Below are 57671 nucleotides of genomic sequence, written 5' to 3'. Positions count from 1 at the left end.
CACGCCGAAATACCTTGTTGCCAGCCGTTACATCCACACCTACCATCCAACGCAACGGTCGATATGAAGCCATTACCTCAGTCAGTCCCCTCTCCCTCCGGGAGAGGGCTAGGGTGAGGCGCTTTTGATCTTCTACGGGCACAGCGGAGCTGTCCAACCACCCCCGAATTCAAGGAACCGGAATGCCTCACCACGTCCAGCGCAGCATCGAATCCCCTCTTCGCACCGGCCTGACCCGCACCCAGCTCTGGGAAGACGGCGACCAGGGCCTGATCAAATGCTGGGAAATCGGCCGCCAGCGCGCCGAACGCTTTCCCGAACTGGCCCAGCGCTGCCTGGCCGATGAATTGCCAGTGCTGGGCTGGAAGGGTGGCGTCAGTCGCAGCCTGAAGAAAAACGAGAAGTACGGCTCACTGAAATATCTGGCGCAGTGGCAGGGTCTGCGCGGTGAGGATCTGGATATTGATCTGGCGCAGGAGCGTTCGCTGGTGTGTTCGCGGACGAAGATGAAGGTGACGTTTACCCCGGATCGGACGAAGTATTTCAATCAGATCGCGGAGCTTGAGGCTTAGCCGTGCGGAAGTCCGGGTGGTAGCAATCCGGGTACAGGGCACAGACGCCGTACTGGGCGTCCAGATCGGCCATGTGCTGGTAGAACTGCTCGATTTCCCAAAACGTTTCATCCGCAACGGTCATCAGGTAGAAGTAACTGAGCTGATGATCATTGGGCAGCACCAATGGAAACTCTGCCAGCGCGTCCATCCTCGGCGCATTGGCCAGCGCCGCGAGCATCGGCGTCGGTGCCTGGGACAATTGCTCGAAGTACTTTTGCTTGTATGCCGCCAGACCGATGGCTTCACCTTTTGCTCTGGCATCGATAAGTTGCGCGAGGTTTGCCCGGCGCTGCTCCCAGTACGCCGCCGGCAGGTCGACATTCATTTGTTTCTTGTGTCTGGCCAATGCCTCATCGGCGCTGAGCTGGCGTTGCGGTTCGCCCGGCGCGGCGGCGGATCGTGCGTCCAACTCCTTGAAGGACAGCATGATCGTCGACTTGGCAAACATGCGTTCCATCAGTTCACGGCGCTGCGGGGTGTCCGGCAGTGCCGGTGGCGGCGATGCGCAACCGGTCAGCATCACGACAAGTCCCAACACAACAAGCAGCAGTTTGAGTGACATGTATCGTCCTTGAAGCCAGTCGACAGAATGAGCTGCGCAGTCTATCCGATGGTCTAGGGTTTGGAAGACGTTTGCACGGAGTTGTCAGTCATGATTCAGTCAGTCCTCACCCCTTTTCTGACCATCGCCTACGAACAGCATGGCCCTGCCGGCGGCGACTCGGTGATTCTGCTCCACGGCTTCCCCTACTCGCCGCGTGCCTTCGACGAAGTCGCCCCGGCGCTGGCCGCGCAAGGCTATCGCGTCATCGTGCCGTACTTGCGCGGTTACGGGCCGACCCGGTTCAACAGTGCGCAAACCCTGCGCTCCGGCCAGCAAGCTGCGATGGCGCAGGACCTGCTCGATCTGATGGACGCGCTGGGCATCGAACAAGCCATGCTTTGCGGCTATGACTGGGGCGGTCGGGCGGCCTGCATTGTCGCGGCATTGTTTCCGGCGCGTGTGCGCGGGCTGGTCAGCGGCGACGGCTACCTGGTGCAGGACATCGCCCATGCGCATCAGCCGTTGGAGCCCGAAGACGAGCATCGGCTCTGGTATCAGTACTATTTCCACACGCCCCGTGGCGCCGAGGGTCTGAGGCAGAATCGCCGGGAGTTGTGCCAGTTGCTCTGGCGGCTGTGGTCACCGACATGGGCGCGCAAGGATGAACGCTACCCGCTGACCGCTGGCGCTTTTGATAATCCTGATTTTGTCGACGTGGTGATTCATTCCTATCGGCATCGCTTCGGGTATGCCTCGGGGGATCCGGCCCTGGAGTGGATGGAAGAAGCGCTGGCCATACAGCCGGTGATCAGCGTACCGAGCATTTCGCTGTGCGGTGCCGACGATGGCGTCGGCCCGCCTTCGCTGATTGATGAAGATGCCGGGCATTTCAGCGGCTTCTATGAGCGGCGCGTGCTGGCGGGTGTCGGCCACAACCTTCCCGAAGAAGCGCCGCAGGAAACCCTCAAGGCAATACTGGATCTGTTGCAACGCTGACCGAAAAGCGCTCGCGATAAGCCTGCGGTGTCACGCCAATCGCTCGGAGAAAACTGCGCCGCAGCGTCTCTTCACTGCCAAACCCGCAATTGGCGGCGATGCGTTTCACCGGCAGGCCGGTATCGCTGAGCAGTCGCCGAGCGGTTTCGACGCGGATCAGTTCGATCGCCCGCGCCGGGGTCTGGCCGGTGTTGGCGCGGTAGTGGCGGATGAAGCTGCGTTCGCTCATGCCGGCCTGTTCGGCGAGGGTCGGGATGCCGAGGTCGCAGGTCAGGTTTTCGGCGATCCAGGCGTGCAGTTCATCGAAGCGGTTGCCCTGTTGTTGCAGCGACAGCGTCACGCTGAATTGCGACTGCCCGCCCGGGCGTTTCAGGAACACCACCAAGTGCCGGGCGACGTCGAGGGCGATGTCGCGGCCGAGGTCTTCTTCGACCATGGCCAGCGCCAGATCGATACCGGCCGTGACCCCGGCAGAAGTCCATACCGGGCCGTCGTTGATGAAGATCGGGTTGGCCTCGACGCGCAGATTGGGATGTTGCGCGGCCAATTGCTCGCAGCGCGTCCAGTGGGTGACCACGCGGCGGCCATCGAGCCAGCCGCTGGCGGCGAGCAGAAAGGCCCCGGTGCATACTGAAGCCACGCGCCGGCAATGAGTGCCGTGCTCGCGCACCCAGTCGACCAGTTGTGGGTCTTCGGCGGCGGGATAAATGCCCCAGCCGCCGGCGATGATCAAGGTATCGCTGGGCGTTTGCGGCAACGGTTCGGCCAGCACCGCCAGACCCGCCGATGACATCACCGCCCCGCCGCCGCTGGCGATCACGCTCGGCGCATACGGCACCGACATTCCGCGCTGGCGGGCCAGATCGTTGGCCGAGGCGAACACCTGCAACGGCCCGGTGACATCGAGAATCTGCATGTTGGCAAACGCGAGGACGTGAATGGCTTTAGGCATTTGGCGTAATTCGTGGGGTGATTGGCGTATGCGCCAGAACCTACGCGCCTACAGTGCAGTCGTCCACTTCTTTCAACGGAGCCACAACGATGACGCTGCAGATCGGTTTTCTGTTATTCCCGCAGGTTCAGCAACTCGACCTGACCGGCCCTTACGACGTGCTCGCCTCGTTGCCCGGTGTGCAGGTGCATCTGGTCTGGAAGGACCTGATGCCGGTGACGTCCAGCACCGGCCTGCTGCTGAAACCGACCACGACGTTCGACGATTGCCCGGATCTGGATGTGATCTGCGTGCCAGGCGGTGGCGGCGTCGGGCCGTTGATGGAAGACCAGCAGACGCTGGATTTCATCAAACGCCAGGCCGCGCAGGCACGTTATGTGACCTCGGTGTGCACCGGCTCGCTGGTGCTCGGCGCGGCGGGTCTGTTGCAGGGCAAGCGGGCGACCACGCATTGGGCGTATCACCAGTTGCTGCCGACGCTGGGAGCAATTGCGGTGAAGGATCGGGTGGTGCGCGACGGCAATCTTTTTACCGGCGGCGGGATCACCGCCGGGATCGATTTTGCCTTGGTGCTCGCGGCGGAACTGGTCGATGCCGACACGGCGCAACTGGTGCAGTTGCAACTGGAATATGCCCCGGCACCGCCGTTCAATGCCGGCAGTCCGGATGTGGCGCCAAGTGCGGTGGTCGATGAAGCGCGGTTGCGCGCGGCGCCTTCGTTGAAGCTGCGCACCGAGATTACCGAACGCGCGGCCGCCAAACTGGGCCTGCGCTGATCTTCAGCCGAATGCAAAACCTGTGGGAGCGAGCCTGCTCGCGAAAGCGGAGTGTCAGTCGCCAGTGACGTCATCTGCAAAACCGCTTTCGCGAGCAGGCTCGCTCCCACATTTGATTTGTGTCGGGCATGACTGCCACACCTTCACTTGTCCCACCTCCCTCGCCCGTGTAGAAAGCCCCTTCCAGAATTTCGCACAAGGACTTTCGATGAAGGCGCTGCCCTGGCTCTATCTCGCGCTGCTCGGCCTCGGTTACGGATTGGCCCTGAGCTACGGCCAACTCGGTTGGCTGGCATTGATCTCCGTGGGGCTTTTGCTGTTCGCCGCGTTCGCCGTGCGCCAGCAACAAGTACCGTTTGCGCGCTGGCTCGGCCATGGCCTGTTCATTGTTCTGGCCGTGGCACTTGCGCTGCACTGGCTGCCGGGCTTCGCCAACGGCCGGGTGATCAATCCGCAACGTTTCACTGACAACGCCGTGCCGTTCGCGATGTACTTTAACCTCGACAAACCGCTGGTGGGCTTCTGGTTGCTGCTGGTTTGTCCGTGGATTGTCGCGCGGCGGTCGTTGCGCCTGACGGTCTATGCCACCGCCCTTGCCCTGACACTGTGCGCAATTCTCGCCCTCGGCGGCGCGTTGTTGCTCGGTGTAATCGCCTGGGCGCCGAAGTGGCCGGATCAGGCCTGGCTGTGGGTGCTGAACAATCTGTTGCTGGTGACGCTGGTCGAGGAAGCGCTGTTTCGCGGCTATATACAGGGCGGGCTAAGCCGTCGCCTCAAGCACCTGCCCTACGGCGATAATCTCGCGCTGCTGTTGGCCTCGCTGCTATTTGGTCTGGTGCATGCCGGTGCTGGCTGGACCTGGGTGTTGCTGGCGGGACTGGCCGGGGTCGGCTATGGTCTGGCCTACCGTTTCGGCGGACTGGGCGCGGCGATCGCCACCCATTTCGGCCTGAACCTGTTGCACTTCGGCCTGTTCACCTATCCGATGCTGGCCAGTTGACGCAAGCGCGGTTTTGCGACGGCGTACTTGAATCTGAAAAAAAACTTCAATAAAAACCTGTCAGCGCCGACAACCTTTCAAAGCCTTGCGGATTGAAAAACCATGCGTAACAACCAGCCCATTACACAACGCGAGCGGACCTTTCCAGCTCAGCAACGGTTGATTTCCACCACCGATGCCAAGGGCGTGATCACCTACTGCAACGACGCGTTCGTTGAAATCAGCGGGTTTTCGCGGGAGGAACTGATCCGGGCGCCGCACAATCTGGTCCGTCACCCTGACGTGCCGTCGGCGGTGTTCTCGCACATGTGGGGCACATTGAAACAAGGCTTGCCATGGATGGGCATCGTCAAGAATCGCTGCAAATCCGGTGACCACTACTGGGTTAACGCCTACGTCACGCCGGTGTTTGATGGCAGCCAGGTGGTCGGCTACGAGTCGGTGCGCGTCAAGCCCACCGCCGAACAGATCCGCCGCGCCGAAGCGCTTTACCAACGCATCAACCAGGGCAAGTCGGCGATTCCTTCGACGGACAAATGGCTGCCGATTCTGCAGGATTGGCTGCCGTTCATTCTGGTCAGCCAACTGAGCTTCATGATCGGCGCGACGCTGAACTCGCAGTGGGGCTTCGCCCTTGCCGCCGGTCTGTCGGTGCCGCTGGGCCTGATGGGCCTGCAATGGCAGCAACGTGGCCTCAAGCGCCTGCTGCGCCTGGCCGAGCAGACCACCTCTGACCCGCTGATCGCGCAGATGTACACCGACAGCCGTGGCGCGCAGGCGCGTCTGGAGATGTCGATCCTCAGCCAGGAAGCGCGCCTGAAAACCTGCCTGACCCGCTTGCAGGACACCGCCGAACACCTGACCGATCAGGCCAAGCAGTCCGACGCCCTGGCGCACAACAGCTCGACCGGCCTGGAACGCCAGCGCGTGGAAACCGAACAGGTCGCCACCGCCGTCAACCAGATGGCCGCCACCACCCAGGAAGTCGCCAGCCACGTACAGCGCACCGCTGACGCCACCCAGGAAGCCAACCGCCTGACCGGCCGCGGCCGCGACATCGCCGGCGAAACCCGCGAAGCGATCCAGCGGCTGTCCGTCGTCGTCGGTGAAACCGGCCTGACCGTGACGCAACTGGCCAAGGACAGCGACGAAATCGGCGGCGTGGTCGACGTGATCAAAGGCATCGCCGACCAGACCAACCTGCTCGCCCTCAACGCCGCCATCGAAGCGGCGCGTGCTGGCGAGATGGGCCGTGGTTTCGCCGTGGTGGCTGACGAAGTACGCCAACTGGCGCAACGCACCAGCGAATCCACCGGGCAGATCCATGCCCTGATCGCCAAGCTGCAACAGACAGCGTCGAGCGCCGTGCAAACCATGGAAGCCGGGCATCGCCAGGCCGAAGAAGGCGTGGCGCGGGTACTGGAAGCCGACCAGGCGTTGGTCGGCATCAGCGAAGCGGTAGCCAACATCACCGACATGACCACGCAGATCGCGGCGGCGACGGAAGAGCAAAGTGCCGTGGCTGAAGAAATCAGCCGCAACATCAGCAATATCTCGGAACTGGCGGATCAGACCTCGGAACAGGCGCATAACTCGGCGTTGCTCAGTGAAGAGCTGACGAAGACGGCCAACACGCAGTATTCGTTGGTGGCGCGGTTTAACCGCTGACTGGAAGGCTGGAATGAAAAAACCCGGATGGCGTGAGCTTCCGGGTTTTTGTTGCTTGTCTGAAAGTGATGGTACTTGGCAGACCGCTTTCGCGAACAAGCTCGCTCACATATTGGAACTGCTTGGGACCACAGTTTTGTGTCCGACGACAATCCCCTGTGGGAGCGAGCCTGCTCGCGAAGAGGCCTTCTATGCCGACGTCGATCTCGCTCAAGCAAAACAGATACTGCCTACAACTGCGCCAGAACGAGCCGACTGATGCTCGCTGAGGCTAGGTTCTATCGTTTGCCGGTCAAAACTTATTCACATAAGCTGGTCAGCATGAATACACATCCTTCGGAGGCTCCGATGGCCACCACTCGAAAAACCGACAAACCCAGCAAAAAGGAAGTTCGTGAAGAACTGACATTCCTCGATGTTCGGCAAGCCGCGCGTGATGGGCAGAAAGTGTTCGATAAATTTGTGATCACTGGCAGGCTACCGATCACAAAGTAGGCCTGAATGCCAGCAATCAAAATCTCTGCACTTTTTGAACGAATCAATAACTGGCAAAACTTCGCTGCACACTTCTACAACTACAAAATCTGCGATGAATTACCTGCCATTTTCGGACGGGATGAACGACTCGATCTGAACGACATGCACCATATCCACCTTGCCAGTACACAGGCACTGCAGGCTCGATGGGCAAAAATCAATCGTCAGTATTACCGGACAGCATTGATAAATGATGCTGACAATGACTTTTGGCTGATTTATGCCTATGACTCTTTTCGGGATGAGTACTTGCTACTGACGATCACCGGCCCGGATGCCCATAACCGAAGCGAGTGGGGGTCATTTTTGCGTACCGTGCATTGTGAAATCGTTGAACCCTGGGCACTAGGCAGGATTTTCTTTCCCGATCTGGATGATTTGTGATTCAAAGAGCTGATCGAGATGAGCAACAAGCGAAAGATCGCTACCTGCGCACCGTCCATACCGATCATCCGTAAGAGCTGTGGCAGCTGAGATCATTTGAGCCTGCAAAACCAGGTAAAAGCTTCAGTTTTTTTATTGACTGTCTGAAATTGATAGTGCTCGGCAAATCACCCTCGCGAGCAGGGCTCGCTCCCACTTCGGAACGTAGTGGGATCACAGAATTGTGTCCGACGACAATCCCCTGTGGGAGCGAGCCTGCTCGCGAAGAGGCCATAAAAGCCAGCGAACTTATTGAGGCAACTTCAGCTTATCCAGCAGTCGATTGACCAACAGTTCGTTGAGCATGATCACCTGTTGCAGCGCCAGCAGTGGTTTGCGTTCCGGGCCGCCTATCGAGTTGGCAATGTTACCGGCCATGGCATGCGCGTATGAAAGCGACTCGCAGGCTTCGACCAACAGGGTTTCGTCATCCAGCGTGGGGTCGACAACATAGATGAGGCGGTATTTTGGCGAACTTGGCGGGGCTGCCAGGTCTTCAGGTTTGAGGTAGTAATCGAGGGCGCGGTCGGTGGCTTCCTGGATTTTTTGCAGGTCGAGTGCGCGGTCGTGGGAGGGTGGCGGGTTGGGGGTGACTTTGAACATGATGAAACTCCTATTGCAGATTCAAGGAGCCATCACCTTCGCTACCAAACGAGGGTGGCGGCCATACGCGGGTTGGTAGACCGGCTGCAATAGGAACCCGGCGCCCGCGAACGAGCCCCACGCATGACCACCATATAAACCGAGCCCCCAAAAAAAGGACGGTCTGAAGGCGTAGACATACGGCCATTACAGACGGGCTACCAAACCCGATCACTGCTTTTTGTCAGTGACCGAGAAACGATATAGCCAACCTCATAGCGCGTAAGCCGGCGGATTCTGGCGTAGGCGTAGGCAATGGCGCAAGGAGTTGTAGCCGGGATGGCGTAACGGGTCGTGTAGTTTAAACGTGGGTATTTGATGATGTTTAAGTGCAGGGATTGCCTCTGACAGTCAGGTGGTTTGAGGTCGTCTGGAAGAGAGCTTTCGCGAGCAGGCTCGCTCCCACATTTGGATCGGGTATATCAGTGGGGGATTGGTCGACTTGGAGGCTGCCATCGCTGGCAAGCCAGCTCCCACAGGGATTGAGTCCGGCCGGTAGATAGTGGTCGGCTGTCAGGCCGCCTTCGCGAGCAAGCTCGCTCCCACAGAAAAGCAAAACAGCGCAGCTGCCCGCGGTAAAGCCGCACCACTCAACAATGAGCGCAAGCTCGAGTGCTCTTGATCTTGATCCACCGGCGACGTCGGAAGGCTGAGTGGAGGGATTGATCCGGGGGTGGGAGCGTAGCGACCGTCTGGCGCAGCCAGACACAGCGGAAGGAGGTGCAGCGAAGCAAACCGGAGCCGCTGCGCCCGGATCGATCCCGGAGCGAAGGAACCCGAGCTTGCGAGGGCCGAACGTAGGAGCTAGCGTTTTTTGCTTACTTTTTTTGGCGCTTGTAAAAAAGTAAGTCGCCGTCAGGCGAAACCGCCAGCCGCAGCTCCCGAAGCAACGGATATGCCCCCAAGAGCAAGATCAAAAGCTAACCCACTCACCCCAACCCTCTACCCAAGGGGGCGAGGGGGAAAGGGAGCCGACCTTCATGCAGCGCAAAACCCCGGCCCGACTCAAAATCAGTCACGGAGAAATTCAGCCACCTTCTGCGCAGCACCCGCCAAATGATCGGAATGCGTAAACCCAGAAACCTTCAACGGCTTCAAATCATGATCCCCCGCCACCAACCAAAACACCTCAATCCCCGGCGCTAACGAATACCCCTCAACCGCCTCGCGATTCCCCAGAGCATCCCGCTCCCCCTGCACAATCAACGTCCGCGCCTTCAACCCAGCCAAATGCTCAACCCGCGGCTTCTCCGGCTTCCCCACCGCATAAAACGGATACCCCAGACACACCAACACATCCACCCCCAACTCATCCGCCACCAGACTCGCCATCCGCCCGCCCATCGACTTGCCGCCAACCGCCAAAACCCCAGCGACATGACGCCGCACAAGCGCAAACACCTCCCGCCAGCAATCCAACAGTTTCGGCGCAGGATTCGGCGGCCGCTTCACCCCATCCACCCGCCGCTGCGCCATATACGGAAACTCAAAGCGCAACACGTTGACCCCAAGCCCGGCAAGGCGCCCAGCCATGTCGTTCATCCAGTCGCTATCCATCGGCGCCCCCGCCCCGTGGGCCAGAATCAGCGTTGCTGAAGCCTCACCAACAGCGGCATCCCACAACCATCCATGATCGAGCACACACTGCGCCCATTGATCCCCGTCAATACTGGCCTTGTGCTGTTTGTCCATGCTTGCCTCGCTTTTAGTCTGCCTATAACTCCAGGCGAAGGATTCGCGCCGTTTGCGCGCTCACTTCGGCTGAACCGTGGATGGGGAACCATGAACACTTCTATCAGTACCGCCTACAACTACAAGGTGGTCCGCCAATTCGCCATTATGACGGTGGTGTGGGGCATCGTCGGCATGGGCCTCGGGGTTTTTCTCGCGGCGCAATTGGTCTGGCCGGAACTCAACTTCAATTTGCCCTGGACCAGTTTCGGCCGTCTGCGCCCGCTGCACACCAACGCGGTGATCTTCGCCTTTGGTGGCTGCGCGCTGTTCGCCAGTTCTTTCTATTCGGTGCAACGCACCTGCCAGACACAATTGTTCGCGCCGCAAATCGCCGCGTTCTGCTTCTGGGGCTGGCAGCTGGTGATCCTGTTGGCGGCGATCAGCCTGCCGCTGGGTTACACCAGTTCCAAGGAATACGCCGAACTGGAATGGCCGATCGACATCCTGATCACCATCGTCTGGGTCGCCTACGCCATCGTGTTCTTCGGCACGATCATGCAGCGCAAAACCAAACACATTTATGTGGGCAACTGGTTTTTCGGCGCGTTCATCATCACCGTGGCGATCCTGCACATCGTCAACAACCTTGAGTTGCCGGTGAGTTTCACCAAGTCCTACTCGGTGTACGCCGGTGCAACCGACGCGATGGTGCAATGGTGGTACGGCCACAACGCTGTGGGCTTTTTCCTCACCGCCGGCTTCCTCGGCATGATGTATTACTTCGTGCCGAAACAGGCCGAGCGTCCGGTGTATTCCTATCGCCTGTCGATCGTGCACTTCTGGGCGCTGATTACCCTGTACATCTGGGCCGGCCCGCACCACTTGCACTACACCGCGCTGCCGGACTGGGCGCAATCGCTGGGCATGGTGATGTCGCTGATCCTGCTGGCACCGAGCTGGGGCGGCATGATCAACGGCATGATGACCCTCTCGGGCGCCTGGCATAAGTTGCGCAGCGACCCGATCCTGCGTTTCCTCGTAGTGTCGCTGGCGTTCTACGGCATGTCGACCTTCGAAGGGCCGATGATGGCCATCAAGACCGTCAACGCCCTCTCCCACTACACCGACTGGACCATAGGCCACGTTCACGCCGGCGCCCTCGGCTGGGTGGCGATGATTTCCATCGGCGCGCTGTATCACATGATCCCGAAAATCTTCGGCAAAGCGCAGATGCACAGCGTCGGTTTGATCAACGCGCACTTCTGGCTGGCGACCATCGGCACCGTGCTCTACATCGCTTCGATGTGGGTCAACGGCATCGCCCAGGGTCTGATGTGGCGCGCGGTGAACGAGGACGGCACGCTGACTTACTCATTCGTCGAAACCCTGGTGGCCAGCCATCCGGGCTTTGTCGTGCGACTGGTCGGCGGGGCGATTTTCCTCAGCGGCATGTTGCTGATGGCTTACAACACCTGGCGCACCGTGCGGGCCTCGCAGCCTGCTGATGTCGTTGCTGCCGCGCAGATGGCCTGAGGAGTCCGCCATGAAACACGAAACGATTGAAAAGAACGTCGGCCTGCTGATGCTGCTGATGGTGTTCGCCGTGAGCATCGGCGGCCTGACCCAGATCGTCCCGCTGTTCTTCCAGGACGTCACCAACAAACCGGTGGAAGGCATGAAGCCCTACACCGCGCTGCAACTGGAAGGCCGCGACATCTACATCCGCGAAGGCTGCGTCGGTTGCCACTCGCAGATGATCCGCCCGTTCCGCGCTGAAACCGAACGCTACGGGCACTACTCGGTTGCGGGCGAAAGCGTTTGGGACCACCCGTTCCTGTGGGGTTCGAAACGTACCGGTCCTGACCTCGCCCGGGTCGGCGCGCGCTACTCGGATGACTGGCACCGCGCGCACTTGTACAACCCGCGCAACGTCGTGCCGGAGTCGAAGATGCCGGCCTATCCGTGGCTGGTCACCCAAGCGGTCGACAGCAGCCACACCGAAACCAAGCTGAAAACCATGCGCACCCTCGGCGTGCCGTACACCGATGACGACATCAGCGGCGCGGTCGCCAGCCTCAAGGGCAAGACCGAAATGGACGCCCTCGTTTCCTATCTGCAAGTGCTCGGCACTGCAATCAAGAGCAAGAGGTGAGCCATGGTCATTGAAATGAGTGCAGGCCTGATCCGCGGCCTCGGCACGGTCGTGGTGTTCGTCGCCTTCGTCGGTTTGACCTTGTGGGTGTTCAACCGCAAGCGCACGCCGGAATTCGCCGAAGCACGCCTGCTGCCATTCGCCGACGAACCACTACCCGAAACAATTTCAGCCCCTGAAACAAGGAGTACCCGGCCATGACCACCTTCTGGAGTACGTGGATCTGCGTACTGACCATTGGCAGCCTGATCGGCCTGACCTGGCTGCTGATCGGCACGCGCAGGGGCGAGACCAAGGGCAGCGTCGACCAGACCATGGGCCACAGCTTCGACGGCATCGAGGAATACGACAACCCGCTGCCGCAGTGGTGGTTCATGCTGTTCGCCGGCACGCTGGTGTTCTCGGTGGGTTATCTGATTCTGTATCCGGGCCTGGGCAACTGGAAAGGCATCCTGCCCGGTTACGAGGATGGCTGGACCGGCGTGCACGAATGGGAAAAGGAAATGAACAAGGCCGACGCCCGGTTCGGGCCGATTTTCGCCAAATTCGCGGCGATGCCGCTGGAAGAAGTGGCCAAGGATCCGCAGGCGCTGAAAATGGGCGGTCGTCTGTTCGCCTCCAATTGCTCGGTATGCCACGGCTCGGATGCCAAGGGTGCGTTCGGCTTCCCTAACCTTGCTGACAGCGACTGGCGCTGGGGCGGCGATGCCGAGACGATCAAGACCACTATCATGGGTGGGCGGATGGCGGCGATGCCGGCCTGGGGCGAAGTGCTCGGTGAGGCTGGGGTGAAAAACGTTGCCGCGTATGTGCGCCACGAACTGGCCGGCCTGCCGCTACCCGCCGACAGCAAGGCGGATCTGCAAGCCGGGCAGCAGGCGTTCAGCACCACTTGCGTTGCCTGTCATGGCGCCACCGGCCAGGGCACTGCGGCGATGGGCGCGCCAAACCTGACCCATCCGGCCGGCTTCATTTATGGCACCAGCCTGACCCAACTGGAACAGACCATTCGCCATGGTCGTCAGGGGCATATGCCAGCGCAGAACGAATTGCTGGGCAACGATAAAGTGCAATTGCTTGCCGCTTATGTGTACAGCCTTAGTCGCGGATTGAACACAGAAAAACTGTTAACTGAAGACAGCAAGAAATAACAATTGCGTGCACCACTGCCGCAGCTTTCTCGCTGCGGCAGTTTCCCGCCCCTTTGCGACGCATTGTCGCACCCCTTGGATCCTCTCCTTTCGGAACCCCGGATTCGGGTCTACGCTTCATCGAAGCGGACCGGCTGAAGTCGGTTTCCAGATCAATCCCGAACGATGCGCGCCGTGAACCGGCTGAAGGATTCGCCGCAAACGCAGGTAGATAACGGCTGTTGCGCCGGTTGCCCGCAATTTCCCGATCACGACCTGTGAACGGGCACCGTTGACGGCGATCCGGATTGCGAGCTTTTCACGCCCACTGCGACATTTTGTCAGAGGCCATTTTTGACCCTACTCGGCGCATGGAAAGGCCGCAGAATCAGCGTTGGAAAGCATTGACCCAGGTCATGGCGCGTTGCAATGACCCCCTGCTTTATACATACTTGCGGCCGATTTTATCCCTATAAAAATACCCAAACCGTGGAACCTTAGAATGAGCACAGCAATCAGCCCGACTGCTTATAACTATAAGGTAGTCCGCCAGTTCGCCATCATGACGGTGGTCTGGGGGATCCTTGGCATGGGGCTCGGTGTCTTCATCGCCTCGCAACTGGTCTGGCCGGAACTGAACTTCGGTCTGCCGTGGACGAGCTTTGGACGCTTGCGCCCGTTGCACACAAACCTGGTGATTTTCGCCTTCGGCGGTTGTGCACTGTTTGCCACTTCCTACTATGTCGTGCAGCGAACCTGCCAGACGCGACTGATTTCCGACAGCCTCGCTGCCTTCACCTTCTGGGGCTGGCAAGCGGTCATCGTCGGCGCCATCATCACCTTGCCGCTGGGTTACACCACCACCAAGGAATACGCCGAGCTGGAATGGCCGATCGCGATTCTGCTGGCGATTGTCTGGGTCACTTACGGTCTGGTGTTCTTCGGCACCATCACCAAGCGCAAAACCAAGCACATCTATGTCGGCAACTGGTTCTACGGCGCATTCATCGTCGTCACCGCGATGCTGCACATCGTCAACCACATGTCGCTGCCAGTCAGCCTGTTCAAGTCGTATTCGGCCTACTCCGGTGCCACTGACGCGATGATCCAGTGGTGGTACGGCCACAACGCGGTGGGCTTCTTCCTGACCACCGGTTTCCTCGGGATGATGTACTACTTCGTGCCGAAACAGGCCGAACGCCCGATCTACTCCTATCGTCTGTCGATCGTGCACTTCTGGGCGCTGATCACCCTGTATATCTGGGCCGGCCCGCACCACCTGCACTACACCGCCCTGCCGGACTGGGCACAATCGCTGGGCATGGCGATGTCGATCATCCTCCTGGCGCCAAGCTGGGGCGGCATGATCAACGGCATGATGACCTTGTCGGGCGCCTGGCATAAGTTGCGCACCGACCCGATCCTGCGCTTCCTCGTGGTATCGCTGGCGTTCTACGGCATGTCGACCTTCGAAGGGCCGATGATGGCGATCAAGACCGTCAACTCGCTCTCGCACTACACCGACTGGACCATCGGCCACGTACACGCCGGCGCCCTCGGTTGGGTAGCAATGATCTCGATCGGCGCGATCTACCACATGATTCCAAAACTGTTCGGCCGGGCGCAGATGCACAGCACCGGGCTGATCAACGCGCACTTCTGGCTTGCGACCATCGGTACCGTGCTCTACATCGCCTCGATGTGGGTCAACGGCATCACCCAGGGCCTGATGTGGCGTGCAATCAACGATGACGGCACCCTCACCTACTCGTTCGTCGAAGCGCTGCAGGCCAGCCACCCGGGCTTCATCGTCCGCGCGCTGGGCGGTGCGTTCTTTGCCAGCGGCATGCTGCTGATGGCTTACAACGTGTACCGCACCGTTCGTGCGTCGGATCCGGTTGAAGCCGAAGCCGCCGCCAAGATTGCCGTCGTTGGAGCTCACTGATGAAGCATGAAGCTGTCGAGAAGAATATTGGCCTGCTGGCCTTCTTCATGGTCATCGCCGTCAGCGTCGGTGGCCTGACTCAAATCGTTCCGCTGTTCTTCCAGGACGTCACCAACAAGCCGGTCGAGGGCATGAAGCCGCGCTCGGCGCTGGAACTGGAAGGCCGCGACGTGTACATCGCCAACGGTTGTGTCGGCTGCCACTCGCAGATGATCCGCCCGTTCCGCGCTGAAACCGAACGCTACGGCCACTATTCGGTTGCCGGTGAAAGCGTCTGGGACCACCCGTTCCTGTGGGGTTCCAAACGTACCGGTCCGGACCTGGCCCGCGTGGGCGGTCGTTACTCCGATGACTGGCAACGTGCGCACTTGTATAACCCGCGCAACGTGGTCCCCGAGTCGAAAATGCCGGCTTACCCGTTCCTCGTGGAAAACAAGCTCGACGGCAAGGAAACCGCGAAAAAAATGGAAGTCTTGCGCACCCTCGGCGTGCCGTACACCGACGAAGACATCGCCGGTGCACAGGATGCCGTGAAGGGCAAAACCGAAATGGACGCGCTGGTGGCCTATCTGCAAGGCCTGGGCACCATCATCAAAAGCAAACGGTGAATCTGATGGATATCGGGATGATTCGAGGCCTGGGCACCGTGGTCGTGATGGTGGCCTTCATCGGTCTGGCCTTGTGGGTGTTCAGCCCCAAGCGCAAGTCGGAATTCGACGACGCGACCATGCTGCCTTTTGCCGATGATCCCGAAGCCATCAAGCACGTCGAGCAAGCTTCTAGGAGTAACAAAGAATGACTACATTCTGGAGTCTGTACGTCACAGTCCTCAGTCTCGGTACGATCTTCGCCCTGACCTGGCTGCTGCTGTCGACCCGCAAGGGCCAGCGCAGCGAACAGACGGACGAGACGGTCGGCCACTCCTTCGACGGGATCGAGGAGTACGACAACCCGCTGCCGAAATGGTGGTTCATGCTGTTCGTCGGCACCATCATTTTTGCCCTGGGTTATCTGGTGCTGTACCCGGGTCTGGGCAACTGGAAAGGTCTGCTGCCGGGCTACAACTATCTGGATACCGAGAAGCAGACCGCGTTCGCCAACGGCCAGACCGGCTGGACCGGCGTCCACGAGTGGGAAAAGGAAATGGCCCGTTCGGACGCTCGCTTCGGTCCGATTTTCGCCAAGTTCGCGGCGATGCCGATCGAAGAAGTCGCCAAGGATCCGCAAGCACTGAAGATGGGCGGCCGTCTGTTCGCGTCCAACTGCTCGGTGTGCCACGGTTCCGACGCCAAGGGCGCCTATGGCTTCCCCAACCTGACCGACGCCGACTGGCGCTGGGGCGGTGAGCCGGAAACCATCAAGACCACCATCATGGGCGGCCGCCACGCGGTGATGCCGGCATGGGCGGAAGTGATCGGCGAGCAAGGCGTGGCTGACGTAGCGGCCTTCGTGGTGACCAACCTCGACGGGCGCAAACTGCCGGAAGGCACCAAGGCCGACCCGGCCAACGGCCAGAAACTCTTCGCCGCCAACTGCGTGGCTTGCCACGGCCCTGCTGGTAAAGGCACCCCGGCCATGGGTGCGCCTGACCTGACCCATCCGGGCGCATTCATCTACGGCTCGAGCTTCGCGCAACTGCAGCAGACCATCCGCTACGGCCGTCAGGGCCAGATGCCTGCGCAGGAACAATTGCAAGGCAACGACAAGGTTCACTTGCTGGCAGCGTATGTCTACAGCTTGTCGCATGGGGAAAAAGCACCAGAGGCGCAGGCCGAGTAAGGCCAACGCTTGAAGTATGAAAGGCCTCGCCAATGCAAATTGGCGGGGCCTTTTCATGAGCGGAATTCACGCCCTGAGACACTCGATAAATATGAATGTCTTCGCGCGCAAGTCTGCTGTACTTACTTGACGGGGATCGTATCCACCGCCACCCGACTCGGCCAGTTATTATTCTCAACCTTGCTGATGACCAGACTCTTCCGGTCTTTGGAAAAGCTGGCGATCAGATAAGTTTGCTGCGAAGCGGAACCGCTCAGATAAACTGGCACACTGCCGAAATTTTCCGTCCACCAGAAGCGCCCTGCTCTAGTATGCAAATGGCCTGCGAACACCGCAGTGACATTGTAATCCTCGATGATCTTTGTGAATCGCTTGATCTGCTTATCGTCACCCTGCCAGCGAGAAGGCTTATGCATATTAAGGATAATAATCCGTCCCTTCTCACGCGCCGCCTTCAGATCCTTTTCCAGCCAGTCCAGGGAATTCCTGATGTCGAACGTCGTCGGATTCAAGAAATGTGAAATCCATACCGAATACGTCGGCTCGTTGTGCAACTGGACAAGGTGTACATCTCCAACATCCATGGAGTAGGCCAGACTCCCAGAAAACAGCCTGTTAATCGGACTACCGCTTATATTCAGGTCTAGATTTCCGACTTTGCCACGATGATGCTCTTCGAAATCGGTAATACTACCTGCAGCACAACTTTCAGAAAAACAATCATTCTTTTCATAGTCGTGATTACCGAGGCCGTAGAAGACATTGCCACCGAAGTATTTATTCAAAACCGGTCGCAACCAACTCCGCTGCCACCCATGCCCATAGGCCGTTATATCGCCATTGATCATGATCGGAATATGTTCCGGAGATATGCTGAAGTTTTTGCGAAAGTTTGCGATATCCGAAAACTGGCTTTCGATCAGCGCGCGGGAACGCGCTTCCTTTTCCGACTCAGATTCAGCTTCACCACTGTCCGTTTTTTCCGTCCACGGATATTGCGGATCAGACGCAAATATCATGTGATTTGGATCTTGCTCAGCCAGCACCACTGCAGGCATTAAACTGAAAACCCATAACAGCGCACAGACATGCCGAACCTTGAACATGCTCTTCATATAATTCCTTTTATCTTTATTGAAATAACAGCAACCAAAAACGATCACCGACAAAAGCTATGTGAAAAACCAGAACAATAAAACCGCGACTTCATTGCAAGTTAATTAAGCAACTTCACGACAACTCCCCCCTAAAAAGACATTTAGCCGAAGTGATACCTTCACGAAATCGCTGCAAAAACCCTACCCGCCGTTTTACCTGCATCTGCCGAAAACTCAGCCATACTCAACAAGTCAATTGATCTGCATCAGGCTTTTCTGCAATCGCTACACCATCTGCATTTTTTACCCAACGCGACCAAAGGTCGCACCCTTGAGCCAGAGCTGCAGGCGTATCATCGCGCTACTGCAACAGCCCTTTTTGACCTTGGTTGGCACGTATCGACCGAGGCATTTTTCCACTGCCGTGGGATGCAATGATGAGCAATCAGATTCCGGTACACGACGTCACGCCGCCGAGCAAGAACGCGAACAACAGCGTCGATCTTTATGCCTCACGAGAAAAAATCTACACCCGTGCCTTCACCGGCCTGTTCCGCAATCTGCGGATGCTCGGTGGTGCGGCGTTGTTTCTGCTGTATTTCGGCACGGTGTGGCTGAACTGGGGCGGTCACCAGGCGGTGTGGTGGAACCTGCCGGAGCGCAAGTTCTTCATCTTCGGCGCGACATTCTGGCCACAGGATTTCATCCTGCTCTCGGGGCTGTTGATCATTGCCGCGTTCGGCCTGTTCTTCATCACTGTCTATGCCGGGCGCGTCTGGTGTGGTTATACCTGCCCGCAGAGTGTGTGGACGTGGATTTTCATGTGGTGCGAAAAGGTCACCGAAGGCGACCGCAACCAGCGCATCAAGCTCGACAAGGCGCCGATGAGTGCCAACAAATTCCTGCGCAAGCTGGCCAAGCACTCGCTGTGGCTGCTGATCGGGTTTGTCACCGGCATGACCTTTGTCGGCTACTTCTCGCCGATCCGCGAACTGGTCATCGAATTCTTCACCGGTCAGGCCGATGGCTGGTCGTATTTCTGGGTCGGTTTTTTCACCCTCGCCACGTACGGCAATGCCGGCTGGTTGCGTGAGCAGGTGTGCATCTACATGTGCCCGTATGCGCGCTTCCAGAGCGTGATGTTCGACAAGGACACGCTGATCGTTTCCTACGACCCGCGCCGTGGCGAAAGCCGTGGGCCGCGCAAGAAAGGCATCGACTACAAGGCGCTGGGGCTGGGCGACTGCATTGACTGCACGATGTGCGTGCAGGTCTGCCCGACCGGCATCGACATCCGCGATGGCCTGCAGATCGAGTGCATCGGCTGCGCTGCGTGCATCGATGCCTGCGACAGCATCATGGACAAGATGGATTACCCGCGCGGGCTGATCAGCTACACCACCGAACACAACCTCTCCGGGCAGAAAACCCATAAACTGCGACCGCGCCTGATCGGCTATGCCGTGGTGCTGCTGGCGATGATCAGCCTGTTGGTCGCCGCGTTCTTCATGCGTTCGCTGGTCGGGTTCGACGTCAGCAAAGACCGCGTGCTGTACCGCGAAAACGCTGAAGGCCGGATCGAAAACGTCTACAGCCTGAAGATCATGAACAAGGATCAGCGCGACCACACTTACCTGCTGCAAGCCGAGGGTCTGCCGGACCTGCGCCTGCAAGGCAAGCGCGAAATCAAGGTTGCTGCCGGCGATATCGTCAGCATGCCGGTCGAGTTGTCGAGCGCACCGGAACAATTGCCATCGAGCACCAACGAGGTGAAATTCATCCTCAAGGACGCCGATGACGACAGCGTCCACGTTGAAGCCAAGAGCCGATTCATCGGCCCACAAATCCGTTGAGAGAATTTTGAACATGCCCGCTGCAAACGCCGCAAGTCCTTGGTACAAGCACCTCTGGCCGTGGATCATCATCGCGATTCTGGCCTGCTCGGTGGCCTTGACCCTGTCGATGGTGACCATCGCGGTGAACAACCCGGACAATCTGGTCAACGACAACTATTACGAAGCAGGCAAAGGCATCAACCGTTCACTGGATCGCGAGCTGCTGGCGCAAACCCTGAAGCTTCGTGCGGCGGTGCATCTGGATGACGTGACCGGTGAAGTCGATCTGCGCTTGAACGGTGACAGCCAGCCGCAAACCCTGGAACTGAACCTGATTTCGCCGACCCAGCCGGAGAAGGATCGCAAGATCGTGCTGACCCGCAGTGACAGCGAGAGCGGGCGCTACATTGGCCAGTTGGGCGACAAGGTCGAAGGGCGACGGTTTGTCGAGTTGCTCGGCAGCCAGGATGAGCACGTGTGGCGCATGTTTGAAGAAGAACTGGTCAGCCATGACAAGGAACTGCTGCTGGGTGATGAGCCATTGCAGGGTGCGGAAGACCTGAAGAATTGAATCAAAATCAAGAGCCCCTCACCCTGGCCCTCTCCCGGAGGGAGAGGGGACTGATCTCGGTTGCCTGGAAGCGGGGCGTATGACAGTGACAATGTCGGCGACTGAAACCGCTCTTCAGGCTCACACCGATCGGCTCCCTCTCCCTCCGGGAGAGGGCTGGGGTGAGGGCAAGCGAACACCCCCAATGCAAGGGCTCACACCCTCATCAATGCCATGACCACCCCAGTTCCCTGCTACCACTGCGCCCTGCCCGTCCCGTCCGGCAGCCGCTTCACCGCCGTCGTCCTCGGGCAGGCCCGCGAGTTCTGCTGCCCGGGCTGTCAGGCGGTGGCCGAAGCCATCGTCGCCGGTGGTCTGGAAAGCTACTACCAGCATCGCAGCGAAGCCTCGGCCAATCCCGAAGCGCTGCCGGTGCAACTGACTGATGAACTGGCGCTGTACGACCGCGCCGACGTGCAGCAACCCTTCGTCCGTCATGAAGGCGATCTGGCCGAAACCACCTTGTTGATGGAAGGCATCAGTTGCGCCGCTTGCGGCTGGCTGATCGAGAAACACCTGCGCACCCTGCCCGCCGTCGCCGAAGCGCGGCTGAACCTGTCCAACCATCGCCTGCACGTACGCTGGGCCGACGCCCAATTGCCGCTGAGCCAGATCCTCGCCGAGCTGCGCCACATCGGTTACGCCGCTCACCCGTACCAGGCCGACCGTGCCAGCGAACAATTGGCCAGCGAGAATCGCCTGGCCCTGCGCCAGCTCGGCGTCGCCGGTCTGCTGTGGTTTCAGGCGATGATGGCGACCATGGCCACCTGGCCGGAATTCAACATCGACCTCAGTCCCGAGCTGCACACGATCCTGCGCTGGGTCGCGCTGTTTCTGACCACGCCAATCGTGTTCTACAGCTGCGCGCCGTTCTTCAAAGGTGCGATGCGTGATTTGCGCACCCGCCACCTGACCATGGACGTGTCGGTGTCGCTGGCGATCGGCAGCGCTTATATCGCCGGGATCTGGACGTCGATCACCGGCGTCGGCGAGCTGTACTTCGATGCGGTCGGCATGTTCGCCCTGTTTCTTTTGGCCGGACGCTTTCTGGAACGCCGCGCCCGCGAACGCACCGCTGCCGCCACTGCGCAACTGGTCAACCTGTTGCCGGCCTCGTGCCTGCGCCTGGATAGCGATGGCCAGAGCGAACGCATCCTGCTCAGCGAGTTGCGCGTGGGCGAGCGGATTCTGGTGCAGCCGGGCTCGATTCTGCCGGCTGACGGCAAGATCATCGACGGCCAGTCGAGCATCGACGAATCGCTGCTGACCGGCGAATACCTGCCACAGCCACGCACGCTCGGTGATGCGGTCACTGCGGGCACGCTCAACGTCGAAGGCGCATTGACCGTGCAAGTGCAGGCGCTGGGACAGGACACGCGTCTCTCCGCAATCGTGCGCCTGCTCGATCGCGCTCAGGCGGAGAAACCGCGTCTGGCGGAAATCGCCGACCGCGCCGCGCAATGGTTCCTCCTGTTGTCGCTGATTGCGGCGGCAGTGATCGGCCTGCTGTGGTGGCAGCTGGACTCAGCGCGGGCGTTCTGGATCGTCCTCGCCATGCTGGTGGCGACCTGCCCCTGCGCGCTGTCATTGGCGACGCCGACCGCCCTCACCGCCGCCACCGGCACCCTGCACAAACTCGGGCTGTTGCTGACCCGCGGCCATGTGCTGGAAGGCTTGAATCAGATCGACACGGTGATCTTCGACAAGACCGGCACGCTCACCGAAGGCCGCTTGGTGCTGCGCTCGATTCGCCCGCTCGGCAGGCTGGACAGCGAGCAATGCCTGAGCCTCGCCGCTGCGCTGGAAAACCGTTCGGAACACCCGATCGCCCGGGCGTTCGGCCGTGCTCCACTGGCCGCTGACGATGTGCAGAGCACACCGGGGCTGGGCCTGGAAGGCGTGGTCGGTGAGCAACGCTTGCGCATCGGTCAGGCCGAATTTGCCTGCGCCCTGAGCGGCGCGGCACTGCCGTCAATGCCTGATGAAGCCGGACAATGGTTGCTGCTCGCCGACACGCACGGACCGCTGGCGTGGCTGGTGCTCGATGATCGCCTGCGTGACGATGCCCCCGCCCTGCTCGCGGCTTGCAAAGCGCGGGGCTGGCGCACCTTACTGTTGTCCGGCGACAGTTCGCCGATGGTCGCCAGTGTCGCCGCCGAACTGGGCATCGACGAGGCCCGTGGCGGTTTGCGCCCCGATGACAAACTGCAAGTGCTGCAACAACTGCACAAGGAAGGACGCAAAGTGTTGATGCTCGGTGACGGCGTCAACGACGTGCCGGTATTGGCTGCAGCCGACATCAGCGTGGCCATGGGCTCGGCCACCGATCTGGCGAAAACCAGCGCCGATGCGGTGTTGCTGTCCAACCGCCTCGACGCCCTGGTACAAGCCTTCACACTGGCGCGGCGCACGCGCCGGGTAATCATGGAAAATCTGATGTGGGCAGCGCTGTACAATGGCCTCATGTTGCCGTTCGCCGCCCTCGGCTGGATCACTCCGGTGTGGGCGGCGGTCGGCATGTCGATCAGTTCGCTGACCGTGGTGCTCAACGCCCTGCGCCTGACTCGTCTGCCGAGCGCGCCGGCCGCCAGCAGCCCGACCCAAACCCGCCCGCTGCCGGCCTGAGCCGCGCGGGCCTGGAGTTACCGATGCCAGCTCTCTACGTGATGATTCCCGCTGCCTTGCTCATCGTCGCCATCGCCGTGTACATCTTCTTCTGGGCGGTAGACAGCGGCCAGTACGACGACCTCGACGGCCCGGCCCACAGCATCCTGTTTGACGATCAGGATCCCAACCACACCGCCGCGGTCGACGAAGCCAACGCACGCAAACCGGACGACAAGGCGCCACCCCATGCTTGAACTGGCGCCTCTGCTGGTTTCAGCGCTGATCCTCGGCCTGCTCGGTGGCGGCCATTGCCTGGGCATGTGCGGCGGCCTGATGGGCGCGCTGACCCTGGCGATTCCCAAAGAACAGCGCAGCCGGCGCTTCCGTCTGTTGCTCGCGTATAACCTCGGGCGGATTCTCAGTTATGCCACGGCGGGGTTGCTCATCGGCCTGGCCGGCTGGGCCGTCGCCAACAGCCCGGCGGCGCTGTTCATGCGCGTACTGGCCGGGTTGCTGCTGATTGCCATGGGCTTGTATCTGGCCGGTTGGTGGAGCGGGTTGACGCGTATCGAAGCGCTCGGGCGGGGTTTGTGGCGTTTCATTCAACCGGTGGCGAACCGCTTGCTGCCGGTTTCCAGCCTGCCGCGCGCCTTGCTGCTCGGTGCGCTGTGGGGCTGGCTGCCGTGCGGGCTGGTTTACAGCACCTTGCTGTGGAGCGCCAGCCAAGGCAATGCGCTGGACAGCGCGCTGTTGATGCTTGCGTTTGGCCTCGGCACGTGGCCGGTGCTGCTCGCCACCGGGCTGGCGGCTGAAAGAGTTACCGCGATCTTGCGCAAACGTAGCGTGCGCATGGCGGGTGGCTTGCTGGTGATTGTGTTCGGGATCTGGACCTTGCCCGGGCCGCATCAGCATTGGCTTATGGGTCATTAGACCGCCGGCGCGGCCTTCGCGAGCAGGCTCGCTCCCACATGAGACTTGCAGCGAACACAAGACCTGTGGGAGAGAGCCTGCTCGCGAAGAGGCCCGCACGAACAACCCAAATCCTCGCCGTTGATGCAAATCAACATGCCCTGTCACGCCCTCCCCTAGACTCGCCACACTGCCAGCCTATCCGGGGGAATGCCCGCATGCTCGACGCCATTCGTTGGGACTCTGATCTGATCCGCCGCTACGATCTGGCGGGGCCACGCTACACCTCGTACCCGACCGCCGTGCAATTTCACGGTCAGGTCGGCACTTTCGACCTGTTCCATGCCCTGCGCGACAGCCGCAAGGCGCAGCGGCCGTTGTCGCTGTACGTGCATGTGCCGTTCTGCGCGAACATTTGCTACTACTGCGCCTGCAACAAGGTCATCACCAAGGATCGCGGCCGTGCGCAGCCGTATCTGCAACGGCTCGAGCAGGAAATCCAGTTGATTGCCTGCCACCTCGACCCGGCGCAAACCGTCGAGCAACTGCATTTCGGTGGCGGCACACCGACCTTTCTCAGCCACGACGAGTTGCGTCAGTTGATGGCGCACCTGCGCAAGCATTTCAATCTGCTCAACGATGACTCGGGCGATTACGGCATTGAAATCGACCCGCGCGAAGCCGACTGGTCGACCATGGGCCTGCTGCGCGAACTGGGTTTCAACCGGGTCAGCATTGGCCTGCAGGATCTTGACCCGGCGGTGCAGCGTGCGGTCAACCGCCTGCAAAGTCTGGAAGAAACCCGCGCGGTGATCGATGCGGCGCGCACTTTGCAGTTTCGCTCGATCAACATCGATCTGATCTATGGCCTGCCGAAGCAGACACCGGACAATTTCGCCCGCACCGTCGAGGAAGTGATCAGTCTGCAACCGGATCGCCTGTCGGTATTCAACTACGCGCACCTGCCGGAACGCTTCATGCCCCAGCGGCGGATCAACAGCAGCGACTTGCCGAGCCCTGCGCACAAACTGGAGATGCTCCAGCGCACCATCGAGCAACTGACCGCTGCCGGCTACCGCTACATCGGCATGGATCACTTCGCCCTGCCCGATGACGAGTTGGCGATCGCTCAGGAAGAACACACCCTGCAACGCAACTTTCAGGGCTATACCACCCACGGCCATTGCGACCTGATTGGTCTGGGCGTGTCAGCGATCAGCCAGATTGGCGATTTGTACTGCCAGAACAGCAGCGACCTCAACGCCTATCAGAACAGCCTGGCCAGCGCGCAGCTGGCGACCAGTCGCGGCCTGGTGTGCAACGCCGACGACCGCTTGCGCCGCGCAGTGATTCAGCAGCTGATCTGCAATTTCAAACTCGAATTTGCCGAGATCGAGCAGCAGTTCAACATCGATTTTCAAGGATATTTCGGCGCGCTGTGGCCGCAGTTGCAAGGCATGGCCGAGGATGGCCTGATCAGGCTCGAGCGCGAGCGCATCGAGGTGTTGCCGGCGGGCCGATTGCTGGTGCGCTCGGTGTGCATGGTCTTCGATGCGTACCTGGAGCAGCAGAACCGCCAGCGTTTCTCCCGAGTGATTTAAGGCTTGGTCAGCAACGAGCCGACCTTGAGATTCTGATCAGGATTGAGCGCCGACTGGTTCATGACTTTCGACAAGGAAAGGTTGGCGGTGATCAGGCCGCTGTTGAGGGCGGCGATGGCGCCACGTAATGCGGCGAGCTTGTTGATCTTTTCCTCGTTGGAGAGGGTTCTGTCTGACATGACCGCCGCCATGCGCGCTTTTTTCTCGATGATTTCCTTTTGGATCTTGCGAATCATCTTCAGCAACTGCTGGATGTTCTCCGGCAAGCCACTGTTGTCGATGTCACTGTTTTCGCCGCCTACAGCGGCGGATTTGGCGATGGCCGCGCCGGACAGCGACACTTTGACGCCCTCGACCAAGGTCGGGGTTGCCGTATTCGACAAGGCGTCGTCGCGGTCGATTGCAGCGTCGGGACCGGTTACCTCCGGCGAAGCAGCAATGCCGCTGCTACCGGGGCTTAGCGTGCCAATGGCGGTCATCGGGGCCTTCCTTGGATGAGTACTGATAGTGGGTTATCGGCCGGCGGTGCTGCGGCTTTATGTCTGTAGGACAACGCCGCCGCGTGCTGGCCTGAATGTCCTCCCGTGGGTTACCCTTACGGCTTATGTGTGTTTTCCCACAAGGATTGAAGAAATGTCCGAGCCAGTCAAACTGCGCGCTCACAACCAGGCCCACTGCAAGGATTGCAGCCTGGCCCCGCTCTGCCTGCCACTTTCTCTGAATCTGGAAGACATGGATGCGCTCGACGAAATCGTTAAACGCGGCCGCCCGCTGAAGAAGGGCGAGTTCCTGTTCCGCCAGGGCGACACCTTTGATTCCGTTTATGCAGTCCGCTCCGGCGCGCTGAAGACCTTCAGCCTGAGCGATGCCGGCGAAGAGCAACTGACCGGCTTCCACCTGCCAAGCGAACTGGTTGGCCTGTCGGGCATGGACACCGAAAAACACCCGGTCTCGGCCCAGGCGCTGGAGACTACGTCAGTCTGCGAAATTCCCTTCGAGCGCCTCGACGAACTGGCGCTGCAATTGCCACAACTGCGCCGCCAATTGATGCGGGTGATGAGCCGCGAGATCCGCGACGATCAGCAAATGATGCTGCTGCTGTCGAAAAAAACCGCTGACGAGCGCATCGCCACTTTCCTGGTCAACCTGTCGGCGCGCTTCCGCGCTCGCGGCTTCTCGGCCAACCAGTTCCGCCTGAGCATGTCGCGCAATGAAATCGGCAATTACCTGGGCCTGGCGGTGGAAACCGTGTCGCGGGTGTTCACCCGTTTCCAGCAGAACGAGCTGATTGCCGCCGAGGGCAAGGAGATCCATATCCTCGACCCGATCCAGCTGTGCGCGCTGGCCGGCGGTTCGATCGAAGGCTGATCACGACCCGCGGTTGAGCGAATCGTTTCAGCCGCGGGTATACTGCGCCGTTTGCAGCCCTGCCAGGACACCCCGATGGTCTTCGACTCCTTCGACATCAAATCCCTGATCCGCCCCGTGATCGACTTCCCCAAGCCGGGCGTGATCTTTCGCGACATCACCCCGCTGTTCCAGTCGCCGACGGCCCTGCGCCTGGTGATGGACAGCTTCGCCCACCGCTACGTCGAAGCCGACTTCACCCACATCGGCGCCATGGATGCCCGTGGTTTTCTGATCGGTTCGGTACTGGCTTATCAGTTGAACAAGCCGCTGGTGCTGTTCCGCAAGCAAGGCAAACTGCCGGCGGACGTGCTGGCCGAAGGTTATGCGACCGAGTACGGCGAAGCGTTTCTGGAAGTGCACGCCGACAGCCTGTGCGAAGGCGATTCGGTGGTGATGTTCGATGACTTGATCGCCACCGGCGGTACGCTGATCGCAGCGGCCAACCTGATTCGCCGCATGGGCGCGCGGGTGCATGAAGCGGCGGCGATCATTGACTTGCCAGAGCTGCAAGGTTCGCAGCGCCTTGAGGACATGGGCATTCCTACGTTCTGCCTGACGCAGTTTGCTTTGACCGATAAATAAGCAGCGTCTGACAGGCCGCTTTCGCGAGCAGGCTCGCTCCCACAGGGCAATGCATTTCAACTGTGGGAGCGAGCCTGCTCGCGAAGGGGCCGGCAGTTACACCGCAGGACTTAAAGCCCCATCTGCTTGCTGATGATCTCGTCCATCACTTCCCTGTCCCGCCCCGTCTTCCCTGATTGCCAGTGTTGACGATCAAACCAGCGAAACTTCAACTCAGCGACCCGGATCCGGCTTGATCGCGATATCAGGCACCGGCTGATAGAACGGCCCATAGTCCAACAACAATTCATCTCCCTTCTTGATATCCGAAAGCGCCACATAGAACGTCAGGTTTTTCCCGACCGCAATGGAGATGACATTATTCGACTTCCACACAGGTCCGCTTTTCAGTTGCGAAGTGTTGATCAGGCTCAAGGTATTGCCAGTGTGCAGCCCGCTCACCGTACGCTTCACCGAACGTGTGCCGAAAATATAAGTCAGCACGGCCTCTGAACCTTGCTTGCGCTGCTCCTGAAACAACGATGCCTCTGATGGATGGTACTTGCCCGCATAAGGTCCGAGTACTTCAAATTGGGAGATATCGCGCCGCGCCCATACCGAAGCGCCGCGGGTCGGCCCACCATCATCCAACGAGATGATTACCTCCAGGCACTCATCAAATCGGGACTGATGTTGACCCTCGGTACGCAGCCAGTCCTTTATCGACGCCTTGATCTGAGCCGAAACCCGCTTCTTCGTTGCACTGTCGAGTCCATCACGCAGACCATTCCAGTAGGCGATACGAATGTCATCAATGGGTCCTTCAAGTGACCGGGTCAAGCTGAGTCTCGGATTCGCCGGATCCTGCAGAATCGGCAGAGTATTGTCGATCTGATGGCGACGTAACGGCGTAGAGACACCGGGCTCGGTCTTGATTACAACAGGCTCGACCGCCGAAGACGGCCCGGGGACTTCTGCATCCTCCGGCGTATCGGTCGAGCTGGCCTGGGCCGCCGCCTTCGGCGGCGGCGGCGGCGGATCCAAAGGATCTGATGCTGGCCGCTTTCGTGTCGTGCTCGCACCCGCCTGCTCCGCCGCGATATGTTGCTCCGCTCGATCGAGACGGCGCGTGGCGGCCTCTTTCAAGGTGCCGTCTGCGTCAACCAAAATTGCCCAACGGCTCGGGTTGAGCTCGTATTTGCGTATGAACTGCTCAGGTGTCATTGAGTTGTCAGGCTGCAAGAACTGCTCTCGCCAATGGTGTAAATGGTCGTCGGTAATCGTCTTGTAGGTGCGACCGACCAGCCTGTTCATCAGCGCCTCGCCGCTGGGGGCCAAACGGCCATTTAGCCGCACAAACGATTTCAGCCGTTCGGGATTCAGGTGGTAGTGATCAGCAAAAACTTTCATGGTCATTGCATCACGCGCCTGCTGGGTCATGCTCTGCCAACGACGAATGTTGACTTCGCTTATCTTATTGAAAGGCATTCCAGCAGGGCGATCACGCACAATCACGCCAGTAGCGCTCAGCGTGCCATCAGGCTCTACGTAATGTGCGAAGGTTTTAGGGAAGAGATTATGCTTGCGGGCAAACTCTTCAGGGGTCAGCCCTAACCGCTTCTTGAGCCATAATGTCTCCCAGGCCCGCAAATGTTCAGCCGTCACTTTGGTTGTTTTGGCGTCCAGATCCGCTTCGGTAACGTCAGGAGACGGCGTGCTGTTCTGCCCTGCACGATCCAGACGTCGCACCGCTTCATCTTTTAATGAACCGTTGTCATTAACGTATCTTTTCCATTTGATTGGGTTCAGTTTGTTGCGCCTGACGAATTGTTCTGGCGTGACAGCGTCGTCCGCACTGGCAACGAGCTCGCTCCAATCGCGTAAATGTTTATTGGTAATCGGTTCATAGATACCACCCTCTGCCTTGAACAAAAGCGTCTCACCAATCGCAGTCAGGCGCCCGTCCGCATGCACGTGGTTTTTCAGTGTTCCCGGGTTCAAATGGTGATGACCGGCAAATCCTTCCAGGGTCGTTGCGTCTCGCACTTGCTCTGACATGCCTTGCCAGCTGCGGACGTGCGTGGCAGTCACCATATTGAACGGCATGTTGGCGGGGCGGTCGCGCACCAGCACGCCGACGTCACTCAGCCGGCCGTCAGACTTCACATAGTGGGCAAAGGTTTTCAAAGACAGGTGGTGCTGTTGGGCAAAGCCTGGCGGGGTCAGCTTGCGCTGCTCTTGAGGTGAATGCGCCTCCCAGGCCCGCAAATGCTCGGCGGTGATCCTGTTCCTGTGTGTACCCAGCGCCTGGACCGCGGGTAGTGCGGGGTTTTTCTTTGCCTGTTGCAGACGTTGCTCAGTCGCCTTTCTAAAGGAACCATCGGGGTTGACTTGAAACCTCCACAGGTTCGGGTTCAGCTCATGCTGACGCAGGAACGCCTCCTCGGCAATCGATCCATCCCCTTGGGCCAAGAGCTTGCTCCACTCACGCAAATGCTCATCGGTAATCGTCTTGTAGGCCCCCCCACCCGCCTTGAACAACAGGGCTTCTCCGCCAGGAGTCAACGTCCCTTTGCTCCGTACGTACGACCTGAATGTATTGAGATACAAATGGTGATGTGCGGCAAATCCATCTATGGTCATTGCATCGCGCGCCGGCTGTGTCATGTTTTGCCAACTACGGACGTGCTCGGCGGTTATCTCATTGTAGGGCGAGTCCATTGGACGGTCTCGCACAAGTACGCCCGTAGCGCTTAGCTGACCGTCAGGTTGTACAAAGTGCTCAAAGGTTTTTATGGACAGATGATGTTCCTGCGCAAACCCCTTCCGTGTAACCCGCAACTGTTCCTCGGCTGACAGGGCTTCCCACGCTCGCAGATTTGCGCCCGTGATTCTCTGCACGCTTGAACGGCCTGCTGCCGGCCCGGTGGTGCTGATCCGCGCGACACGTTGCAGAGCAGCGTCTTTCAGAGAATCATTGCTGTGAACGTATTTCTCCCACAGTCGTGGATCGAGCCCGTGTTGTTGCCTGAACTGCCCTGCCGTGACTGAGTTGTCCGGTTGGTCGTATAGCTCCTGCCACAAGCGTAAATGTTCATCGGTAATTTTGTTATATATGCCACCACCCTCCCGGTACAGCAGCGATTCACCTTGGAGCGACAGGCTGCCATCGACGTGTACGTGATTTTTGAACGTCTGCGGCTGCAGGTGATGGTGAGCGGCAAATCCTTCAAGGGTCATCGCATCGCGCGCTTGCTGCGTCATGGATTGCCAGCTACGAACCTGCGCTGCAGTGACCGCATTGAAGGCCGTCCCGGCAGCGCGGTCACGCAGGAGCAGTCCTGTAGCACTTAGTTGGCCGTCAGCGTTTACGTAATATTCAAAGGTTCTTGCAGAGACGCGCTTCTGACGTGCAAAGCCCCGACGAGTGAGTGTCAGCTGTTCCTCGCGCGACAACGCCTCCCACGCTCGCAAATGTTCAGCGGTAATATTCCCACCACCGGATAAACCCAGGCGTTGCCACTGGTCACCGTGAACATGCTGGATCAGCAACTCGGTTTGCCGGGTATTGTGATAAACCCGCGCCTGAACGACGCCGTCTTCCGTGCGCGTGACCTGTCGCACTTCGTACACAGCCGTTGTACCCCGGTTATCAATATGGCGTACATGGGAAAGATACCCATCGGCAGCAACATAGACACCCTGGCTGTTGCGCGTAAGCCCGGCGATACGCGATTCAGGTACGGCAAGGCGACCGTAGCGCTCATGACTCAGCGCCAGCGCCTCGTCTATATGGGCTGTCCAGACCTGGCCTGCAACAGCTTGGGTCGCAACTTCGAAGTCCTCGAGCGGACGACCGAAAGGCCTCATGGAATCGGCGTCAAAGGCGTACCAGTGTCCGCTCCTGAGGACCGCAGCGACCTCCAACTTGTGTCCCGCTATATTCAACCCCCCGATCGCCGCAGCGTCGTACTGTTTGCTCACCGCCTTCAAGACATCGTAACTGGCAGCTGCCCCCCTGAGCCTGTTGATCGCTCTGACGCCTTTGGACACTACGTACAAGCCGCCAACGCCGGCAAGTCTGGCCAAATCTCCCACCCCACCGACGGGATTGAGCAATTCTATGGCCGACACACCGATAACGTTGGCCGACCTTAATACCTTGGCTCCGGCAGAAACGGCAGTACGTCCGATCTTCAGGAGTTTGCCGGCAGTGGCGGCACCAGCAGTGAGAAATCCGAACACGTCCAGCAGCAGATCAAATACTGCCTCGCCATAACTACCGGCCCGAAGATTGGCTATTGCAGAGCGGAAAGGAATCAGGTTCAGCAGAAAATCGTTCAAGGGCCTTGGAGCGAAATATTCATCTAACGGGGTTTGCCCGCGTGCCAACTGCTTTATTGCAGGATCATCGAGATCAAGGTGCTGGACAAATACATCGGCAATGCCACGGGCACGCGCGCTGTTGAAGCTGTCCAATAGTGAGTCGTTCAAGGATTGCTCGCGACCCAGATCATTTTCGGTGTCTCCTGGTTTGAGCTCTCTGGTCGTGAAGTATTTGTTGGCATCTCTTGATTGCTTGCTCTTCGCTCTGTTCAGGTTCGCCTGTTCAATCGCACCTTTTTCGAAATTGATTTCGTATGCCTGGAAGCTTCCGCGCAGCTCGGTTCTGAGGAGCAGCCAGGGCTCTTTTTGTTCCGGACTGTTATTGAAAAAACCGTCGGATGTATACGAACTCTCCTGAAAGAAGGTGAGTTTTGCGAATTGCAGAGTTTTCCTGTCTGCCAATGGAAGCTGCGCGATCATGTGCCTGACCGTTGCAGCGACGGCGGATTTTTTCTCGCTGATTGCATTGGCGAACTGCTCTTCGAAAGCCGCCAGCACGCCAAATGCCGGGTTATGGTTTACAGCCTCCAGCGGAAGGCGAGCGTCGGTTGACTTGAGGGGCCGCAGATTGGGCAGGTCCATCATTGCGTAATCCAGAAGCGAATGAGTGCCACCGAACCCTCTTTGCCCGTTTTCCCCTCGATACATATCTGTACTGAGCGCCTTCACTTCAAACAGCGCACCGAGATCACCAAATCGCTTCTTCAGAATTGCCAGTGCGATTTCTCTGCGCGTTGGTATCTCACTGGTCAATATGCTGGAGGCAGCAAGTCGCTGATCAAGTTGTGCGTTGAATGCATTTCTCGCCGTTTCGAGTGTCGCGGCGGTGTACGCGTCATCGTAGTTTCTTCTTATCACTCCGTTGGCTACTGCCCAATCCAGTACCGAAACTGTCCGGGCGCTTTGAGTGACGGCGGTATCGATCTGGCGGAATTGGTCAGCATCATTCATGACCTGAGCGAACGTCATGTCGAGAACCTTGCCCGGGTGCAACGCCTCTATTGTCATTGCCGCGATCGTCACGTTGGCCCAGGCCTGGCTGCCGATTGTTACATTAGGGGGAACCTGCTGAATCAACAGAGACGGGGCGATTCTGGCAATCAGGATGCGGGCACCGATTTTTGCCATTGCGGCGCTGGTGCGACCGGTCGAGCTCAAGTGCTCAGCAAGACCATCCACGACCGCGCGAGGAGCCTTTCCCCAATACTGCTCACTGGCCAGGTCAAAACCAGCGACTTTATTGCGCACGGGGGCGACGATTGATTCAGGATCCATCTGCAGAGCAATCCCGGCCAGCAGGTAATCCGTGACGCTGCTATCGCTTTCCATGCCCTGCATTTTATGTTGCAGCGCTTTGCCCATCAGCTGCCCCTGTGGGGAGTCGACCAACGCTTCGAGCATCTTCGCCGGCTCATGCTGCGCCATTAAGGGGATGGGGTGGCAATAGTTCAGGAACTCCAGCACACCGCCCTTGATTTGCATGACCAGCGGCTGATCGCCCAAATGGTGTTGATGGCTCATGGTGACAAGACGCAAGCGGCGCTGCTCGTCTGTGTTCAAGGGAATCGACCATGACAACGCTCCTCCGAGATTGCCCAAGCGGCGCAATTCGGCGCCGGCGATTCTGTCAACGTCGGGAGGTAACGCAATATCCCCTCTTGATCCCTCAGGGGTGGTCAACGACTCGACTTTGTCGGCTGGTGGGTGCGCGTGGTTATCAGATGTACTGGCCACGAACGGAAGATGTGGGGGTGCTGGGGTAATGCCGGTCATGAAAAATACCTGTCCTTGGTAAAAAGTCATCCTGCTGTACTGCTCTTGGGGAATGTACCTGCCAGTCCGTGATGCAGTCACCCCGCCTTCGCGGCGAATTTGATTCAAGTTATCTTCGCTGTCCCTCCGGGCGAGCTTGCTCACAAGCAGCCCTCACGCTTTTGGTCAAAGCCCCATCTGCTTGCTGATGATTTCGTTCATCACTTCCCGCGTCCCGCCGCCAATCGAGAGAATGCGGTTATCCCGATACAGCCGTTCCACCAGGCTTTCTCGCATGTAACCGAGCCCGCCAAGAATCTGCACGGCCTCGGTGGTGATACGGTCCGAGGTGTCGGTGGCGAAGTTCTTCGCCATGGAAATCTCCTTGATCACGCTCTGCCCCGCCGCCATTTTTGCCGCTTGCCGATACGTGAACTCCCGCGACACTTCCAGCGCCGTGGCCATTTCGGCGAGGCGATGCTTGATCACCTGGAATTTGCCGATGGGCTTGCCGAATGCCTCCCGCTCGCGCGCCCACTTCAGGCTCTCCTCCAGCGCCAATTGCGCCGTCATGTTGGCCATCAGCGCCAGCGCCAGCCGTTCGCTCTGGAAATTGCCCATGATGCAGGCGAAGCCCATGTTTTCCCCGCCGATGAGGTTTCCTACAGGCACGCGGCAATCGTCGAAGAACAATTCAGCCGTGTCCGACGCCCACCAGCCCATTTTCTTCAACTGCCGACCCACGGTGAACCCAGGCGTACCCTTCTCGATCAGCAACAAACTGATGCCGCCAAACCCCGGCGCACCGGTACGCACCGCGACGGTGTAGAAATCCGCGCGCACGCCGCTGGTGATAAAGGTCTTGCTGCCGCTGACCCGGTAGAAGTCACCGTCACGCACGGCGCGGGTTTGCAGGTTGGCGACGTCGGAACCGCCACCGGGCTCGGTCACCGCCAGGGCGCTGATCTTTTCGCCGCTGAGCACTTGGGGGACGACCCGCTCTCGCACCTCAGGCCGCGCCCATTTGACGATCGGTGGCAGGCCGATATCCAGCGAACCCAGCCCCGCCACCAAGCCACCAGAGCCACAGCGCATCAGCTCTTCACTGGCGGCGACCTTGGCGAACAGATCGCCTTCATGGCTGCCGCCAAGCGCTTCGGGATAGCCGATACCGAGAATGCCCGCCGCACCGGCCTTGAGGTACAGCTCACGGGGAAAGCTTTCGGCTTCTTCCCACTGATCGATGTCCGGCAGGATCTCGCGCTCGACGAAACGTCTGACACTATCGCGGACCAATTGGTGGCTGGGGTCGAAGTATTCCTGAAAGGCAGGCATGGGCGAGCTCCACGGAAGGGTTCGCCGACGTTAACCGAGCGCTTGCTTGGTTATCAATGAAATTGTGTGAATCAGACGGACCGCGGCGCGCCATTCGCGAGCAGGCTCGCTCCCACAGGGGATTTGTGAACCACACAAAACCAATGTGGGAGCGAGCCTGCTCGCGAAGGCGTCATTTCAGACGCCGCAAATTCAGAGGGAAATCGGTTTACGCCCGGCAAACGAATGCGCCAGCGTGCCGCCGTCGACCAGCTCCAGCTCACCGCCCAGCGGCACGCCGTGGGCAATCCGCGAGGCGACCAGGCCTTTGTTGTTGAGCAACTGCGCGATGTAGTGCGCCGTCGCCTCGCCTTCCACGGTCGGGTTGGTGGCGAGGATGACTTCGGTAAAGGTCCCCGCCTCTTCAATCCGCGCCATCAGTTGCGGAATACCGATCGCTTCAGGCCCGAGGCCATCCAGCGGCGACAAGTGCCCCTTGAGCACGAAATAGCGGCCACGGAAGCCGGTCTGCTCTACCGCATAAACATCCATCGGCCCTTCGACCACGCAAAGCAGCGTGTCATCGCGGCGCGGGTCGGCGCATTGCGGGCACAGATCGTCTTCGGTCAGCGTGCGGCATTGGCGGCAATGGCCGACGCCTTCCATGGCCTGGCTCAAGGCCTGGGCCAGACGCGTACCGCCGCTGCGATCACGTTCGAGCAACTGCAACGCCATGCGCTGAGCGGTTTTCTGACCCACGCCCGGCAAGGTGCGCAGAGCGTCGATCAGTTGGCGAATCAAAGGGCTGAAGCTCATGGGTAAACAGTCCGACTAAACAACGAGACGCGGTTTATACCCGCGCCTCTGGCCAGCGTCAAATCCTCAGTCCTGGGCGACCCGGACTACCAGTTTGCCGAAGTTGCGCCCTTCCAGCAGACCGATGAAAGCCTCGGGCGCCTGCTCCAGGCCTTCGACCACATCCTCGCGGAATTTCACTTTGCCGTCGCGTACCCACGGCACCATGTGGCTGATGAATTCCGGCTGACGATCACCATAGTCATCGAAGACGATGAAGCCCTGAATCCGCACACGTTTGGTCAACAGTGTGCGTTGCAGCATCGGCAGGCGATCCGGGCCGGTCGGCGCTTCGGCGGCGTTGTAGCCGGCGATCAGGCCGCACAACGGGATGCGCGCCTTGGGATTGAGCAACGGCACGACCGCGTCGAAGACATGGCCGCCGACGTTCTCATAATAAATGTCGATGCCGTTGGGGCAGGCCTTGGCCAGTTGCTCGGCGAAGTCGTCGGCCTTGTGGTCGATGCAGGCATCAAAACCCAGCTCCTCAACGACGTATCTGCACTTCTCGGCACCACCGGCCACGCCGACCGCGCGCAGACCTTTGATCTTCGCCACTTGCCCAACCACCGAGCCGACGGCGCCGGACGCCGCAGCCACCACCAGGGTTTCGCCTTCTTTCGGCTGGCCGATGTCCATCAGGCCCATGTACGCGGTCATGCCCGGCATGCCCAGTACGCCGAGGGCCATCGAAGGGCTCGGCAGGCCGGCCGGGATCGGCATGATGTTGCGACCGTCGCTGATGCTGTGGCTCTGCCAACCGGTGGCGCCAACCACCAGATCACCTACGTGGAATTTCGGGTGATTGGACTGCTCGACCCGGCTGACCGCGCCGCCGGTCATGACTTCGCCGATTTGCACTGGCGCAGCGTAGGACGGTGCGTCGCTCATACGTCCGCGCATGTACGGGTCGAGCGACAGGTACAGGGTTTTCAGCAATACCTGGCCGTCCTGCAGATCCGGCAGCGCCTCGCGCTCGAGACGAAAGTTCTCCGGGGTCGGCGCGCCGGTCGGGCGCGAGGCGAGGACGAAGCGTTGATTGAGGGTGAGAGAGTCGGACATGTCAGCGTCTCCTGTGAATGGGGAATTCGGTGTATAGGGAGCAGACCTTGGTTGCCGTGGTGTGTTCGATGTTTCTTCAGTTTTGAACGAGGCGCCCCCCCTTCGCGAGCAGGCTCGCTCCCACAGGGGAATGCATTCCAAATGTGGGAGCGAGCCTGCTCGCGAAGGCGTCAGTCCAGCCGGCATATGTCCATCAGACAGAAACAAAAATGCCAGGCGCGATGCCTGGCATTTTGTGTAGCTCATCTGCCGCCCAAAGGCGAATCAGAATGGCAGTTTCATACCCGCTGGCAGGTTCATGCCGGCGGTCATGCTGCCCATTTTTTCCTGGCTGTTGGCTTCGATCTTGCGCACGGCGTCGTTGACGGCGGCGGCGACCACGGCTTCCAGCATCTCTTTGTCGTCTTCGCTCAGGCCTTCGACCAGGCTTGGGTCGATGCTCACGCTTTTAACGTCGTGACGACCGGTCATCACCACGGTGACCATGTCGCCGCCGGCCTTGCCGGTGACTTCGGCGTTGGCCAGTTCTTCCTGCATCTTGGCCATTTTTTCCTGCATCTGCTGCGCCTGCTTCATCAGGCCGGCCATGCCACCTTTCATCATGGGAATCACCTCAAACGTACTTGGATAAAACAGCGCCCGGCCATCTTGGCCGAGCACCTTCAGTTATTAGCCTTGGGTGACCAAGGCGTCGACAGGTTCAATAGTATCGCTTCGCACCACCGCGCCGAACTGCTGAACCATCTGCTGGATGAACGGATCACCGTGGATCGATTCCTCCGCCTCACGCTGGCGATTGGCGCGGCGGCGCGAGGCGGCCTGGGCCGGGGTTTCCTGCTCGGGCTTGATCAGCTCGATGGTCAGCGTCAGCGTGCGCCCGTGGAACTGGTTCAACGCGTCGTTGAGACGACGCTGCTGCGTGGCGTTGAACAGGGCGCTGTGGGCCGGGTCAAGGTGCATCAGCCAGTGATCGCCATCGACCGCAATCAACGTGCAGTTGGCGGCGATGCTGCCGGTCATGCCGGAAATCGGCAGTTTCGGGAACAGCTCCAGCCATTGCAGGGCCAGACCGGTGGCCGGCGCGGCGGCAGGTTCCGGCTCGGGCTCAGGCTCAGGCTCAGGATCGGCGGCGTGTTCGCTGGCCAGTTCGTCGAGATAGCTGTAGGCCGAATCCATGTCCGGCTCGATGTAGTCTTCATCCAGCGGCGGTTCGTCGTCCATGTCCATGCCCGGCGTAGCGGCATCGACGTCGGCGACGGACGGCTCGGGAATTGGCGCAGCGGCCCACTCCGGCGCATCCGGCACCACGCTGTCCGGGGTCGGCAGCGGCATCGGCGGCAATTCAGGCTGCTCGCCAGCGGTTTCCAGCACTGGTTCGACAGCGGGTTGCTGAGCGGGCGCAGGCTCGGCCTCGGCTTCCACCGGGTCGTTCCACGGCAGATCGACCACGGCTTCGAAGGCGACTGGCTCAGGCTCCGGTTGTGCTTCGACAACCGGCGCCACAGGTTCTGGCTCGGCAACCGGCGCCGCTACCGGTGCGGGCGCAGGTGTGGGCGCAACAGCCGCAGCGACCACCGGCGCAGGCTTCGGCGCGGCAGCCACTGAGTTTGCGGAATCAACTGTGGCCTGGCTGATCCCCACTGGCTTTAGCGGTTGCCTCGGCGCGTCCGCCGTATCCGCCGGGCGGAACGCGAGCATCCGCAGCAAGACCATTTCGAAACCGCCGCGCGGGTCCGGCGCCAGCGGCAAATCGCGGCGCCCGATCAGGCCCATCTGGTAATAGAACTGCACGTCTTCGGCCGGCAACGCTTGGGCAAGGGCCAATACGCGATCACGGTCGCCGTGGCCATTGTCGACCCCTTCCGGCAACGCCTGAGCGATGGCCACGCGGTGCAGCACGTTAAGAATTTCCGAGAGCACGCCGTTCCAGTCCGGGCCTTGCTCGGCCAAGTGACGCACGGCTTCGAGCAGCGCCTTGGCATCGCCTTCGATCAGCGCATGCAGCACGTCATAGACCTGACCGTGATCCAGTGTGCCGAGCATCGCGCGCACGTCGGTCGCGAGGACCTTGCCTTCACCGAACGCGATGGCCTGATCGGTCAGGCTCATGGCGTCACGCATCGAGCCGTCAGCCGCACGGCCGAGCAGCCACAGTGCATCGTCTTCGAACGGTACGTTTTCCGCGGTCAGAACGTGGGTCAAGTGCTCGACCACACGCTCGGGCGTCATGTTCTTCAGGGAGAACTGCAGGCAACGCGAAAGAATCGTTGCCGGAAGTTTCTGCGGATCGGTGGTCGCCAGGATGAACTTGACGTAGGGCGGCGGCTCTTCGAGGGTTTTCAACAGCGCATTGAAGGAATGGCTGGAAAGCATGTGCACTTCGTCGATCAGGTAGACCTTGAAGCGCCCACGGCTTGGCGCGTACTGCACGTTATCGAGCAGTTCGCGGGTGTCTTCGACCTTGGTGCGGCTGGCGGCGTCGATCTCGATCAGGTCGACAAAACGCCCTTCATCGATCTCGCGACACACCGAACACTCGCCGCAGGGGCTGGAAGTGATACCTGTCTCGCAGTTCAGGCACTTGGCAATGATCCGCGCGATGGTGGTCTTGCCGACCCCGCGCGTCCCGGTGAACAGGTAGGCGTGGTGCAGCCGTTGGCTGTCCAAGGCATTGATCAGAGCCTTGAGCACATGGGTCTGGCCGACCATTTCGCGGAACGAGCGTGGACGCCATTTACGTGCAAGAACCTGATAACTCATCGAAAACCGTCGCAGCGAAGGAAGCAGAAGCGGCTAATGCTAGCGGAGCAAGGGCAAAATTGCATCCGGTGTCCTCGTCTAATATGGCTAAGCTGCATCAGCAGAGGCTTTTATCAGCTCGGGATGGGGAATTACCGGAGCGTCTATGCGGTGGGCCGTGGCGGGATTGCTGGGTATCAGCCTCAACGCGCTGGCAGCGCAAGCGCCGTTGCGCTTCGCCGTGCCGGACAGTTGGGCGATGCCGATGGTGCAACTGCAAAGCGGCAGACCGACCCAGGGCATCCTGCATGACATTCTGCTCAGCCTGGCGACCCAGGTCGGCGCGCCCGCGCAATTCGTCGTCCTGCCGCGCGCGCGGGTTCAGAGCGCCATGGAGCACGGCGACATCGACGTGCGCTGCTATGCCGCACAGTCGTGGCTGCCGAATCAGTCCGGCGATTACATCTGGAGCGTGCCGTTGTGGTTCCAGCGCGACCTGCTTATCAGCCGCAAGGAACAACCGGCGCAGATCAATCCCGCCCAGTTGCCGCGCCAGGCCATCGGCACCGTTCTTGGCTACAGCTACCCTACCCTGCAACCGCTGTTCGACGCCGACCAGTTGCAACGCGAAGACGCGCGCAATCAGGAACAGGTCCTGGAAAAGCTCCTCGCCGGGCGATATCGCTATGCGGTGAGCAATCAGTGGACGCTGGACTGGATCAACCAGCGCCTGCTGCCGGAGCAGCAGCTGCAAGGGGTCGCGGTGTTGCAGGAACAGAATATCGGCTGCTATGTGCGGAACGACCCGAAAGTGCCGGTGCAGCGGATCCTGCGCACGTTGCTGCGGATGAAAATGTCCGGCGAGATCGACGACATAATCCGGTTGTACACCGGCGCCTCATCAACCACACCCTAACCCCGTGTGGGAGCGAGCCTGCTCGCGAAAGCGGTATGTCAGGCGACACAGCTGTTGAACACGCCGACGCCTTCGCGAGCAGGCTCGCTCCCACAGGGTTGGCCGGGTCAATAACCGTGTGATTCGCGGAATTTCGGCTCGCGGCTGTGGTGATAATCGATCCATTCCACCACGTCATAAGGCAGATAGAGCTGCTGCCGGGCACGGGACACGGCGATGTACACGGCACAGATGCGCTGATCGAACTCGTAGGCATCCTTGAATTTCTCGTTACTGAGCAACGTCCGGGTCAACAGCACGCGCCTGAACTCCATGCCGCCAGCCCGCTCGGCCATCATCAACAGGCAGGCCTTGCCCGGCTCGATGATCTTTTGGCTCAGTCGCGTCAGGTCGGCAATCATGAAGCCGTTTTGCAACTGTGCCTCGATCCACAAGAATGCTTCATCGAACTGGTTGGCGGCGCGCACCTGCTGCCAATCAGCCATGTCGCTGAAATACGGGTGCGGTCCTTTCTCGCTGGACCCGGCGTTATAGAAGTCGCGGCGGAACAGCTCGATGGCGGTGGTCATGAAATGCTTGATGTCGTCCTGCGCTTCCCGGTCGGGAAAACTGAAGGCGCAATTGCAATCGTGCAGGTGGATGGCCCACATCATCGTGTCCCACGGTGAAGCGGTCAGCACCACGCAACCTTCGGGCGGCACGAAGGCTTGCGGGTAGTACTCGATATCGACGTCGGCGTGACGAGCGCCTTCGAACGGCACTTTGCTCTTGTGCGTGTGGCGCGAGATCAGCGGATTGACCAGGCGCTCGACATTGCGCCCCGAGCGCACCGAATAGCAGATATCGCTCTGACGAACTTCACGCTTGCGCTTGGGCGCCTCGCCCGTGGCCTGCTGATACTCATCGCCGAGGGTGATCAGCACCTGCTGCCCGCGCTCGATGATTTGCAGCAGCGACGCCGGCACATCCTGGCTTTCGTCGATGATCACATGGGTGTAGCGCGGCGGGACGCGGCAACCGGCGAGACTGGCGCGCTTGACCATCAACAACGTCGGAAAACCGCTCTGGCTGGCCCAGGCCGGGTTGGCCTCCAGATACACCCACAGGCGACTGGAGTATTCCAGCAGCGCTTGCGAGTCTGCGCCGGTCAAGGGCTGCTGGAAGTGCGGCAAGTGCCTGGCGGACAGCGTGTGATCTCTCGAGGCGCAGTACAGCTTGAGCACGCGCAGACAAACCTCAAGGGTGCCCGGCCCGTCGTGGTGGCGAAAGCCGAAGATATTCAGTTCCTGCGCCAGCGCCTGTTTGCTCGGGAGACGCGTCGGCGTCCTGGCCATAGGCAACCGGGGACCAAGCAGCTGAGCCTGGGCGAAATCGAAAAAGGTCTGGCCAATTTCCGTGTCGTGGACCTGAACGATGTGCTTGCGCAGCGTCGCCAGTTTCGCCGGGGTGCGCGCCAGTACCAGGGTGCGTTTCGAGCGCAGGCATTCGATCAGCGCGCTGAGCATGTAGCTCTTGCCGATGCCCGCATAACCCTGCACGTGCAGGTCTTCGTCGAGGTTGGCTCGGAAGGTTCGCAACAGTTTGTCCTGCGCCGCGCTTAACCAGTGTTCACGCTCGCGTGGCGTGACCATTTGCTGGCGAAACGGGTTGTTCTGTTGCTGATGGCGGAGCTTGTAGTCCGCATCCCACTGCCCGCCAGGCAACAGAAATGCCTGCGCGGCGACTTCATCGGCCATGAGAAAGCGCAGGTTCAGACCTTTGAGCGCATTGAGGCCGAAATACAATTTGCGCGAATCGAACAGACGCCGCGCCTCTGCAAGCAGTCCCGCTGATCCGGTGCGCCGAGAGGTGACAGACCAATCAATGAGTCTGGCGAGAATCTTCTCCGCTGCGCTGGCGCTCAAATCCTGTTCCGTGGCCTGGGCGAGGTTCTGGATGACCAGCACCGCCGCCAGTTCCGGGTCGCTCAGGCTGGCCAGTGTCGCGACACCCTCGGGCTGCAACAGCGCCGTACACGCATCATGGGTGATCGGCAGAAATACCGGGGTGGCCAAATCAAAATGTTCCGGGTGCATACAACCTCGCCGCCTGGGCTTTAATACAACACCAGATCAGTCCTGGTCATTCTCGTCGTGCATTTCATGGGACTGCGGCAAGTTTCTCTCACTGCCGGCCTCGGGGCTGATCCGCAGCTCGAAGGAGTAGCCGCCGAGCGTGCCGGACATGCCGCGTCGATCTCCAGCAGTCGAAACCGACCCTGAATCGATCTGCGCCTGCACTTCGTAGAGCGCCATTTCCAGCAGTTTGCGCAGGTGTTCAGGGCTTTGCGCGCTGGCGTGCAGTTGCAGGTCGTACTGGCCGGCCACCGATTCAGTGATGACGGGCTGGTCCTGCACCGCGAGCGGCTGCGCAGCTTCTTCAGCCGCATTGAACACGGTCGAAGCCGCCAGAATCGCGGCGTGCTCCTCATCCATCAGGTCGAGCACTCGCGACAATTCCAGCGTGCGCTCGGGCTGATCCTGCATCTGCGTTTTGACTTCCAGACGCCGCATCTGCCATTCGCGCAGTTTTTCACGAGTCAGATCGTCGATTTCACCCACTTGCCTTACCTCTCGTTGCCAGGCGAGGGAGTATGCCACTGTTCGCTGTCGACAGCCGCACGGGCACCGGGACGCTGCGCGGCTGATCCGCGCGTTTCTGATGGCGGATCAACGCCACTAGCCAAATCGCAGGCATAAAAAAACCGCAGTGGGCAAACCCATGCAGTTCTCTTTGAATTCTCGGTTGGTTCGTTAAGGTGGTGCCCCCACCAGCCACACCCCGGCACACAATGTTCCCGCTGTGGCTGCTTCCTTCCGGATCTGACCAGGTTCACGGGTAATCGTTGCGGGGGGACCGATGGGGTCACCATAACGACGCTTGCCTATCGGCGAGCCGCGCCATTGTACCTGTCTGAGATGAACTTACAACCGTTGGTTGCAGATAAAAAACCTGAACGGCTTCAAGGACATAAACATCACGGCCCTGCGACACCTACAAGGCCAGCACCTCATCCGCCCTGCCCCCGGCCTGCTGGATCACCAGATGAATGAAGTGCAACTTGGCGATCGCCGCCGCCGGCAGTACGAACGGGTAGAAATCCGGCTGGCCCATGCTGCGCGACAGTTCGTTGAGCATGCCGGCCAGTTCGATCCACGCATTGACGAACGACAGGAACGCGCCACCGCCGGGATGCTCGGGGTCGTACAGGGTGCTGGTCGGAAATGGCTGATAGTCGAAGTCCATTTCCCGCGCGCTCATGCCGAAGCCCAGCGCCGTGTCGACCGCGTCCATCATGTGCAGGTAATGCGCCCAGGTTTCCGCCCAGTCTTCCCACGGGTGCATGGTCGCGTAGGCGCTGACGTAGTGCTGCGGCCAGTCCAGCGGCGCGCCTTGCTGGTAATGCCGGTCCAGCGCCTCGGCGTAACTGGCGCGCTCGTCGCCGAACAGATTGCGGAACGCGTCCAGCCAAGGGCCGTTGGCGATGAGGCGATCCCAGTAGTAGTGGCCGACCTCATGGCGAAAATGCCCGAGCAGCGTGCGGTAAGGTTCGTGCATCGCCGCCCTGACCTGCTCACGGTGAGCGTCGTCGGCCTCTTTGATGTCGAGGGTGATCAGTCCATTGGCGTGGCCGGTCATCGGCGCGTTGCCTTCGAGGTCTACGCCAATGAAGTCGAACGCCAGTCCGGTTTCTTCGTCGACGGTTTTCGGGATGACCGGCAAGCCGAGGGTGATCAGTTGCGCGACCAGTCGACGCTTGGCGATTTCGACCTTGCGCCAGCGTTCGGGGTTTTCCGCGACGGACAGGTCGGGAATGGTGCGGTTGAGGCTGCAAGCGATGCACAAGGTGTCGTGATCGTTGGCCGGCAGCAGCCAGTTGCACGCGGCGGGCATGTCGAGGTTGGCGCAGCGGCGGAACAGGCCGGCGTCGGGATCGGCGTCGAGTGTCCAGGTACCCTCTTCCGGCCCCGGTTGCAGCGAGGTCAGGCGACTTTCTTCAGGTTGATAGCCGAGCAAGGCGTTACAGGCCAGGCACTGACTGTTGCGAAAGAACAGCGACTGGCCGCAACGGCACGGCCAGACTTTGCTGTTGCGCGAGGATCCGGCCACGAACGGCGCGATGATGCGGGAACTGAGCTGCTCGAAAAAACGGTGCATGGCGATCTCTCCCTGGGACTGGCCAAGACTAGATCATTCTGAAGACAACATCGTTCCCACCCATAACCGCGCAGCCGGGTGATAGCAGCATTGTGGTGAGGGGATTTATCCCCGCTCGACTGCGCAGCAGTCGCAAAAAACCGTACACGCGATACAGATGAAATGATCGGTCGCAGGGTTTTGGGGTCGCTGCGCAACCCAGCGGGGATAAATCCCCTCGCCACAGGTGTCCATCCGGAGAGGGATAAATCCCCTCGCCACAGGGGTTCATCCGGAGAGGGGTAAATCCCCTCGCCACGGGGGTTCATCCGGTCAGACAGCGACGCCGTGGGTCTTGAGGAAGGCGATAAACGCTTCTTCGTCCATGACCTTCACCCCCAGTTCGTTGGCCTTGGTCAGTTTCGAGCCGGCACCCGGGCCTGCGACCACGCAATGGGTTTTCGCCGACACCGAACCGGCGACCTTGGCACCCAGGCTTTCCAGATGATCCTTGGCCACATCCCGGCTCATCAGTTCGACCTTGCCGGTCAGCACCCAGGTTTCGCCGGACAGCGGCAGACCTTCGACGACTTTTTTCTCGCTCTGCCAATGCATGCCGAAATCGCGCAGCTGCTGCTCGGCCCGCTCGGCCAGTTGCCGATGCTCAGGCGAGGCGAAGAACTCGCGCACCGAGTTGGCCTGCTTCTCCGGCAATGCCTGGCGCATGTCCAGCCAGTCAGCGTTCATCACCGCTTCCAGCGAACCGAAGCGATCGGCGAGTTTCTGCGCACCACCGGGGCCGACGAAGGGAATGTGCAGTTTGTCGAGCAAGCCGCCCAACGTGGTACTGGCGGCGAACTCCGCGCCCAGCTCGCCCTGATCCTGAATCTGCAGACCATGGCCGAGCAGTTCGCTGATGACCTGCTGGTTGTGCGCATCCTCGAAGAAGCTGTGAATCTCGTGCGCCACTTCCAGGCCGACGTCCGGCAGGTAAGTCAGCACATGCGGCAAGGCCTGTTGCACGCGCTCCAGCGAACCCAGCGAACGCGCCAGCACCTTGGCCGTTTCTTCGCCGACATCGGGAATGCCGAGGGCGTAGATGAAACGTGCCAGGCTCGGTTGCTTGCTGTCCTCGATGGCTTTGAGAAGCTTGTTGCTCGATACCTCGGCAAAGCCTTCCAGATCGACGATGTCGTCGAATTTCAGCGCATACAGATCGGCCGGTGAACTGACCAGCCCCTCGTCGACCAGTTGCTCGACACTCTTGTCGCCCAAGCCTTCGATGTCCATGGCCCGGCGCGAGACGAAGTGAATGATCGCCTGCTTCAATTGCGCGCCACAGGCCAGTCGGCCGACGCAGCGATACACCGCACCTTCGCTGAAGGTTTCCTTGCCCTTGCTGCGCTTGACCAGTTGCGTGCGTTCAACGTGGGAGCCGCACACCGGGCAGCTTTCAGGAATGGCCACCGGGCGCGCGTCATCCGGGCGACGCTCGGTGACTACCTGCACCACTTGCGGAATCACATCACCGGCGCGGCGGATGATCACCGTGTCGCCGATCATCAGGCCCAGACGCGCGACTTCGTCCATGTTGTGCAATGTGGCGTTGGCCACGGTGACGCCGGCGACCTTCACCGGTTTCAGACGCGCCACCGGCGTCACCGCACCGGTGCGGCCGACCTGGAATTCCACGTCGAGCAGCTCGGTAAGTTCTTCCATCGCCGGGAATTTGTGTGCGATCGCCCAGCGCGGCTCGCGGGCACGGAAGCCCAGTTCACGCTGGTCGGCAATGCTGTTGACCTTGAACACCACGCCATCGATTTCATAGGCCAGCGAGTTACGACGTTCGCCGATGTCGCGGTAGTACTCCAGGCACTCATCGATGCCCTTGGCCAGCTTCAGTTCGTGACTGATCGGCATGCCCCACTTCTGCAACTGCTTGAGGTTGCCGATGTGGGTGTCGGCAATATCGTGGGACACCTGACCGATGCCATAGCAGCAGAATTCCAGCGGACGATTGGCGGTGATCTTCGAATCGAGCTGGCGCAGGCTGCCTGCTGCTGCGTTGCGCGGGTTGGCGAAGGTCTTGCCGCCGATTTCCAGTTGCGAAGCATTGAGGCGCTCGAAACCGGCCTTGGACATGAACACTTCACCGCGCACTTCCAGCGTCGCCGGCCAGCCTTCGCCGTGCAGCTTCAGCGGAATATTGCGCACGGTACGCACGTTGACGCTGATGTCCTCGCCGGTGGTGCCATCGCCACGGGTGGCGCCGCGCACCAGCAGACCGTCCTGATACAGCAGGCTGACCGCCAGGCCATCGAGCTTCGGCTCGCAGCTGTATTCCACCGCCGCGCCGCCACCGAACAGATCGCCGGCCGGCACGTCGAGGCCTTCGTTGACGCGGCGATCAAACTCGCGCATGTCGGATTCTTCGAAGGCGTTGCCGAGGCTGAGCATCGGGATTTCGTGACGCACCTGAGTGAATGCGGTCAACGCCATGCTGCCGACGCGCTGGGTCGGCGAATCGCTGGTGATCAGTTCCGGGTTGGCCGCTTCCAGCGCCTTGAGCTCGTGGAACAAGCGGTCGTACTCGGCATCGGGAATGCTCGGCTCGTCGAGAACGTGATAGCGATAGTTGTGCTGATCCAGCTCAGCGCGCAGCTCTAGAATGCGGGTTTTGGCGGCGGTCATGGGTGTTCTCTCATAAAGCAAAAGAGCAGCCGAGGCTGCTCCAGTTTTATTCCATTATCGGCGGTGGGGCCAAAAGATCGCAGCCTCGTTGCACTCGTCAGCTCCTACAGGCCGAAGGTTGCGATCTTTTGATTCAAGCCTTAGCGCTTCTGGGTCAGGGCGCGGCGTTCGAATTCGACGATGCGCTGACGGTAATGCTCGATGGTCTGCGCGGTCAGAACACTGCGTTGGTCATCTTTCAATTCACCGTTCAGTTCCTGGGACAGCTTACGGGCTGCCGCGACCATCACGTCGAAAGCCTGCTTCGGATGACGCGGGCCAGGCAGACCGAGGAAGAAACTCACCGCCGGGGTGCTGAAATGGTCGATGTCGTCCAGATCAAAGATGCCCGGCTTGACCGCATTGGCCATGGAGAACAGTACTTCGCCGTTGCCGGCCATGCTTTCGTGGCGGTGGAAAATATCCATCTCGCCGAAACGCAGGCCGCTTTCGAGAATGTTCTGCAGCAGCGCAGGGCCTTTGAAGCCGGCCGGGTCGCGGCAGATCACGCTGATCACCAGGACTTCTTCGGCTTGCGGCTGATCTTTTTCCGCCACGGCAGGTGCAGGCTTGCTGTCTTCGGCGAAATCGTCATCGCGGCTGCTGAAGCTCGGGCCGCCATCCAGATCGAGGTCGAGGTTCAAGTCGCCCTGCGCCGGGCCGTTGCTGCCGCGCTTGCCGCGTTTCGAGCCGGATTCACGCGGTTCGCGGGCTTCGCGGTTGGGCATGCTCACCGACGGCAGATCGTGCTCGTCCAGTTGCGGCTCTTTGTGCGTGTCCAGGACGCGGGCCGGGCCCAACAGCTCGGCGCTGGTGTCCTCGTCCGGCAGATTGGACAGGCTCCGGTCGAGACGGAATTTCAGCTTCCCCTTGCCGCCGCGCATACGGCGCCAGCCATCGAAAAGAATACCGGCTATCACAATGATGCCGATGACGATCAGCCACTCGCGCAGACCGATTTCCATGTAATCCCGTGCCTCTATAAAAAATGCTGAAAAATAAGGGGTTTACACTGCGTAAACCGCTTTAAAACGTGGCGCCAACTCTATGTTCTGACAGGCGTTTTGCCCACGTATACGAAAAATTGACATTAAACTAGCACGATCAAAGGCTTCGCAGCTACAAGCTTTAAGCTCCAAGCCACAAGCCGTCCACTTGCAGCTTGGAGCTTGTAACCTGCAGCTGCGCCGCTAGGCGTCCACCATCGCCATCGCCTCCTCGACATCCACCGCCACCAGTCGCGAACAGCCCGGTTCATGCATCGTCACACCCATCAACTGCTCGGCCATTTCCATGGCGATCTTGTTGTGGGTGATGTAGATGAACTGCACGGTCTGCGACATCTCTTTGACCAGGCGTGCGTAGCGTCCAACGTTAGCGTCATCCAGTGGCGCGTCAACCTCATCGAGCATGCAGAACGGCGCCGGGTTCAACTTGAAGATGGCAAAAACCAGGGCCAATGCAGTCAGGGCCTTTTCGCCGCCGGAGAGCAAATGGATGGTGCTGTTCTTCTTCCCGGGCGGCTGCGCCATGATCGTCACCCCTGTATCGAGTAGATCTTCGCCCGTCAGTTCCAAATACGCGCGCCCGCCACCGAAAACTTTCGGGAAAAGTGCCTGCAAACCACCGTTGATCTGATCAAAGGTATCTTTGAAACGGTTGCGGGTTTCCTTATCGATCTTGCGGATGACGTTTTCCAGGGTCTCCAGGGCTTCGACCAGATCGGCGTCCTGCGCATCCAGATAACGTTTACGCTCCGATTGTTGCGTGTATTCATCGATGGCCGCGAGGTTGATCGCACCCAGGCGCTGAATCCGCGCGTTGATGCGTTCGAGTTCTTCTTCGGCTTCGCGTTCACTGGCTTGTGCGGTCAATGTGGCGAGCACGCCGTTGAGATCGTAGCCATCTTCGAGCAATTGATCCTGCAAAGCCTTGCGCCGTACGGTCAGCGCCTGCCATTCCATGCGTTGTTGTTCGAGCTGGCCGCGAATCAACTGCGATTGCTGCTCGGCCTGGGTGCGGCGTTTTTCCGCGTCGCGCAATTCACGATCGGCGTCTTCCAGGGCAATCTGCGCGGTCTTGAGCTCTTCATCGACGGTCATGCGCTTGTCGAGCAACTCTTCGAGTTTCAGACGCAGCTCTTCCAGCGGCGCCTCACCCTCCTCCAGATTCAGACTCAACTGTTCGCGCTTTTCAGTCAGGCGCTCGGCCTGCATCTCCAGACGCTCCAGCGCCTGACGCGTGGAGTCATGCTGGGCGCGCAACGAGCCGAGACGCACGGCCAGTTGATGGGCGTGATCCTTGTGCTGCCGCGCTTCCTGACGCACGCGATCAAGGCGTTCGCGCAGGCTGTCGCGCTGGGCCAGCAGCAACTCGCGCTGCTCGGTGTCGAGCGCCATGGAATCCAACGCTTCCTGCAAATTCATGCGCGCTTCGCCGACCTGCTCGTGCTCAAGCTCGCGCTGTTCGGCGAGTTCGACCAGTTCTTCATCGAGACGGGTGCGGCGCAATGTCAGTTGCTCGGCCTTGGCTTTGCCGGCGGACAACTGCGCTTTCAGTTCGCCTTGCTGGCGCGCTTCGTCCTGCAGCAAGCGGCGCAGATGTTCGCGGCCGTTTTCCTGCTGGCGCTGTTGCGCGCGCAAGGTTTGCAGACGGGTTTCCATGGCTTCGACCGTGGCTTCGCGCTCTTCGCGCTCCAGTTGCAGGTCTTCGATTTCCTGGCCACGGGCGAGCATGCCGCTTTCCGCTTCGCTGGCGCGACGTACGCGTAAAAAGTGTCGACCGACCCAATAGCCGTCGCGGCTGATGAGGCTTTGCCCGGCGCTCAACTGGCCGCGCAAGGCCAGCGCCTGTTCAAGGCTGTCGACCGGCTTGACCTGACCAAGCCACGGCGACAGATCGATCTGCGCCTCGACTTTGTCCAGCAGACTGCCCGCCACCCGCACGCCGTCGCTGGCCGGGCTGAGCAGGCGCAGATCGCCCTGGGTGAATCCGGACAGATCGAAGCCGCTGAAATCGTCGACCAGCACCGCTTGCAGATCGGCACCAAGCACGGTTTCCACCGCCAGCTCCCAACCCGCCTCGACCTTCAGGCCTTCGGCCAGACGCGGGCGCTCGGCGAGGTTGTGTTCCTTCAACCATTCGGCGGTGCCGGTGCCCGGATCCAGCGCGGCTTGCTGCAAGGCTTCCAGCGACGCCAAACGACCGTTGAGCCGCTGCAGATCGCCCTGCGCCTGCTGCTGTGCGGTCAACGCTTGCTGTAATTCCTGACGCAGTTGTTCGAGCTTTTCGACCTGCGCGTCTTCGCTGGTCTGCAAATCTTCCAGGGTCGCTTCGGACTCGGCGAGCTGCTCGTTGAGCGCCATGATCGCCGCGTCTTCCGGGTCGGCGGACAGCAACGCGCGCTCTTCAGCGAGGCGCTTCTGTCGGTCAGCCAGACGCTCCATGCTGCTTTCCAGCTGCTGGATCCGCGACTGCTGGACTTCAGCCTGACGGCGCGGTTCGGCAGCGGTCAGGTTGAAAGCATCCCACTGCTCCTGCCAGCCGTGCATGGTGGTTTCGGCTTCTTCGAGGGCCGCAGCGGCTTCCTCGGCGGCGGCGCTGGTGACTTCCTGTTCTGGCGTGAGCATGTCCAGCTCTTCGCCGAGGGTCAGCAACAGCGTGCGGTCGTGGCCAAGGTGCGATTCGGTTTCCAGACGCGCGCGTTCGGCTTCTTTCAGATCGTCCTGCAACTGGCGCAACCGCTGCTGGCCATGCTGAATGCTCTGCTCGACCCGGGCGATATCGCCGCCGACCGAATAGAAGCGGCCCTGCACCAGATTGAAGCGCTCGGACAGGTCGTGGTGACCGTCGCGCAGGCGTTCGATGGCCGCATCAGCGTTACGCTGTTCAGCGACCAGCGCTTCGAAGCTGACTTCCTGGTTGCCGATGATCGACTCGCGCTGACCGACCTGCTCGTTAAGATCCTGCCAGCGCAGGGCCGACAGTTGCGCCTTGAGCTGACGCTCTTCGGCCTTGAGTTCCTGATACTTTTTCGCCGCCTCGGCCTGACGGTGCAGACGTTCGAGCTGGCGCTCCAGCTCCTCGCGCAGGTCGGTGAGGCGGGCGAGGTTCTCGTGAGTGCGGCGGATGCGGTTTTCAGTCTCACGGCGACGCTCCTTGTACTTGGAGATGCCCGCCGCTTCTTCGATGAAATTGCGCAGGTCTTCGGGCTTGGATTCGATCAGCTTGGAGATCATCCCCTGTTCGATGATCGAGTAGCTGCGCGGGCCGAGGCCGGTGCCGAGGAAGATATCGGTGATGTCGCGCCGACGGCATTTGGTGCCGTTGAGGTAATAAGTGGTCTGGCTGTCGCGGGTAACTTTGCGGCGGATGGAAATCTCCGCATAGGCGGCGTATTCGCCGAGCAGCGTGCCATCGGAGTTGTCGAACACCAGTTCGATGCTCGCCTGGCTCACCGGTTTGCGGCTGGTCGAACCGTTGAAGATGACGTCGGTCATCGACTCGCCACGGAGGTTCTTCGCCGAACTTTCGCCCATCACCCAGCGCACGGCGTCGATGATGTTCGACTTGCCGCAACCGTTCGGCCCGACGACCGCCGCCATGTTACTGGGGAAGTTCACCGTGGTCGGGTCGACGAAGGATTTGAACCCCGCCAGTTTGATGCACTTCAGCCGCACGCTCAGGCAACCGTCAGCGCAGACACCACCAGATCGCAGCTGCGCTGGGCATACGCCGTGAGCACGATGCGGATCTGCGGCAAATCACGGGCGAGTACGGCGGCGAGCAAGCGTTCGAACAGTTCGAGGAACTCGCTCATTTCCGCCTTGCGCTGTTCGAGGGCGAGGAAATACGCGCGGCTCATCGCCGGCTGGAGGTTCTCGACGGTTTCTTGCAGGTACGGATTGTTGGCAAACGGATAGGCGGCGCGCATCACCGCGAAGCTGTCATCGACGAAGCTGCGGATATCGCCGCGTTCGTAATTGGCGGTCAGGCGCTGCTGGATCTGTACGAACGGCGCCATGTCCGACTGCACTTGCCAGCCATTGGCCACGGAATTGCCGAGCAGGATGTACAGCTCGCTCATCAGCGTGCAAAGGCTCTGCACCTTGTGCGGCGTCAGCTCGGTAACGTGGGCGCCACGACGCGGCAGGATCGCGATCAGGTGACGGCGCTCGAGGATCAGCAAGGCTTCGCGGACCGAACCGCGGCTGACGTTGAGCGCCAGCGTGACCTTCTGTTCCTGGATGCGCTCTCCCGGCTTCATTTCGCCACGAATGATGCGTTCGGCGAGGTGGTGAGCGATTTGCTCGGCGAGGCTGTCCGGCGCCTTGAACGTCATGGTTGTCCTTCAAACTCTATCGATCTGCACAAGCGGCGCAGTGTAGCGCAAATGCACGGTCATGGCGGAGTGCCCACTCAGCGGTTTTTGGCACGAATCCCGCAAAAAAGCGCAGTGACCGATGAAGGTCAATACTGAATAGACACGCTGTTGATCGACGAAACGGTTTTTCCTGACCCTTAAGTCAGAAAACCATTGACCGAAAAGTCAGACCTGCTAAATTCGGTTCACGTCGGTTAACAACAATAATGAGTCTGCGAGGCCTTCCGTGATCCAGTTTTTACTTAACCAGGAACTCCGTAGCGAGCACGCCCTGGACCCGAATCTGACTGTGCTCAATTACCTGCGTGAACACGTAGGCAAGCCCGGCACCAAAGAAGGTTGCGCCAGCGGTGACTGTGGCGCCTGCACCGTGGTGGTTGGCGAGTTGCAGACCGATGATACGGGGCGTGAACATATTCGCTATCGCAGCCTCAATTCGTGCCTTACTTTCGTCTCGTCCTTGCACGGCAAACAACTGATCAGCGTCGAAGACCTCAAGCACAAGGGCGAACTGCACAGCGTGCAGAAAGCCATGGTCGAGTGCCACGGTTCGCAGTGCGGCTTCTGCACCCCCGGTTTCGTGATGTCGTTGTTCGCCCTGCAAAAGAACAGCGATGCGCCGGATCAGGCCAAGGCTCACGAAGCGCTGGCCGGCAACCTCTGCCGCTGCACCGGCTACCGCCCTATTCTGGCCGCTGCCGAACAATCCTGCTGCGCCAAGCCAGCGGATCAGTTCGACGCTCGCGAAGCCGAAACCATTGCCCGCCTCAAGGCCATCGCGCCGACCGATATCGGCGAACTCAACAGCGGCGACAAGCGCTGCCTGGTGCCGCTGACCGTCGCTGACCTGGCCGATCTCTACGACGCTTATCCACAAGCGCGGCTGCTCGCCGGCGGCACCGATCTGGCGCTGGAAGTCACCCAGTTCCACCGCACTCTGCCGGTGATGATCTATGTCGGTAACGTCGCCGAAATGAAGCGCATCGAAACCTTCGATGACCGCATCGAAATCGGCGCCGCCACCGCCCTCTCCGACTGCTACGAGGCCTTGAATGCCGAGTACCCGGACTTCGGCGAACTGCTGCACCGCTTCGCTTCGCTGCAAATCCGCAATCAAGGCACCCTCGGCGGCAACATCGGCAACGCCTCGCCGATCGGTGACTCGCCACCGCTGCTGATCGCCCTCGGCGCGCAGATCGTGCTGTGCAAAGGCGAAACCCGCCGCACCTTGAACCTGGAAGATTACTTCATCGACTATCGCGTCACCGCGCGTCAGGAAAGCGAATTCATCGAGAAAATTATCGTTCCGCGTGCCAGCGCCGAGCAGTTGTTCCGCGCCTATAAAGTGTCGAAGCGCCTGGATGATGACATCTCCGCCGTCTGCGCTGCGTTCAATCTGCGCGTGGAAAATGGCGTGATCAGCGACGCGCGCGTGGCCTTCGGCGGCATGGCGGCGATTCCGAAACGCGCTGCGCACTGCGAAGCCGTGCTGCAAGGCGCGCCGTTCAACAATGCCGTGATCGAACGCGCCTGCGCCGCGCTGGCCGAAGATTTCACACCGCTCTCGGACTTCCGCGCCAGCAAGGAATATCGCCTGCTCAGCGCGCAGAACCTGCTGCGCAAATACTTCATCGAACTGCAAACACCGCACATCGAGACTCGGGTGACCGCTTATGTCTAATCATCACGCCGTAGAGAAGACCCAGGCTGAATTGGCCGAATTGTTCGCCAAGGATCTGACCACCGGTGTCGGTCGCAGCGTCAAGCACGACAGCGCCGCCAAGCATGTGTCCGGTGAAGCGCAGTACATCGACGATCGCCTGGAATTCCCCAACCAGTTGCATCTGTATGCGCGCCTGTCGGACCGCGCCCACGCGAAAATCCTCAGCATCGACACGTCGCCGTGCTACGCCTTCGAAGGCGTGCGCATCGTCATCACCCACGAAGACGTGCCGGGCCTGAAAGACATCGGCCCGCTGATGCCGGGCGATCCGCTGTTGGCCATCGATGATGTGCAGTTTGTCGGCCAGCCAGTGCTGGCGGTCGCGGCGAAAGACCTGGAAACCGCGCGCAAAGCTGCGATGGCGGCGATCATCGAATACGAAGATCTCGAGCCGGTGCTCGACGTCGTCGAAGCCCTGCGCAAACGCCATTTCGTGCTCGACAGCCACACCCATCAGCGCGGCGATTCGGCTTCGGCGCTGGCCACGGCTGAACACCGCATTCAGGGCACGCTGCACATCGGCGGCCAGGAGCACTTCTATCTGGAGACGCAAATCTCCTCGGTGATGCCCACCGAAGATGGCGGGATGATCGTCTACTGCTCGACGCAGAACCCGACCGAAGTGCAGAAACTGGTCGCCGAAGTGCTCGACGTGTCGATGAACAAGATCGTTGTCGACATGCGCCGCATGGGCGGTGGTTTCGGTGGCAAGGAAACCCAGGCCGCGAGCCCGGCGTGCCTGTGCGCGGTGGTCGCGCACCTCACCGGCCAACCGACCAAGATGCGCCTGCCGCGCGTCGAAGACATGCTGATGACCGGCAAGCGCCACCCGTTCTACGTTGAATACGACGTCGGCTTCGACAGCAGCGGCCGTCTGCACGGGATCAACATGGAGCTGGCCGGCAACTGCGGCTGCTCGCCGGACCTGTCCGCCTCGATCGTTGACCGGGCGATGTTCCACTCGGACAACTCCTACTATCTCGGCGATGCCACCATCAACGGTCACCGTTGCAAGACCAACACCGCCTCGAACACCGCTTATCGTGGTTTCGGCGGCCCGCAAGGCATGGTCGCCATCGAGGAAGTGATGGACGCGATTGCCCGGCACCTGAAGCTCGACCCGCTGGCGGTGCGCAAGGCCAACTACTACGGCAAGACCGAGCGCAACGTCACCCACTACTACCAGACCGTCGAGCACAACATGCTCGAAGAGATGACCGCCGAACTGGAAGAAAGCAGCCAGTACGCCGAGCGCCGCGAAGCGATCCGTCGCTACAACGCCAACAGCCCGATCCTGAAAAAAGGCCTGGCGCTGACTCCGGTGAAATTCGGTATTTCCTTCACCGCGAGCTTCTTGAACCAGGCCGGTGCGCTGATTCACATCTACACCGACGGCAGCATCCACTTGAACCACGGCGGTACGGAAATGGGCCAGGGCCTGAATACCAAAGTCGCCCAGGTCGTGGCGGAAGTGTTCCAGGTGGAAATCGACCGTGTGCAGATCACCGCGACCAACACCGACAAAGTACCGAACACCTCTCCGACCGCTGCTTCCAGCGGCGCCGACCTGAACGGCAAAGCCGCGCAGAACGCAGCACAGACCATCAAGCAACGCCTGGTCGAATTCGCCGCGCGGCACTACAAAGTCAGCGAAGAAGACGTCGAATTCCGCAACGGCCACGTGCGGGTGCGCGAGCAGATCCTGACCTTCGAAGCGCTGATCCAACAGGCGTATTTCAATCAGGTCTCGCTGTCGAGCACTGGCTTCTACAAGACCCCGAAAATCTATTACGACCGCAGTCAGGCCCGTGGGCGTCCGTTCTATTACTTCGCTTTCGGCGCAGCCTGCTGCGAAGTGATAGTCGACACCCTGACCGGCGAGTACAAGATGCTGCGCACCGACATCCTGCACGACGTCGGCGCCTCGCTGAACCCGTCGATCGACATCGGTCAGGTCGAGGGCGGTTTCGTCCAGGGCATGGGCTGGCTGACCATGGAAGAGCTGGTCTGGAACAACAAGGGCAAGCTGATGACCAACGGCCCGGCCAGTTACAAGATCCCGGCGGTGGCCGACATGCCGCTGGATCTGCGGGTGAAACTGGTGGAAAACCGCAAGAACCCGGAAGACACGGTGTTCCATTCCAAAGCTGTCGGTGAACCGCCGTTCATGCTCGGCATCGCCGCGTGGTGCGCGATCAAGGACGCGGTGGCGAGTCTCGGTGATTATCAGCATCAGCCGAAGATCGATGCGCCGGCCACGCCGGAGCGGGTGTTGTGGGGCTGTGAGCAGATGCGCCAGCTCAAAGCGGTGAAGGCTGTCGAAGCTGAAACCGAGCTGGCTCCGCTCTAGGACCGAGGCGCGGCCATTCGCGAGCAGGCTCGCTCCCACATTTGGAATGCATTGCCAATGTGGGAGCGAGCCTGCTCGCGAAGAGGCCGGCACAGACAACGAAGATGTCGAGGTGAACATGTACAACTGGATCGACGCCCTCGCCGACCTGCAGAACCAGGGCGAACCCTGTGTGCTGGTGACGATCATCGAAGAACTTGGCTCGACGCCACGCAATGCCGGCTCGAAAATGGTCGTCAGCGCCGACCGGATGTTCGACACCATCGGTGGCGGGCATCTGGAATTCAAAGCCATGCAGATCGCCCGCGAGATGCTCGCCAGCGGCAAGCAGGACACCCTTCTGGAGCGCTTCAGCCTCGGCGCCAGCCTCGGCCAGTGTTGCGGAGGCGCCACGGTGTTGCTGTTCGAACCGATGGGCCAGGTCCAGGCGCAGATTGCCGTGTTCGGTGCCGGCCATGTCGGTCGCGCGCTCGTGCCGCTGCTGGCCAGCCTGCCCTGCCGGGTGCGCTGGATCGATTCGCGCCAGGCCGAGTTCCCTGAACACATCCCCCACGGCGTGCGTAAAATCGTCAGCGAAGAGCCGGTCGATGAAATCGATGACCTGCCCGCCGGCAGCTACTGCATCGTCATGACCCACAACCATCAGCTCGATCTGGAGCTGACCGCGGCGATTCTCAAGCGTAACGATTTCACCTGGTTCGGCCTGATCGGCTCGAAAACCAAACGCGCCAAATTCGAACACCGCCTGCGCGATCGTGGTTTCGACCCGAGCGTGGTGCAGCGCATGCGCTGCCCGATGGGCATCGGCGAAGTCAAAGGCAAA

At 60.3% G+C, this 57671-nt stretch carries 46 protein-coding genes, 1 other RNA gene and 1 pseudogene (1 of these 48 only partly in view); 27 read left to right on the top strand and 21 right to left on the bottom strand.

The window, feature by feature from the left end; translation table 11 throughout:
• The first annotated feature begins 182 nt into the window (after positions 1-182).
• Positions 183-572: a hypothetical protein gene (locus PS14A_RS08595; protein ID WP_212615755.1), complete on the top strand. Its 390-nt coding sequence runs from the start codon at positions 183-185 to the stop codon at positions 570-572.
• On the opposite strand, the gene PS14A_RS08590 is transcribed toward PS14A_RS08595, so the two are convergent.
• Positions 544-1176: a hypothetical protein gene (locus tag PS14A_RS08590; protein ID WP_212615754.1), complete on the bottom strand. Its 633-nt coding sequence runs from the start codon at positions 1174-1176 to the stop codon at positions 544-546. The two genes, PS14A_RS08595 and PS14A_RS08590, sit on opposite strands and share 29 nt — an antisense overlap.
• A 90-nt stretch (positions 1177-1266) precedes the next feature.
• Between PS14A_RS08590 and PS14A_RS08585 the strand changes: the two genes are divergently transcribed.
• Complete coding sequence (locus tag PS14A_RS08585; RefSeq protein ID WP_212615753.1) at positions 1267-2154, top strand: alpha/beta hydrolase; 888 nt, start codon at positions 1267-1269, stop codon at positions 2152-2154.
• Here PS14A_RS08585 and PS14A_RS08580 read toward each other — a convergent pair.
• Positions 2123-3106 (bottom strand): GlxA family transcriptional regulator, encoded by a 984-nt coding sequence (locus PS14A_RS08580; RefSeq protein ID WP_212615752.1) that lies wholly within the window; start codon positions 3104-3106, stop codon positions 2123-2125. The genes PS14A_RS08585 and PS14A_RS08580 overlap by 32 nt on opposite strands.
• A gap of 89 nt (positions 3107-3195) precedes the next feature.
• Here PS14A_RS08580 and inhA point away from each other — a divergent pair, with 89 nt between their 5' ends.
• Positions 3196-3882 carry an isonitrile hydratase gene (inhA, locus tag PS14A_RS08575; protein WP_137215790.1) on the top strand — a complete coding sequence of 229 codons (687 nt, stop codon included), beginning with the start codon at positions 3196-3198 and terminating at the stop codon, positions 3880-3882.
• 17 nt (positions 3883-3899) lie between these two features.
• On the opposite strand, the pseudogene PS14A_RS26810 reads toward inhA, so the two are convergent.
• Positions 3900-3992 (bottom strand): annotated as a pseudogene (locus PS14A_RS26810) (metal ABC transporter ATP-binding protein); the annotation flags it as partial.
• 98 nt (positions 3993-4090) lie between these two features.
• Here PS14A_RS26810 and PS14A_RS08570 point away from each other — a divergent pair.
• From PS14A_RS08570 to PS14A_RS08555, 4 genes are all read left to right on the top strand, one after another.
• Complete coding sequence (locus PS14A_RS08570) at positions 4091-4882, top strand: CPBP family intramembrane glutamic endopeptidase (protein WP_212615751.1); 792 nt, start codon at positions 4091-4093, stop codon at positions 4880-4882.
• A gap of 102 nt (positions 4883-4984) precedes the next feature.
• On the top strand, positions 4985-6550 hold the full coding sequence (locus PS14A_RS08565) for a PAS domain-containing methyl-accepting chemotaxis protein (protein WP_212615750.1): 1566 nt from the start codon (positions 4985-4987) through the stop codon (positions 6548-6550).
• Between the two features lie 258 nt (positions 6551-6808).
• Complete coding sequence (locus tag PS14A_RS08560) at positions 6809-7045, top strand: hypothetical protein (RefSeq protein WP_212616077.1); 237 nt, start codon at positions 6809-6811, stop codon at positions 7043-7045.
• A gap of 6 nt (positions 7046-7051) precedes the next feature.
• Positions 7052-7471: a type II toxin-antitoxin system YafO family toxin gene (locus PS14A_RS08555; RefSeq protein ID WP_212615749.1), complete on the top strand. Its 420-nt coding sequence runs from the start codon at positions 7052-7054 to the stop codon at positions 7469-7471.
• A gap of 288 nt (positions 7472-7759) precedes the next feature.
• Here the strand turns inward: PS14A_RS08555 and PS14A_RS08550 are convergent, their stop codons facing one another.
• Both PS14A_RS08550 and PS14A_RS08545 read right to left on the bottom strand, forming a co-directional pair.
• Positions 7760-8113 (bottom strand): hypothetical protein, encoded by a 354-nt coding sequence (locus tag PS14A_RS08550; protein WP_212615748.1) that lies wholly within the window; start codon positions 8111-8113, stop codon positions 7760-7762.
• Positions 8114-9163: 1050 nt separating this feature from the next.
• Entirely contained in the window at positions 9164-9844 is a 681-nt protein-coding gene (locus PS14A_RS08545) for an alpha/beta family hydrolase (RefSeq protein ID WP_212615747.1), read from the bottom strand.
• 90 nt (positions 9845-9934) lie between these two features.
• Here PS14A_RS08545 and ccoN (PS14A_RS08540) point away from each other — a divergent pair, with 90 nt between their 5' ends.
• From ccoN (PS14A_RS08540) to ccoP (PS14A_RS08505), 8 genes are all read left to right on the top strand, one after another.
• Positions 9935-11359 (top strand): cytochrome-c oxidase, cbb3-type subunit I, encoded by a 1425-nt coding sequence (ccoN, locus tag PS14A_RS08540; RefSeq protein WP_212615746.1) that lies wholly within the window; start codon positions 9935-9937, stop codon positions 11357-11359.
• Positions 11360-11369: 10 nt separating this feature from the next.
• Positions 11370-11978, top strand: coding sequence for a cytochrome-c oxidase, cbb3-type subunit II (gene ccoO / locus PS14A_RS08535; protein WP_003223389.1), 609 nt, complete (start codon positions 11370-11372; stop codon positions 11976-11978).
• Between the two features lie 3 nt (positions 11979-11981).
• Positions 11982-12179 (top strand): cbb3-type cytochrome c oxidase subunit 3, encoded by a 198-nt coding sequence (locus tag PS14A_RS08530; protein ID WP_016773878.1) that lies wholly within the window; start codon positions 11982-11984, stop codon positions 12177-12179.
• The gene (gene ccoP / locus PS14A_RS08525; RefSeq protein ID WP_212615745.1) at positions 12176-13129 is read left to right on the top strand and encodes a cytochrome-c oxidase, cbb3-type subunit III; all 954 of its coding nucleotides are present in this window, start codon (positions 12176-12178) and stop codon (positions 13127-13129) included. Before PS14A_RS08530 ends, ccoP (PS14A_RS08525) begins: the two co-directional genes overlap by 4 nt.
• 481 nt (positions 13130-13610) lie before the next feature.
• Positions 13611-15053 (top strand): cytochrome-c oxidase, cbb3-type subunit I, encoded by a 1443-nt coding sequence (gene ccoN, locus PS14A_RS08520; RefSeq protein ID WP_024012334.1) that lies wholly within the window; start codon positions 13611-13613, stop codon positions 15051-15053.
• Positions 15053-15661, top strand: a complete 609-nt coding sequence (ccoO, locus tag PS14A_RS08515; protein ID WP_007917161.1) for a cytochrome-c oxidase, cbb3-type subunit II — start codon at positions 15053-15055, stop codon at positions 15659-15661. Before ccoN (PS14A_RS08520) ends, ccoO (PS14A_RS08515) begins: the two co-directional genes overlap by 1 nt.
• A gap of 5 nt (positions 15662-15666) precedes the next feature.
• Complete coding sequence (locus PS14A_RS08510; protein WP_016775513.1) at positions 15667-15852, top strand: CcoQ/FixQ family Cbb3-type cytochrome c oxidase assembly chaperone; 186 nt, start codon at positions 15667-15669, stop codon at positions 15850-15852.
• The gene (ccoP, locus tag PS14A_RS08505; RefSeq protein ID WP_212615744.1) at positions 15849-16832 is read left to right on the top strand and encodes a cytochrome-c oxidase, cbb3-type subunit III; all 984 of its coding nucleotides are present in this window, start codon (positions 15849-15851) and stop codon (positions 16830-16832) included. The genes PS14A_RS08510 and ccoP (PS14A_RS08505) overlap by 4 nt, the downstream gene beginning before the upstream one ends.
• 122 nt (positions 16833-16954) lie before the next feature.
• Here ccoP (PS14A_RS08505) and PS14A_RS08500 read toward each other — a convergent pair whose 3' ends face one another.
• Positions 16955-17947 (bottom strand): metallophosphoesterase, encoded by a 993-nt coding sequence (locus PS14A_RS08500; RefSeq protein WP_249121224.1) that lies wholly within the window; start codon positions 17945-17947, stop codon positions 16955-16957.
• Between the two features lie 419 nt (positions 17948-18366).
• On the opposite strand from PS14A_RS08500, the gene ccoG reads away from it, so the two are divergent.
• The 6 genes from ccoG (at position 18367) to hemN (ending at position 25491) form a co-directional block, all read left to right on the top strand.
• Positions 18367-19782 (top strand): cytochrome c oxidase accessory protein CcoG, encoded by a 1416-nt coding sequence (gene ccoG, locus PS14A_RS08495; protein WP_073474016.1) that lies wholly within the window; start codon positions 18367-18369, stop codon positions 19780-19782.
• Positions 19783-19795: 13 nt separating this feature from the next.
• Entirely contained in the window at positions 19796-20335 is a 540-nt protein-coding gene (locus tag PS14A_RS08490) for a FixH family protein (RefSeq protein ID WP_130911522.1), read from the top strand.
• 213 nt (positions 20336-20548) lie between these two features.
• A complete protein-coding gene (locus tag PS14A_RS08485) occupies positions 20549-22999 on the top strand; it encodes a heavy metal translocating P-type ATPase (RefSeq protein ID WP_212615743.1) in 2451 nt (816 codons plus the stop codon).
• A 23-nt stretch (positions 23000-23022) separates the two neighbouring features.
• Positions 23023-23235 carry a cbb3-type cytochrome oxidase assembly protein CcoS gene (ccoS, locus tag PS14A_RS08480; protein WP_130911523.1) on the top strand — a complete coding sequence of 71 codons (213 nt, stop codon included), beginning with the start codon at positions 23023-23025 and terminating at the stop codon, positions 23233-23235.
• A complete protein-coding gene (locus tag PS14A_RS08475; protein WP_130911524.1) occupies positions 23228-23911 on the top strand; it encodes a sulfite exporter TauE/SafE family protein in 684 nt (227 codons plus the stop codon). Before ccoS ends, PS14A_RS08475 begins: the two co-directional genes overlap by 8 nt.
• A gap of 197 nt (positions 23912-24108) precedes the next feature.
• Positions 24109-25491, top strand: coding sequence for an oxygen-independent coproporphyrinogen III oxidase (gene hemN, locus PS14A_RS08470; RefSeq protein ID WP_130911525.1), 1383 nt, complete (start codon positions 24109-24111; stop codon positions 25489-25491).
• On the opposite strand, the gene PS14A_RS08465 is transcribed toward hemN, so the two are convergent.
• A complete protein-coding gene (locus tag PS14A_RS08465) occupies positions 25488-25970 on the bottom strand; it encodes a hypothetical protein (protein ID WP_016773866.1) in 483 nt (160 codons plus the stop codon). The two genes, hemN and PS14A_RS08465, sit on opposite strands and share 4 nt — an antisense overlap.
• Positions 25971-26124: 154 nt before the next feature.
• Between PS14A_RS08465 and fnr the strand changes: the two genes are divergently transcribed.
• Positions 26125-26859 carry a fumarate/nitrate reduction transcriptional regulator Fnr gene (gene fnr / locus PS14A_RS08460; protein WP_016773865.1) on the top strand — a complete coding sequence of 245 codons (735 nt, stop codon included), beginning with the start codon at positions 26125-26127 and terminating at the stop codon, positions 26857-26859.
• A 75-nt stretch (positions 26860-26934) separates the two neighbouring features.
• Complete coding sequence (locus tag PS14A_RS08455) at positions 26935-27483, top strand: adenine phosphoribosyltransferase (protein WP_007918333.1); 549 nt, start codon at positions 26935-26937, stop codon at positions 27481-27483.
• Between the two features lie 213 nt (positions 27484-27696).
• Here the strand turns inward: PS14A_RS08455 and PS14A_RS08450 are convergent, their stop codons facing one another.
• The 6 genes from PS14A_RS08450 to dnaX all read right to left on the bottom strand — a co-directional run bounded on the left by PS14A_RS08450 (position 27697) and on the right by dnaX (position 39591).
• Positions 27697-33621, bottom strand: a complete 5925-nt coding sequence (locus tag PS14A_RS08450; protein WP_212615742.1) for an SET domain-containing protein-lysine N-methyltransferase — start codon at positions 33619-33621, stop codon at positions 27697-27699.
• Positions 33622-33786: 165 nt separating this feature from the next.
• Entirely contained in the window at positions 33787-34935 is a 1149-nt protein-coding gene (locus tag PS14A_RS08445; protein ID WP_212615741.1) for an acyl-CoA dehydrogenase family protein, read from the bottom strand.
• Positions 34936-35127: 192 nt separating this feature from the next.
• On the bottom strand, positions 35128-35730 hold the full coding sequence (gene recR, locus PS14A_RS08440; protein ID WP_016773861.1) for a recombination mediator RecR: 603 nt from the start codon (positions 35728-35730) through the stop codon (positions 35128-35130).
• Between the two features lie 66 nt (positions 35731-35796).
• Positions 35797-36831 carry an NADP-dependent oxidoreductase gene (locus PS14A_RS08435; protein WP_212615740.1) on the bottom strand — a complete coding sequence of 345 codons (1035 nt, stop codon included), beginning with the start codon at positions 36829-36831 and terminating at the stop codon, positions 35797-35799.
• A 264-nt stretch (positions 36832-37095) separates the two neighbouring features.
• Positions 37096-37434: a YbaB/EbfC family nucleoid-associated protein gene (locus PS14A_RS08430; protein ID WP_003223337.1), complete on the bottom strand. Its 339-nt coding sequence runs from the start codon at positions 37432-37434 to the stop codon at positions 37096-37098.
• Between the two features lie 66 nt (positions 37435-37500).
• Complete coding sequence (dnaX, locus tag PS14A_RS08425) at positions 37501-39591, bottom strand: DNA polymerase III subunit gamma/tau (protein ID WP_212615739.1); 2091 nt, start codon at positions 39589-39591, stop codon at positions 37501-37503.
• A gap of 145 nt (positions 39592-39736) precedes the next feature.
• Between dnaX and PS14A_RS08420 the strand changes: the two genes are divergently transcribed.
• On the top strand, positions 39737-40486 hold the full coding sequence (locus PS14A_RS08420; protein WP_212615738.1) for a transporter substrate-binding domain-containing protein: 750 nt from the start codon (positions 39737-39739) through the stop codon (positions 40484-40486).
• Positions 40487-40593: 107 nt separating this feature from the next.
• Here the strand turns inward: PS14A_RS08420 and PS14A_RS08415 are convergent, their stop codons facing one another.
• From PS14A_RS08415 to PS14A_RS08380, 8 genes are all read right to left on the bottom strand, one after another.
• Positions 40594-42561, bottom strand: coding sequence for a hypothetical protein (locus tag PS14A_RS08415; protein WP_212615737.1), 1968 nt, complete (start codon positions 42559-42561; stop codon positions 40594-40596).
• 36 nt (positions 42562-42597) lie between these two features.
• Positions 42598-43086 (bottom strand): hypothetical protein, encoded by a 489-nt coding sequence (locus PS14A_RS08410; RefSeq protein WP_212615736.1) that lies wholly within the window; start codon positions 43084-43086, stop codon positions 42598-42600.
• A gap of 204 nt (positions 43087-43290) precedes the next feature.
• Positions 43291-43387: signal recognition particle sRNA small type (gene ffs, locus PS14A_RS08405), an RNA gene on the bottom strand.
• Positions 43388-43519: 132 nt separating this feature from the next.
• Positions 43520-44683 carry a putative zinc-binding metallopeptidase gene (locus tag PS14A_RS08400; protein WP_212615735.1) on the bottom strand — a complete coding sequence of 388 codons (1164 nt, stop codon included), beginning with the start codon at positions 44681-44683 and terminating at the stop codon, positions 43520-43522.
• Positions 44684-44995: 312 nt separating this feature from the next.
• Positions 44996-47353 (bottom strand): NAD-dependent DNA ligase LigA, encoded by a 2358-nt coding sequence (gene ligA, locus PS14A_RS08395; RefSeq protein WP_212615734.1) that lies wholly within the window; start codon positions 47351-47353, stop codon positions 44996-44998.
• A 140-nt stretch (positions 47354-47493) separates the two neighbouring features.
• Complete coding sequence (gene zipA, locus PS14A_RS08390) at positions 47494-48357, bottom strand: cell division protein ZipA (protein WP_041479106.1); 864 nt, start codon at positions 48355-48357, stop codon at positions 47494-47496.
• A 225-nt stretch (positions 48358-48582) separates the two neighbouring features.
• Positions 48583-52071: a chromosome segregation protein SMC gene (gene smc / locus PS14A_RS08385; protein ID WP_212615733.1), complete on the bottom strand. Its 3489-nt coding sequence runs from the start codon at positions 52069-52071 to the stop codon at positions 48583-48585.
• 2 nt (positions 52072-52073) lie between these two features.
• A complete protein-coding gene (locus tag PS14A_RS08380) occupies positions 52074-52733 on the bottom strand; it encodes a GntR family transcriptional regulator (protein WP_039763015.1) in 660 nt (219 codons plus the stop codon).
• A gap of 268 nt (positions 52734-53001) precedes the next feature.
• On the opposite strand from PS14A_RS08380, the gene xdhA reads away from it, so the two are divergent.
• From xdhA to xdhC, 3 genes are all read left to right on the top strand, one after another.
• Positions 53002-54456: a xanthine dehydrogenase small subunit gene (gene xdhA / locus PS14A_RS08375; RefSeq protein ID WP_122602796.1), complete on the top strand. Its 1455-nt coding sequence runs from the start codon at positions 53002-53004 to the stop codon at positions 54454-54456.
• Positions 54449-56848, top strand: a complete 2400-nt coding sequence (gene xdhB, locus PS14A_RS08370; RefSeq protein WP_122692165.1) for a xanthine dehydrogenase molybdopterin binding subunit — start codon at positions 54449-54451, stop codon at positions 56846-56848. Before xdhA ends, xdhB begins: the two co-directional genes overlap by 8 nt.
• A 118-nt stretch (positions 56849-56966) precedes the next feature.
• Positions 56967-57671 carry the 5' portion of a xanthine dehydrogenase accessory protein XdhC gene (gene xdhC / locus PS14A_RS08365; protein ID WP_212615732.1) on the top strand. It continues 153 nt past the right edge of the window, so only the first 705 of its 858 coding nucleotides appear in the window; its start codon is at positions 56967-56969; its stop codon lies off the right edge, out of view.

It is taken from the genome of Pseudomonas sp. 14A, from assembly GCF_018132745.1.
GTDB classification, from domain to species: Bacteria; Pseudomonadota; Gammaproteobacteria; order Pseudomonadales; family Pseudomonadaceae; genus Aquipseudomonas; species Aquipseudomonas mercuritolerans.
This window is presented reverse-complemented; position numbering and strand designations above follow the sequence as displayed.

What these genes read in the sequence shown, in the direction of transcription:
- PS14A_RS08595 (WP_212615755.1), top strand. Translation starts at nt 183, where the DNA reads ATGCCTCACCACGTCCAGCGCAGCATCGAATCCCCTCTTCGCACCGGC.
- PS14A_RS08590 (WP_212615754.1), bottom strand. Translation starts at nt 1,176, where the DNA reads ATGTCACTCAAACTGCTGCTTGTTGTGTTGGGACTTGTCGTGATGCTG.
- PS14A_RS08585 (WP_212615753.1), top strand. Translation starts at nt 1,267, where the DNA reads ATGATTCAGTCAGTCCTCACCCCTTTTCTGACCATCGCCTACGAACAG.
- PS14A_RS08580 (WP_212615752.1), bottom strand. Translation starts at nt 3,106, where the DNA reads ATGCCTAAAGCCATTCACGTCCTCGCGTTTGCCAACATGCAGATTCTC.
- inhA (WP_137215790.1), top strand. Translation starts at nt 3,196, where the DNA reads ATGACGCTGCAGATCGGTTTTCTGTTATTCCCGCAGGTTCAGCAACTC.
- PS14A_RS08570 (WP_212615751.1), top strand. Translation starts at nt 4,091, where the DNA reads ATGAAGGCGCTGCCCTGGCTCTATCTCGCGCTGCTCGGCCTCGGTTAC.
- PS14A_RS08565 (WP_212615750.1), top strand. Translation starts at nt 4,985, where the DNA reads ATGCGTAACAACCAGCCCATTACACAACGCGAGCGGACCTTTCCAGCT.
- PS14A_RS08560 (WP_212616077.1), top strand. Translation starts at nt 6,809, where the DNA reads ATGCTCGCTGAGGCTAGGTTCTATCGTTTGCCGGTCAAAACTTATTCA.
- PS14A_RS08555 (WP_212615749.1), top strand. Translation starts at nt 7,052, where the DNA reads ATGCCAGCAATCAAAATCTCTGCACTTTTTGAACGAATCAATAACTGG.
- PS14A_RS08550 (WP_212615748.1), bottom strand. Translation starts at nt 8,113, where the DNA reads ATGTTCAAAGTCACCCCCAACCCGCCACCCTCCCACGACCGCGCACTC.
- PS14A_RS08545 (WP_212615747.1), bottom strand. Translation starts at nt 9,844, where the DNA reads ATGGACAAACAGCACAAGGCCAGTATTGACGGGGATCAATGGGCGCAG.
- ccoN (WP_212615746.1), top strand. Translation starts at nt 9,935, where the DNA reads ATGAACACTTCTATCAGTACCGCCTACAACTACAAGGTGGTCCGCCAA.
- ccoO (WP_003223389.1), top strand. Translation starts at nt 11,370, where the DNA reads ATGAAACACGAAACGATTGAAAAGAACGTCGGCCTGCTGATGCTGCTG.
- PS14A_RS08530 (WP_016773878.1), top strand. Translation starts at nt 11,982, where the DNA reads ATGGTCATTGAAATGAGTGCAGGCCTGATCCGCGGCCTCGGCACGGTC.
- ccoP (WP_212615745.1), top strand. Translation starts at nt 12,176, where the DNA reads ATGACCACCTTCTGGAGTACGTGGATCTGCGTACTGACCATTGGCAGC.
- ccoN (WP_024012334.1), top strand. Translation starts at nt 13,611, where the DNA reads ATGAGCACAGCAATCAGCCCGACTGCTTATAACTATAAGGTAGTCCGC.
- ccoO (WP_007917161.1), top strand. Translation starts at nt 15,053, where the DNA reads ATGAAGCATGAAGCTGTCGAGAAGAATATTGGCCTGCTGGCCTTCTTC.
- PS14A_RS08510 (WP_016775513.1), top strand. Translation starts at nt 15,667, where the DNA reads ATGGATATCGGGATGATTCGAGGCCTGGGCACCGTGGTCGTGATGGTG.
- ccoP (WP_212615744.1), top strand. Translation starts at nt 15,849, where the DNA reads ATGACTACATTCTGGAGTCTGTACGTCACAGTCCTCAGTCTCGGTACG.
- PS14A_RS08500 (WP_249121224.1), bottom strand. Translation starts at nt 17,947, where the DNA reads ATGAAGAGCATGTTCAAGGTTCGGCATGTCTGTGCGCTGTTATGGGTT.
- ccoG (WP_073474016.1), top strand. Translation starts at nt 18,367, where the DNA reads ATGAGCAATCAGATTCCGGTACACGACGTCACGCCGCCGAGCAAGAAC.
- PS14A_RS08490 (WP_130911522.1), top strand. Translation starts at nt 19,796, where the DNA reads ATGCCCGCTGCAAACGCCGCAAGTCCTTGGTACAAGCACCTCTGGCCG.
- PS14A_RS08485 (WP_212615743.1), top strand. Translation starts at nt 20,549, where the DNA reads ATGACCACCCCAGTTCCCTGCTACCACTGCGCCCTGCCCGTCCCGTCC.
- ccoS (WP_130911523.1), top strand. Translation starts at nt 23,023, where the DNA reads ATGCCAGCTCTCTACGTGATGATTCCCGCTGCCTTGCTCATCGTCGCC.
- PS14A_RS08475 (WP_130911524.1), top strand. Translation starts at nt 23,228, where the DNA reads ATGCTTGAACTGGCGCCTCTGCTGGTTTCAGCGCTGATCCTCGGCCTG.
- hemN (WP_130911525.1), top strand. Translation starts at nt 24,109, where the DNA reads ATGCTCGACGCCATTCGTTGGGACTCTGATCTGATCCGCCGCTACGAT.
- PS14A_RS08465 (WP_016773866.1), bottom strand. Translation starts at nt 25,970, where the DNA reads ATGACCGCCATTGGCACGCTAAGCCCCGGTAGCAGCGGCATTGCTGCT.
- fnr (WP_016773865.1), top strand. Translation starts at nt 26,125, where the DNA reads ATGTCCGAGCCAGTCAAACTGCGCGCTCACAACCAGGCCCACTGCAAG.
- PS14A_RS08455 (WP_007918333.1), top strand. Translation starts at nt 26,935, where the DNA reads ATGGTCTTCGACTCCTTCGACATCAAATCCCTGATCCGCCCCGTGATC.
- PS14A_RS08450 (WP_212615742.1), bottom strand. Translation starts at nt 33,621, where the DNA reads ATGACCGGCATTACCCCAGCACCCCCACATCTTCCGTTCGTGGCCAGT.
- PS14A_RS08445 (WP_212615741.1), bottom strand. Translation starts at nt 34,935, where the DNA reads ATGCCTGCCTTTCAGGAATACTTCGACCCCAGCCACCAATTGGTCCGC.
- recR (WP_016773861.1), bottom strand. Translation starts at nt 35,730, where the DNA reads ATGAGCTTCAGCCCTTTGATTCGCCAACTGATCGACGCTCTGCGCACC.
- PS14A_RS08435 (WP_212615740.1), bottom strand. Translation starts at nt 36,831, where the DNA reads ATGTCCGACTCTCTCACCCTCAATCAACGCTTCGTCCTCGCCTCGCGC.
- PS14A_RS08430 (WP_003223337.1), bottom strand. Translation starts at nt 37,434, where the DNA reads ATGATGAAAGGTGGCATGGCCGGCCTGATGAAGCAGGCGCAGCAGATG.
- dnaX (WP_212615739.1), bottom strand. Translation starts at nt 39,591, where the DNA reads ATGAGTTATCAGGTTCTTGCACGTAAATGGCGTCCACGCTCGTTCCGC.
- PS14A_RS08420 (WP_212615738.1), top strand. Translation starts at nt 39,737, where the DNA reads ATGCGGTGGGCCGTGGCGGGATTGCTGGGTATCAGCCTCAACGCGCTG.
- PS14A_RS08415 (WP_212615737.1), bottom strand. Translation starts at nt 42,561, where the DNA reads ATGCACCCGGAACATTTTGATTTGGCCACCCCGGTATTTCTGCCGATC.
- PS14A_RS08400 (WP_212615735.1), bottom strand. Translation starts at nt 44,683, where the DNA reads ATGCACCGTTTTTTCGAGCAGCTCAGTTCCCGCATCATCGCGCCGTTC.
- ligA (WP_212615734.1), bottom strand. Translation starts at nt 47,353, where the DNA reads ATGACCGCCGCCAAAACCCGCATTCTAGAGCTGCGCGCTGAGCTGGAT.
- zipA (WP_041479106.1), bottom strand. Translation starts at nt 48,357, where the DNA reads ATGGAAATCGGTCTGCGCGAGTGGCTGATCGTCATCGGCATCATTGTG.
- PS14A_RS08380 (WP_039763015.1), bottom strand. Translation starts at nt 52,733, where the DNA reads ATGACGTTCAAGGCGCCGGACAGCCTCGCCGAGCAAATCGCTCACCAC.
- xdhB (WP_122692165.1), top strand. Translation starts at nt 54,449, where the DNA reads ATGTCTAATCATCACGCCGTAGAGAAGACCCAGGCTGAATTGGCCGAA.